At 74.2% G+C, this 41398-nt stretch carries 31 protein-coding genes and 1 pseudogene; 15 read left to right on the top strand and 17 right to left on the bottom strand.

Annotation, left to right across the window (positions count from 1 at the left end; genetic code table 11):
* The first annotated feature begins 115 nt into the window (after positions 1–115).
* The 5 genes from ACFV9Q_RS02940 (at position 116) to ACFV9Q_RS02920 (ending at position 7380) form a co-directional block, all read left to right on the top strand.
* Positions 116–1582, top strand: a complete 1467-nt coding sequence (locus ACFV9Q_RS02940) for a copper resistance protein CopC (RefSeq protein ID WP_377233067.1) — start codon at positions 116–118, stop codon at positions 1580–1582.
* Between the two features lie 93 nt (positions 1583–1675).
* A complete protein-coding gene (locus tag ACFV9Q_RS02935; protein ID WP_377233066.1) occupies positions 1676–3049 on the top strand; it encodes a hypothetical protein in 1374 nt (457 codons plus the stop codon).
* 10 nt (positions 3050–3059) lie between these two features.
* On the top strand, positions 3060–4505 hold the full coding sequence (locus ACFV9Q_RS02930; protein ID WP_377233065.1) for a hypothetical protein: 1446 nt from the start codon (positions 3060–3062) through the stop codon (positions 4503–4505).
* Positions 4502–5905: a CHAT domain-containing protein gene (locus tag ACFV9Q_RS02925; protein WP_377233064.1), complete on the top strand. Its 1404-nt coding sequence runs from the start codon at positions 4502–4504 to the stop codon at positions 5903–5905. The genes ACFV9Q_RS02930 and ACFV9Q_RS02925 overlap by 4 nt, the downstream gene beginning before the upstream one ends.
* Positions 5902–7380, top strand: coding sequence for a hypothetical protein (locus ACFV9Q_RS02920; protein ID WP_377233063.1), 1479 nt, complete (start codon positions 5902–5904; stop codon positions 7378–7380). The genes ACFV9Q_RS02925 and ACFV9Q_RS02920 overlap by 4 nt, the downstream gene beginning before the upstream one ends.
* On the opposite strand, the gene ACFV9Q_RS02915 is transcribed toward ACFV9Q_RS02920, so the two are convergent.
* Positions 7350–8318 (bottom strand): endonuclease/exonuclease/phosphatase family protein, encoded by a 969-nt coding sequence (locus ACFV9Q_RS02915; protein WP_377233062.1) that lies wholly within the window; start codon positions 8316–8318, stop codon positions 7350–7352. The two genes, ACFV9Q_RS02920 and ACFV9Q_RS02915, sit on opposite strands and share 31 nt — an antisense overlap.
* A 193-nt stretch (positions 8319–8511) precedes the next feature.
* Here ACFV9Q_RS02915 and ACFV9Q_RS02910 point away from each other — a divergent pair, with 193 nt between their 5' ends.
* On the top strand, positions 8512–8751 hold the full coding sequence (locus tag ACFV9Q_RS02910; RefSeq protein WP_377233061.1) for a zf-HC2 domain-containing protein: 240 nt from the start codon (positions 8512–8514) through the stop codon (positions 8749–8751).
* A gap of 18 nt (positions 8752–8769) precedes the next feature.
* Here the strand turns inward: ACFV9Q_RS02910 and ACFV9Q_RS02905 are convergent.
* A pseudogene (locus tag ACFV9Q_RS02905) lies at positions 8770–9786 on the bottom strand (helix-turn-helix transcriptional regulator).
* A gap of 111 nt (positions 9787–9897) precedes the next feature.
* Between ACFV9Q_RS02905 and ACFV9Q_RS02900 the strand changes: the two are divergent.
* The 3 genes from ACFV9Q_RS02900 (at position 9898) to ACFV9Q_RS02890 (ending at position 12052) form a co-directional block, all read left to right on the top strand.
* On the top strand, positions 9898–10389 hold the full coding sequence (locus ACFV9Q_RS02900) for a VOC family protein (protein WP_377233060.1): 492 nt from the start codon (positions 9898–9900) through the stop codon (positions 10387–10389).
* Between the two features lie 86 nt (positions 10390–10475).
* The gene (locus ACFV9Q_RS02895) at positions 10476–11756 is read left to right on the top strand and encodes an anion permease (protein ID WP_377233059.1); all 1281 of its coding nucleotides are present in this window, start codon (positions 10476–10478) and stop codon (positions 11754–11756) included.
* Complete coding sequence (locus ACFV9Q_RS02890) at positions 11756–12052, top strand: hypothetical protein (protein ID WP_377233058.1); 297 nt, start codon at positions 11756–11758, stop codon at positions 12050–12052. Before ACFV9Q_RS02895 ends, ACFV9Q_RS02890 begins: the two co-directional genes overlap by 1 nt.
* Here ACFV9Q_RS02890 and ACFV9Q_RS02885 read toward each other — a convergent pair.
* The 4 genes from ACFV9Q_RS02885 to ACFV9Q_RS02870 are packed head-to-tail and all read right to left on the bottom strand — an operon-like array spanning position 12049 to position 16011.
* Positions 12049–12708 carry a TetR/AcrR family transcriptional regulator gene (locus ACFV9Q_RS02885; protein ID WP_377233057.1) on the bottom strand — a complete coding sequence of 220 codons (660 nt, stop codon included), beginning with the start codon at positions 12706–12708 and terminating at the stop codon, positions 12049–12051. The genes ACFV9Q_RS02890 and ACFV9Q_RS02885 overlap by 4 nt on opposite strands.
* A complete protein-coding gene (locus ACFV9Q_RS02880; RefSeq protein ID WP_377233056.1) occupies positions 12705–14456 on the bottom strand; it encodes a CotH kinase family protein in 1752 nt (583 codons plus the stop codon). The genes ACFV9Q_RS02885 and ACFV9Q_RS02880 overlap by 4 nt, the downstream gene beginning before the upstream one ends.
* An 11-nt stretch (positions 14457–14467) precedes the next feature.
* Positions 14468–15139 (bottom strand): DUF4956 domain-containing protein, encoded by a 672-nt coding sequence (locus ACFV9Q_RS02875; protein ID WP_357478419.1) that lies wholly within the window; start codon positions 15137–15139, stop codon positions 14468–14470.
* A complete protein-coding gene (locus tag ACFV9Q_RS02870; protein ID WP_377233055.1) occupies positions 15136–16011 on the bottom strand; it encodes a polyphosphate polymerase domain-containing protein in 876 nt (291 codons plus the stop codon). The genes ACFV9Q_RS02875 and ACFV9Q_RS02870 overlap by 4 nt, the downstream gene beginning before the upstream one ends.
* 222 nt (positions 16012–16233) lie before the next feature.
* Here ACFV9Q_RS02870 and ACFV9Q_RS02865 point away from each other — a divergent pair, with 222 nt between their 5' ends.
* On the top strand, positions 16234–16995 hold the full coding sequence (locus tag ACFV9Q_RS02865; protein WP_377233054.1) for a response regulator transcription factor: 762 nt from the start codon (positions 16234–16236) through the stop codon (positions 16993–16995).
* Positions 16988–18634, top strand: a complete 1647-nt coding sequence (locus tag ACFV9Q_RS02860; RefSeq protein WP_377233053.1) for a sensor histidine kinase — start codon at positions 16988–16990, stop codon at positions 18632–18634. Before ACFV9Q_RS02865 ends, ACFV9Q_RS02860 begins: the two co-directional genes overlap by 8 nt.
* Here the strand turns inward: ACFV9Q_RS02860 and ACFV9Q_RS02855 are convergent.
* The 3 genes from ACFV9Q_RS02855 to ACFV9Q_RS02845 form a co-directional block, all read right to left on the bottom strand.
* The gene (locus ACFV9Q_RS02855; RefSeq protein ID WP_377233052.1) at positions 18579–20597 is read right to left on the bottom strand and encodes a DHA2 family efflux MFS transporter permease subunit; all 2019 of its coding nucleotides are present in this window, start codon (positions 20595–20597) and stop codon (positions 18579–18581) included. The two genes, ACFV9Q_RS02860 and ACFV9Q_RS02855, sit on opposite strands and share 56 nt — an antisense overlap.
* A 123-nt stretch (positions 20598–20720) precedes the next feature.
* Positions 20721–21683, bottom strand: coding sequence for an alpha/beta hydrolase (locus ACFV9Q_RS02850; RefSeq protein WP_377233051.1), 963 nt, complete (start codon positions 21681–21683; stop codon positions 20721–20723).
* A gap of 65 nt (positions 21684–21748) precedes the next feature.
* Positions 21749–22465: an alpha/beta fold hydrolase gene (locus ACFV9Q_RS02845; RefSeq protein WP_377233050.1), complete on the bottom strand. Its 717-nt coding sequence runs from the start codon at positions 22463–22465 to the stop codon at positions 21749–21751.
* Positions 22466–22581: 116 nt separating this feature from the next.
* On the opposite strand from ACFV9Q_RS02845, the gene ACFV9Q_RS02840 reads away from it, so the two are divergent.
* Positions 22582–24819, top strand: coding sequence for an ATP-binding protein (locus ACFV9Q_RS02840; RefSeq protein WP_377233049.1), 2238 nt, complete (start codon positions 22582–22584; stop codon positions 24817–24819).
* Here ACFV9Q_RS02840 and ACFV9Q_RS02835 read toward each other — a convergent pair.
* From ACFV9Q_RS02835 to ACFV9Q_RS02825, 3 genes are all read right to left on the bottom strand, one after another.
* On the bottom strand, positions 24812–25864 hold the full coding sequence (locus ACFV9Q_RS02835; protein ID WP_377233048.1) for a peptidase C39 family protein: 1053 nt from the start codon (positions 25862–25864) through the stop codon (positions 24812–24814). The two genes, ACFV9Q_RS02840 and ACFV9Q_RS02835, sit on opposite strands and share 8 nt — an antisense overlap.
* Positions 25857–26909, bottom strand: coding sequence for an ABC transporter substrate-binding protein (locus tag ACFV9Q_RS02830; RefSeq protein WP_377233047.1), 1053 nt, complete (start codon positions 26907–26909; stop codon positions 25857–25859). The genes ACFV9Q_RS02835 and ACFV9Q_RS02830 overlap by 8 nt, the downstream gene beginning before the upstream one ends.
* A 131-nt stretch (positions 26910–27040) precedes the next feature.
* A complete protein-coding gene (locus ACFV9Q_RS02825; RefSeq protein WP_377233046.1) occupies positions 27041–27880 on the bottom strand; it encodes a helix-turn-helix domain-containing protein in 840 nt (279 codons plus the stop codon).
* 126 nt (positions 27881–28006) lie between these two features.
* On the opposite strand from ACFV9Q_RS02825, the gene ACFV9Q_RS02820 reads away from it, so the two are divergent.
* A complete protein-coding gene (locus tag ACFV9Q_RS02820) occupies positions 28007–28747 on the top strand; it encodes a MerR family transcriptional regulator (RefSeq protein ID WP_377233045.1) in 741 nt (246 codons plus the stop codon).
* Between the two features lie 658 nt (positions 28748–29405).
* Here ACFV9Q_RS02820 and ACFV9Q_RS02815 read toward each other — a convergent pair.
* Complete coding sequence (locus tag ACFV9Q_RS02815) at positions 29406–31379, bottom strand: HNH endonuclease (RefSeq protein ID WP_377233044.1); 1974 nt, start codon at positions 31377–31379, stop codon at positions 29406–29408.
* Positions 31380–31987: 608 nt separating this feature from the next.
* On the opposite strand from ACFV9Q_RS02815, the gene ACFV9Q_RS02810 reads away from it, so the two are divergent.
* Positions 31988–32314: a hypothetical protein gene (locus ACFV9Q_RS02810; RefSeq protein WP_377233043.1), complete on the top strand. Its 327-nt coding sequence runs from the start codon at positions 31988–31990 to the stop codon at positions 32312–32314.
* 25 nt (positions 32315–32339) lie between these two features.
* Here ACFV9Q_RS02810 and ACFV9Q_RS02805 read toward each other — a convergent pair whose 3' ends face one another.
* The 3 genes from ACFV9Q_RS02805 to ACFV9Q_RS02795 all read right to left on the bottom strand — a co-directional run bounded on the left by ACFV9Q_RS02805 (position 32340) and on the right by ACFV9Q_RS02795 (position 40001).
* The gene (locus tag ACFV9Q_RS02805) at positions 32340–35186 is read right to left on the bottom strand and encodes a cation-translocating P-type ATPase (protein WP_377233042.1); all 2847 of its coding nucleotides are present in this window, start codon (positions 35184–35186) and stop codon (positions 32340–32342) included.
* A gap of 63 nt (positions 35187–35249) precedes the next feature.
* Positions 35250–38111, bottom strand: coding sequence for a hypothetical protein (locus tag ACFV9Q_RS02800; RefSeq protein WP_377233041.1), 2862 nt, complete (start codon positions 38109–38111; stop codon positions 35250–35252).
* Positions 38112–38153: 42 nt separating this feature from the next.
* Positions 38154–40001 carry a flavin-containing monooxygenase gene (locus tag ACFV9Q_RS02795; protein ID WP_377233040.1) on the bottom strand — a complete coding sequence of 616 codons (1848 nt, stop codon included), beginning with the start codon at positions 39999–40001 and terminating at the stop codon, positions 38154–38156.
* Between the two features lie 126 nt (positions 40002–40127).
* Here ACFV9Q_RS02795 and ACFV9Q_RS02790 point away from each other — a divergent pair, with 126 nt between their 5' ends.
* Complete coding sequence (locus ACFV9Q_RS02790) at positions 40128–40709, top strand: TetR/AcrR family transcriptional regulator (RefSeq protein ID WP_377233039.1); 582 nt, start codon at positions 40128–40130, stop codon at positions 40707–40709.
* A gap of 3 nt (positions 40710–40712) precedes the next feature.
* Here ACFV9Q_RS02790 and ACFV9Q_RS02785 read toward each other — a convergent pair whose 3' ends face one another.
* A complete protein-coding gene (locus ACFV9Q_RS02785; RefSeq protein ID WP_377233038.1) occupies positions 40713–41264 on the bottom strand; it encodes a DUF2127 domain-containing protein in 552 nt (183 codons plus the stop codon).
* Positions 41265–41398: the final 134 nt, after the last annotated feature.

Below are 41398 nucleotides of genomic sequence, written 5' to 3'. Positions count from 1 at the left end.
GGAGGGGGGAGGGGGAGAGGGGGAGGGGGGGGGGCGGTGGGTGTGGGGGGGGGGGGGGGGGGGGGTGGTGGTTGGCCGTGCGCGCCCCACCACCCCCTCCCGAAGGAGCCTGCCCATGCGCAGCCTGCTCGCCGGAGCGCGCCCTCGCGCGGTCCGCACCGGGGCGGCGGCCACGCTGCTCGCCCTGCTCGCCTCGCTCGTCCTGACGCTCTGCTGCGCGCCGCCCGCCGCCGCGCACACCCGGCTCGACTCGTCGGTACCTGCCGCCGGGTCGACGGCGCAGGCCCCGGTCACCGAGGTCACGCTGCGGTTCACCCTGCCGGTGAGCCTGCTCGGCGACGGCGTGGTGATCGAGGGCCCGGACGGCGTCGTCCCCGCCGGCGTCGCCCCCGCCGAGGACGGCCTGGTGCTGGTCGCGACCCCGGCCGCGGCCCTGGCCCCCGGCCAATACACGGTGACCTGGACCGCCGCGGCCCAGGACGGCCACCCGCTGGAGGGGACCTTCGGCTTCACCGTGGCAGGCACGGCCGCGGACGGGGTCGCGAGCGAGGCACCGGACGACGACGCCGACGAACCGTCCGGCCACGACATGAGCGGCATGAGCGGCTCGAACCACGACATGGGCCACGACATGGGCCACGACCCGGCCGCGATGGGCACCCCGGCGACCGACGCCGCAGGAGCCGTCGCCCGGCTGGGCGGCGCCGCCGCGCTGTGGGGCTGCCTGGTCGCCGCCGGCGCCCTGGCGTTCGCCGGCCTCGTGCTGCGCGGGCGGGACGAGGCGGACGTGCCGGCCGTGCTCCGGCTGGTCCGCTGGTCGGGCGTGCTGCTGCTCGGCGGCCTCGCCGTGCGGGTCCTGGCGGGCGCGGTGCTCGTGGCGCACGGGGACCTCGCCGCCGCCGTCTCGCCGTCCGCGGTCGGCGACTCGCTCGGCGGGACGACACGCTGGGACGTCGGCCTCCAGGCCGTCGGCGCGGTCGCCGTGGCGGTGGGCGCCTGGCGCACGCTCCCGGGCGCGTGGCCCGCGGCGCTGGGGGCGGTGCTCGCCGGCGCCGGGCAGGTGCTCGGCGGCCACAGCAACACCGTGGAGCCCCGGTGGCTCGTGGTGACGGCGGACGTGGCGCACCTGGTGGCCGCCGCCGTCTGGGTGGGCGGCGTCGTCACGCTGACGCTCCTGCTCCGCGCCCGGCGCCGGGAGGGGCGCGACCTGGACGCCGCGCTGCTGGGGGCCCGCTTCTCCGTGGTCGCGGGGCTCTCCCTCGCGGTGGTCGGCGTCGCCGGGGTGCTGCTCGCGGTGGGGATCCTGGACCGCCCCGCGCAGCTCTGGGAGAGCACCTGGGGGCTGCTCCTGCTCGCCAAGGTCGCCGTGGTCGTGCTGGTCGCGGCGATCGGCACGCACAACCACCTCCGCGTCGTCCCGCGGCTCACGGCACGCCGCCGGGCGGTCGTCCGGCACGCCGGACGGTCACGCACCGCGGGCGAGGCGCTGCGCCGCAGCGCCCATCGCGAGACGGCGCTCATGGTCGCCGTCGTGCTGCTCACGGCGTGGCTCGTGGCGGCGTCCGTCCAGGCACCCGGGTGAGGTCGCTTCGGAGCGGTATCAACACGAAGGTCGTCGGCTCCGCACCTATGAGAGCTGTTGGCAGGGGGCAGCGGCAGAAGAGGCGATGGTGCCATGTCCACGAACATCCCCTGGACCGTCCGGCAGGGTCCGCGCGGGCCGGTGCCGGTGTACGTGCTGCAGTTCGACGCGCGGGGCACCCTGACCTCGCCCCGGTCCCTGGCCGCCCTGGTCGAGGACGCGCGCGACGCCACCGACCTCGTCGTCCTCTCGCACGGCTGGAACAACGACTGGCTGGCGGCGACCTCGCGCTACGACGACTTCTTCGACCACCTCGACACGGTGCTGCGGTCGCACCCGCCCGCCCCGGACCGGCCGTTCCGCCCCGTCTACGTGGGCGTGTTCTGGCCCAGCGCCGCGCTGGTCATGCCCTGGGAGCAGGGCCCCGACATCGCGGCCGGCGGCGACGGCCTGGCCGGCGAGCTCGCGGACGAGCTCGCCGTGCTGAGCACGGACCTCGGGCCGGAGCTGAGCGGCGAGCTGCACGCCCTGCTGGCCGACCCGGCGCTCGCCGACCCCGGGCTGGGCGCGGACCGGGCCGACCTGGCCGCGGAGATCCTCGCGCACCTGCCCGTCGCCGACCGGGACGAGACCGGCGCGGCGGGCGCCCGGACGGACGGGCCCGCGCTGCGGGCCGTCTGGGAGGACACGCTGGCGCGGATCGAGCCGGAGCCCGTGCGCCCCGGCGGCATCATCCCCGACGACGCCGGCGTCTCCGAGGAGCGCGACACTGCCGCTCCCCGGGTCGCCGGCTTCAACCCGCTGGAGCTGATCCGCTCCGGGATCCGCCTGGCCACGGTGCGCCAGATGAAGGACCGGGCCGGCCGCGTGGGCGGCACCGGCGTGGCCGCCGCCCTGCGCCGGCTGGCCGACGAGACGCCCGCGCGGATCCACCTCGTGGGCCACTCTTACGGCGGGCGGGTCGTGCTCTCCGCCGTGTGCAACGGACCCTGGACGGGCCGGCCCGTCGACTCGGTGCTGCTGCTGCAGCCCGCGCTGTCCGCCTGGGCGTTCGCGGACGACGTCGACGGCCGGCCCGGCGGGTACCGGCCGGCGTTCGACCGGGTGCGCAACCCGGTCATCACCACCCGGTCGGCGCACGACCTGCCGCTCACGCGCGTGTTCCACCTCGCGCTGCGGCGCCGGGCGGACCTCGGCGAGGCCGAGATCGCGGGCGGGCCGCCGTCGCGGTTCGCCGCGCTCGGCGGCTACGGCCCCCAGGGCGTGGGCGCCGAGGCGCTCCGGATCGACCGGATGCCCGACGTCGGCCAGCACTACCCGATCGGCGAGCACGCCGTCGACGGCCGGTACGAGGTGATCGGCGTGGACGGCACGTGGTGCATCCCGGGGCACGGCGCCGTCCAGTCCGACCAGACCGCCTGGGCGCTGCTGAGCCAGATGCGGGCCGCGGCGCACGCGGACGGGTGAGGGGCCGGCGATGGCGAGGACCCTGCGGTCGGAGATCGACCTGCCGACCCTGCGGATCAGCGTGGACCTGGCCACCTCGGAGGCCGTTTTCGCCGCGGTCCGGGGACGGCGCCGGCCCACCGAGGTGGCGCGCTGCCCGCTGGCGGACCTCGGCCTGCCGGCCAGTGCCGTGGAGCACGTGCGGGATGCCGACCTGACCGTCCCCGTGGCCGTCGTGACCCGGCTCGCGACCGCCGCCGAGGGGCTGGGCACGTCGCCGCTGCCCCCGCACAACGCCCTGTGGCTGGAGTTCCCCGTCCCGCGGGGCCTGGTGCACGTGCTGCCGTGGGAGCGGCTGCTGGCCGGGCTCAGCCGCCCCCTGTTCCGGCTGCCGTTCCACCCGGTGCGCCCGCAGAAGCCCGGGGTGCAGCTCGACGTCGCGATCTGCTCCAGCTCGCCCTTCCCGGCGGTCCGGTTCGACCCGGCAGAGGTGGTCGCGCAGCTCGCCCACCAGTACGTCGACACCCCGGGCCGGCACGTCACGGTGCACCTGTTCACCGACGCCGACCGGTACGCGGCGACGTGCGACGCCGTCCGCCCGATGCTGGGCCGCGGCGACGTCGTCGTGCACGTGCCGGCGGACCGGGACGCCGCGGCGCGGCGCACGGTCGCCCGCCCCGCCGACCCGCACGCGATCGCCAACCCCTGGCTCACCTGGATGCTGGACGCCGTCGAGGGCGGCCGGCTCGACGTCGTGCACTTCGTGGCGCACGGGCACCTGTCCGACGGGCGCGGGGCGCTGGTGCTGGCCGGGTCGCCGACGACGGACGAGGGCCCGGCGACGTTCGTCGAGGCCGTCGAGGTGATCGAGCTCCTCACCCGGGTCGGGGCCGTGGGCCTGGCCCTGTCCGACCCGCCCGGCAGCGACAGCGCCGCGGGGCTGCGCGACCTCGCCGACTACGTGGCCCAGTCCCGGCCGGGGGTCACGGCCGTGCACGACGTCGCGGCGGACCCGGGCGGCGTGCAGCTCGGCCGGAGCCTGCGCACGGCGCTGACGCCGTCCGGCCCGCTCGCGGCGCCGTTCCCGGCGATGAGCGCGTGGGTGCACCCGCTGTTCGTCGAGGTCACGCCCGACCCCGAGCCCGCCGGCGAGCCGCTGACCACGGACCTGCGCACGCTCACCGACGGGCTCATGCTCCGCAAGGACGGCCGGTCCGCGTTCCTGCACGAGGCCACGCGCAAGGCCGCGGTCGAGGTCGACGGCGACTCCTGGGTCGCCTCGGCGTCGCGCAGCATCGAGCAGCTGCAGATGAGCTGGCTCCCCTACACCGCCGACCTCCCGGTCGACCAGGCCGCGGTGGACGCGCTGAACAGCGTCTCCGCCCTGCTCGAACGGCACGTGCACCTCGCGTACCCCGAGGAGGCGGCTGCCCCGCCGCCCGCGGAGCCCGCACCACCTGAGGGAGGTGCCCCGTGAGCCGCGTCGTCTTCCAGCTCTCCGCCTTCGGCGAGGAGGGCGCGACCACGCCGCTCGTGCGGCTGGTCGAGCCCGTCGACGACCAGGCCCTCGACCGGACCTTCGACTGCCCGGCCGACGGCCCGGTCAGCGCCCAGGCGCTGGACGCCGACGTCAACGCCCGCGAGGGCGACCGGCTGTTCCAGGCGCTCGCCGCGCACGAGCAGCTCGGCGACCAGCTCGCCGTGGCCCTGCACAGCGCCGACCGCCGGTTTCCCGTCTACGCGGAGATCCTGCCGCGCAGCGGCGCGGACAGCCTGCCGTGGGAGGCCCTCCGGTTCCCCGGCGACGGGCCCTACCTGGCGCTGGAGGACAAGTACGCGCTGGCCCGCGTGGTGCGCACGACGGCGCCTCCGGTGCCCCTGTACCAGCTCGAACCGCCGCTGCGGATCATGGCCCTGCTGTCGTGCCTGGGCCTGGGCGCCGCGGCGGAGCTGCGCGAGCTGCGGGCCGCCGCCCTGGAGGCCGGGCCGGGCATGGCCCGCCTCCTGGTCGTCGTCAGCGAGGAGGAGCTGGCGACGAGCCTGCAGGCCGAGGTCGACGCCGGCACCGCCCCCGAGATCGCGGGCGTGCACCTGGTGCCGCCCGACCACCACGACCTGGTCACGCTGGTGGGCGAGTTCAAGCCCCACGTGCTGCACCTGTTCTGCCACGGCTCCACCGAGCCCGTGCCGCACGTGCGGCTCGCCCTCAAGCAGGACTGGGCCTCGCCGACCCCTGGGATCGGCCTGGCCCTGGAGAAGGAGCAGTTCGCGAAGTTCGTCTGGGACACGGACGGCGGCCCCTGGCTCGTCGTCCTCAACTGCTGCGAGGGCGCCGCCTCGTCGGGGGACGGGGCGACGTCCCTCGCTCGCGACCTCGTCACCAAGGGCGTAGCGCCCGCCGCCGTCGGGATGCGCGAGCCGATCCGGAGCGCCGTCGCCAGCACACTGACGCAGGGCCTGTACGGCGCCCTGCTGGGCGAGCTGACCACGCGGACCAAGGCGGGCGCCACGCTCTCGGCGCCGCTGGACTGGGCGGCCCTGACCGTGGCGGCCCGCAACCGGCTGGTCACGGAGCTGGGCGCCGGGCTGTCGCCCACACAGGCCCGGAACCAGGGCCGCGAGTGGACCCTGCCGGCGCTCTACCTGCGCTGGGAGGAGTTCCAGCTCCAGCTCACGCCCGCGCGGGACGACGGCGCGGCGCGCGTCGACCCGGAGCAGGCCCGGACCTGGCGCCTGGAGGTCGCGGCCCTGCAGAGCCTGCTCGCCGCGCTGCCGCCGGGCCAGGGCGCGGCGTTCCGCGCCGGCGCGACGGAGCGGATCGCCGAGCTCGCCGCGCTGCTCGGCGTCACGCCGGAGGCCCTGGCGGAGCCGTCGTGAGCATCCCTCCCGGCGCCACCCCGGCCGTCGATCCCGGCTACGAGATCACCAGCGACGCGTGGTCGGGCACGGCGCCGGTCGCGGGGCGGTTCGCCCAGGACGTGCGGCCCTGGCTCACCCAGGAGTTCACGGTCGCCGAGCGGACGGCGCGGCCGGCCCCGGCCGACCCGTGGGACTGGCGGCACCCCGACGTCGGCTGGGGGCTGGTGGCCCGCGAGCCGGACGGTGCCACCCGGGACGACCTCGTGGCGATGACCGACCTGCCCGCGGACATCCGGCGGCTGGTCGCGGCGCGCTCCGGCCGGGTGTTCCGCTACCGCCCCGCGGGCGGCTACGCGCTGTGGACCCTGACCGACTACGCCGGCGACGCACAGCCCTTCGTCCCGGCCGCCCCGGCCGGCGCCGACGCCGGCGAGCTGCCGGCCTTCCTGCTCATCTACGGCAGCCCCGAGCAGGTCCCGTGGCGGGTGCAGTACATCCTCAACCCGGTGCGGCACGTGGGCCGGCTCGACCTGACGGGCCCCGCCCTGACGCGCTACGTCGACGCCCTGCTCGGCGAGTGGCGGGACTCGGCGGCCCAGTGGTCCCGGCCCGTCGTCTGGGCGGTGGACCACCGGATGGGTGAGATCACCACCCTCATGCGCGACGTCGTCGCGGAACCGCTGAGCGGCGACCTGAACGCGGACGCCGAGCTCACGCCGACGTTCGTCGACGGCCGCTCGGTGCCCGCCACCGTCGCCGCGCTGACCGCGGCGCTGACGACCGCCCGGCCCGCCGTCGTCGTCACCACGAGCCACGGCCAGACCGGGCCGCTGGCCGACCCGGCGCGCCTGCGCGCCGACCTCGGCAAGCTCGTGGACCACGACCACGCGCCGCTCGACCCCGAGACCCTGCTGCGCTCCTGGCAGCCCGACGGCGCCATCTGGTTCGCCCAGGCCTGCTGCTCCGCCGGGGCGGACAGCCCGTCGGCCTACGCCGGGCTGTTCGACGGCGACCTGGCCCGGACGTTCGACGGCGTCGCCGCGCTGGGCGCCCTGACCTCGCCGCTCCCCCGGGCGCTGCTCGGCGCGAAGAAGCCGCTGCGCGCGTTCATCGGGCACGTCGAGCCCACGTTCAACTGGACGCTGAGCTTCCCGCCGAACGCGCAGCCGCTGACCGCGCAGCTGCGCGAGGCCCTGTACGCGCGGCTGTTCCTCGGCAAGCCGGTGGGGTACGCCATGGAGCCGTACTACCGGCCCATCGGCGCGCTGCTCCAGGGCTACCAGCTCGCCGAGAAGGAGTTCCAGACCGCCTTCGGGGCGAAGGCGAAGCCCAGCCTCGACCTGCTGGTCTACAGCCGCGTGACGGCCCACGACCGCGCCAGCACCGTCATCCTGGGCGATCCCACCGTCGCGATCCCCCTGCCGCCGGCCGCTCGGGCACCACAGGCTCAGGCACCACAGGCTCAGGCCAGGAACTCCAGCCAGAGCGGGTAGTGGTCGCTCAGGCGCCACGAGACCTGGCCCTTGGTCAGGCCCTGCAGCGCGTGCGGGAGGAAGTCGAAGCTGCCGCCGTGCCCCGTGTACGTCAGGCCGTCCAGGAGCGACGGCGCGCCGGGCCCTGCGGGGTCGCTGAACCAGGCGATCTGGTCGTACTGGTGATGGTCCTTGTCGTCGTCGAAGATCGTGCGCGGCACCGTGCCGAGCTCCGCGGGCGGCCACAGCCCCGTCGAGACGAACGCCGCGAAGAGCGGGTCGTCGAGCCGGTCGAGGTTGAAGTCGCCCAGGACCAGCAGGTTGTGGTTCCAGTCGGCGGGCCGGTCGGCCCAGCCCCGCATCCACGTGGCGAACGCGGTCAGCTCGCTGATCCGGTCGGCGGGCTCCTTGCCCCACAGCACGTGCACGGTGGTCAGGATGAACTCGGTCGCGCCGCGCACGAAGCCCGCGGCGTACGGGGTGCGGGCGAACTGGTCGACGTCGTCGTTGCGCGCCTCCTTCGGCAGGACCAGCTCCCCGACCAGGCCCGAGGCCTGGACCCGCTCGGAGTCGTAGACGTAGGCGAGGCGCTCGCCGTTGCCGGGGCCACCCTCGGTGACGTCGGAGGCGATGACCTGATAGCGCGGGCCCAGCAGGCTCAGGAGCGCGAACAGCGCCGTCGTGTCCCGCCGGGTCTCCTGGACGGCCGTCACGTCGAACCGCTGGACCACCTCGGCGATGCAGGCCAGCGCGTGCCAGTCGCGCTTCGGGCTGTCGTCCGGCGCGGACTGCCACTTGTGCGTGAGGTCGCCGAAGGCGCGAAGGTTCCACGTGCCGATCAGCAGGTTCTTGGTCGTCTTGGCCGGGATCTGGGCCGCGAGCGCGGCGCGCATCCGGTCGACGTCGCCGGTGACCGCTCCGGGGACCGGCCCGGGCGGCGGGGCGATGGTCGTGGTCATGGCACATCACCTGCATGCGGAGGGATCGGGAGGTACCGCTACCTGCCAAGAGGGCGCCGCGCCGGGGGCTGATACCGCCGGACCCGGATGAAACAGGTGATATCACAGTTAAATTTCGATGCTTCAGCATCCAGGACGAGACTGCTGCCAGCCGGTAGAAACCGGGCAACGTGTGCGCAGGGGGCAGGTTCACGTGACGTCCATCAGTGCTGTGCGGTTCGACCAGACTGTGCGGTTCGACCAGCAGGAGTGCCGGTCCACCCGCGCCGCGATCCCTGGTTATCTCGACCGACGCCTCGAGCCGCGCAGCCTGCGCCGCTTCGAGACCCACATCGACCGGTGCCCCGGCTGCATCCGCGCGTTCATCGACGTGCGCCAGGTGGCCTGGGCGCGGCGCAACGCGGACGCGCGGCGGCTCGACCGGGTCGGCTGATCGGGCCGGCCGACCGGGTCAGCTGACGGGCGACGCGGCGGCGCGTGCCGCGCGCCCGGCGAGCTCCGCGAACGCGTCGCCCAGGGCCGGCGGCCCGATCACCTCGACCTCCGCGTCGAACCGCGCCAGCCCGGCGGCCAGCGCCGCCCAGGACCACGACCCGGTGCGCAGCCTGGTCCGGTCCGGGCCGAGCGCCTCGACGAGCCCGTCCCCGGCGAACGGCGCCACGCGCGCGACCGGCAGGGCGAGCACCACCTCGCCGGTGCAGGGCCACTGGTCCGCGTCCCCGGCCTGGGCACCCTCTACGCCCTTGAAGCGGGCGGCCAGGAACGCGCCGACGTCGCCGCCGGGCACCTGGCGCGGCGTGAACCGCGGGCCGTTCGGCACCCGGGGCGCCATCCGGTCCACCCGGTAGGTGCGCCACTCCCCCGGTTCCGGGTCCCAGCCCACCAGGTACCACCGCCGCGACCGGACCACGAGGTGGTGCGGCTGCACGCGCCGCGCGGGTCGCGGCCCGGCGTCCGTCCGGCCCGGGGACGCGTAGTCGAACCGCACCTACTCGTGCGCCCGGAGGGCGGCGCTCAGGGCCAGCAGGACGTCGGTGTCGACCTGGTCGCCGCCCCCGGGCCGGGTGGTCTCGGCCGCCGTCAGCTCCAGGGCGTCCACCCGCTGCCGCAGCCGGGTGGGCAGCACCTGGCGCACCGTCGTCAGCGCCCGGGCGGCGGCCTCCTCGATGCCCGCGCCCGTCACCACCGCGAGCCGCAGCGCGACGGCGAGCGCGACCGCCTGCTCGTCGTCGAACAGCAGGGGCGGCAGGTCGCTGCCCGCCTCCAGGCGGTAGCCGCCGTCCGGCCCCCGGGCCGTCCGCACCGGGTAGCCGAGCTCCCGCAGCCGGTCGACGTCGCGCCGCACCGTGCGGTCGCTGACGCCGAGCCGGCGCGCGAGCTGCCCGGCCGGCCAGTCGCGGCGCACCTGGAGCAGCGACAGCAGGGACAGCAGACGGGCGGAGGTCATGGTCGAGGCGGCGGTGGGCATGTCCCCGACGATGCCAGGAGTACCGGACGATCCCTGTCCGGTACGGCTGACAGGTTGGTGTTCGTCGCCGGAAGCCCCCGGCGGCGCACCCATCCCGTGAGGACAAGCACCATGTCGATCAGCACCGTTGCCCACCTGAACTTCCACGGCCAGGCCCGCGCGGCCCTGGAGCTCTACCACTCCGTGTTCGGCGGGCAGCTCCTCGTCACCACCTACGGCGACCTGGGGATGCCCGCCGGCCTGCCCGACGCCGGCAAGGTCGTGTTCGGCCAGGTCGTCGCGGACAACGGCTTCCGGGTCATGGCCTACGACGTCCCGGGCACTCCGACAACCTCGGAGGCGCCGGCCGCCCCGGCCGTGCCCGCCCGCGCCACCCGCCGCGAGAACGGCACCACGATCACGTCCGAGCCCTTCTTCCTCTCCGTGCGCGGCGAGAGCGTCGAGGAGGTGGCCGCGCTGTGGGCAGGGCTGGCGGACGGCGCCACGATCGTCGAGCCCTACGCCCCCGCGCAGTGGGCGCCCGCCTTCGGCATGCTCACCGACCGCTTCGGCGTCACCTGGGTGCTCGACGTCGCCAACTCCATCGAGGGGTCTTTCAGGTGAACATCAGATGAACGATGAAGGAACAGTGCCTTGATATCAGTGGAAAACACAGATCACCCCAAGGTTCGCCTCGCAAAATCAGGGCCGTGACCGAAACGCTCCTGCTCGCGCTCGTCGTCGTGACCGCGCTCGCCTTCGACTTCACGAACGGATTCCACGACACAGGGAACGCGATGGCCACCTCCATCGCCACCCGTGCCCTCAAGCCCAAGACAGCCGTCGCGCTGTCCGCCGTCCTCAACCTCGTCGGTGCGTTTCTCTCGCTCGCCGTCGCCGCGACCATCGCGAAGGGCATCGTCGACGCCGGTGTCATCACCCTGCCCGTCGTGCTCGCCGGCCTGGTCGGCGGCATCGTCTGGAACCTGCTGACCTGGTTGCTCGGCATCCCGTCCAGCTCGTCGCACGCGCTCGTCGGCGGCATGGTCGGCGCCGTGCTGGCCGCCGTCGGCACCTCGGGCGTGCTGTGGACCGGCGTGGTGTCCAAGGTGCTGGTGCCGGCCCTGCTCGCCCCGCTCATCGCGATCGCCGTGGCCGGGCTCGGCACCTGGTGCGTCGCCAAGCTGACCCGCGGGGTGCCGCAGGACCTGACCAACCGCGGCTTCCGCTGGGGTCAGATCGGCTCCGCCTCGCTCGTCTCGCTGGCGCACGGCACCAACGACGCGCAGAAGTCGATGGGCATCATCCTGCTCGCCCTCATCGCGGGCGGCGCCGTGCCCGCCGACTCGAACGTGCCGCTCTGGGTGATCCTGAGCTGCGCGGTCGCCATGGCGCTCGGCACCTACCTGGGCGGCTGGCGGGTCATCCGCACGCTCGGCAAGGGGCTCGTCGAGATCGACACCCGGCAGGGCATGGCCGCCGAGACGTCGTCGGCCGCCGTCATCCTGCTCTCCAGCCACTTCGGCTTCTCGCTGTCCACGACGCACGTCGCCACCGGCTCGGTGCTCGGCTCCGGCGTCGGCATGCCGGGCGCGAAGGTGCGCTGGAGCGTGGCCGGCCGGATGTTCGTCGCCTGGGGCCTCACCCTCCCGGCGGCGGGCCTCGTGGGCGCGCTGTGCCAGTGGCTCGAGTCCACGATCGGCGGGACCCCCGGCATCATCGCCGTCTTCGCCGTGCTGGTGATCTCGTCCGGGGCAATCTGGCTGGTCTCGCGCCGCAAGCCGGTGGACCACACCAACGTGAACGAGGAGTGGGACGAGGAGCGGGGCGCGGGCATCGAGCCCGTCGCCGCCACCACCGGCGAGGCGGGCGGCGAGCGCGTCGGCCCCGTGCCGGCCCTCGCGACGGCGTCGTCCGTCGGCCCGGCCATCGAGTCCGTGGGGACGATCAGCACCCCGGGTGCCGACACCCCGTCGAAGGGAGACAGCTGATGAGCGAGTTCATCGAGTGGGGCGCGCTGGGCCAGGTCCTCGTGGCCGGCGTGCTGGTGGGCGCGGGCATCCCCGCGCTGTTCGCGCTGGGGCTGCGCCTGCTGGCGGGCCCGGCCAAGGACCGCGAGGAGGCCGCGGCCCGTGCGGCGGCCCGCCGGACGTCGCAGGACGACGCCGTCGCCGTCGCGATCCCGCGCCCCGGCCCCGCGCGGCTGGCCGGAGCCGTCCTCTGCCTGGCCCTCGTCGTCGCGGCGGTCGGCACGGGCCTGTTCGTCGTGGTCTCCGGCGGGCACTAGGACGTTCGCGGCCGGGGCGGCGTGCGGAGGGCCGTCCGCGGCGGGAGCTCCCGGACCAGGAGGCTGTGCGCGAGCCCGAGGCTGCGCCGGAGGTGTTCGGTCCACTCCGCCGCGGGTGCCCGCCGGGCCGACCACAGGGCGTGCCGCACGATGCTCGCGGCGAGCGCCGAGGTCATATGGGCGCGCTCGGCGATCTCGGTCGTGGTCAGGCGGGGGTCCCGGCGCAGCCGGCGCTCGACGGCGTCGTGCTGCCACGAGCCGGACGCCTCGGACCGGTCCAGCTCCCGCGCGCGGAGCGCCGGGTTGCCGTCGATCAGCTCGAACCGGCGCCGAAAGAGCTCCAGGTTGCCCACGGCGTCCAGCGCGCCCGTCACCAGGAGGGTGAGCAGGTCGCCGAGCAGCGGCCCGTCGCCGTCGACGAACGCCTGGACCGCCTGGGGCGTGGGGTGGGGCGGGCGCCCCAGGATGGCGGCGTCCTTGCTGCCGAAGTAGTTGAAGAACGTGCTCTGCGCGACGCCGGCTGCAGCGCAGATCTGCGCGACGGTCACGGACTCGTAGCCGTGCCGCAGGCACAGGTCGATGGCGATCTCCTCGACCCGGGCCCGGGCCGCGGCGCGCTTGCGCTCCCGCAGCCCGGGCACCCGGTGCTCGGTCACCCGTTCCCTGCGGCCGAGCCGTCGGCCGGAGCCGCCGCGTCAGCGGTCTCGGCGTCGTCCGTGGCCACGAGCACGCCCCGCACGGTCTCGGCGTCGGCGTCGATCGTCGCCTGGTCGACGCCGTCCGTGGCCGGGACGCGCGCCGCGACGTCGGCGACGAGCTCGGCGGCCTTGCCGCTGTCGATCCACTCGGTCGTCAGGTCGCCGACGGCCTGGTCGATCAGGGCGGCGAAGTCGGCGTTCTCCTCGAACCGGGTCACCAGGGCGTTCTCGCCCATCATGCCCCCGCCCATCCCGCCGCCCGGGCCCCCGCCGTCGCCCCCGGGCTCGAAGCCCTCGGGCGGCTCCATCCCCTCGGGCGGTTCGAAGCCCTCCGGCAGCTCCATGCCTTCCGGAAGTTCCATGCCTTCCGGGAGCTGCATACCCTCGGGCATCCCACCTCCACCGGCCCCCTCGGCGGCGTCCCCACCGGGGCCCGCGGCACCGCCGCCCATGCCGCCCGGCATCGACATGCCGCCCAGCGCGAGGTTGAGGTCCCACGACACGACGCTGATCAGCTTCGTGTCGAGGTCGTAGTAGAGGTAGGCGTTCCGGCCGGGGCCGGACATCGTGTCGAAGTTGCCGAGCACGTCCTGGGTGCCCAGGTACGTCGCGAACGACTCGACGTCGAGCCACTGGTCCAGGTCCTCGGCGAACTCCTCGTCGGAGGCGCCGTCGAGCCACTCGAGGAACGACACGAGCGGCTGCAGGTCCTGGCTGCCGTTGAGGTTGACCTGCTTGAAGTCGTCCGTGTACTCGGTCTGGTCGTCGCCCTGGTAGGTGAACGAGCTCGTGGACAGCAGCTTGTAGAGCACCCCGTCGCCGTCGAGCTCGGCGGCGTACTGCGGATCGGGGTTCTCGACGACGAGGCGGGTCGTCGTCGGCCGGTCGTTCACGGCGTAGGTCGTGAACGACCAGTCCTGCGTCGGCTGGCCCGACTGTTCCGTGAGCTCCAGCGCGACGGCCTCGTTGAGCGACGACGCGCTCGCCGCGCTCGCCGGGCGGATCGAGAGCTCGGTCATGCCCTGGTAGGCCCGGCCGGGCTGGTTCTCGTCGAAGCTGACCAGCAGCGGCAGGTTCTCCGGCTCCTCCGTGGTGAGCGAGGAGCCCAGCCCGGCGAAGCCACCGGCGGCACCACCGGCGCCGCCGGCTTCTCCCTCGCCGCCAGGCATCTGCCCGCCCTCGGGCATCTGGCCCCCGCCCGGCATCTGGCCGCCCTCCGGCATCTCGCCGCCACCAGGCATCTCCGGCATCTCGCCGCCCATGCCCCCGCCGATCCCGCCCGGGGCGCGCTCGCCCTGGGTCTCGGACCCCGCACGGTCGTCGACCAGCGACGACAGCGTCGAGTTGCCCTTGAGCCGCACCGCCACGGAGTCGATGGTGGTGCCGTCGACCGTGAGGTCGGCCGTCATCCACTCCTTCTCCCCCTCGGCGAAGTACGTGTCGAGCATCCGGTCGTAGTCGTCCTGGGAGTAGGACAGCGAGATCTCGTGGTCCGCGGCGTCGTCGAACAGGTCGACCGTGCCCTCGATGTCCTGGGTGATGCGCTCCTCGTCGGTGACGGCGGCCGAGCTCGTCGAGTACGGCCGGACCGTCACGTCGCCGAAGACGGTCAGGGCGACCACGACCCCTGCGAGGCCGGCGGTCAGTGGGATCCAGTGCTGGCGCAGCCGCACCGGGAGGCGTTTGCGCAGGTCTGCCAGGGTCATGGTCACCCTCCTCACATGTCGGACTGGTCGTAGCCGGTCAGGACGGTGACCTTCTGGCCGGAGTTGATCTCGCCGAGCGCCTCGATGATCTCGGCCGTGGTGACCCCCGGCTTCAGGCGCACGGAGTAGAACAGCTCGGTGAGCGCCCCGCCGCGCACGGTCTCCACGCTGACGAGCTCGAACTCGCGCGTCATGCGGACCAGCACGTCGGCGACGTCCTGCTGGTACCGGGACTCCGGCGGCACCTGGACCTTGACCACCTGGCGCTGGATGTCGAGCTTGAACCAGTCGAACCGCTGCATGAGGAAGACGACCAGCAGGATGACCACGGTCGCGGCGGCCGCCAGCAGGTAGAACCGGGTGCCGACCGCCATGCCGATCGCCATCACCAGGAAGATGAACCCGACGTCGCGGGTCTCCTTGATCGCGTTGCGGAACCGGATCACCGACAGCGCGCCGACCAGGGCGAAGGCGCGGGCGATGTTCGAGCCGACCACGAGCATGATCACGGCGACGACCATGCCGATGATGACGAGCGTCTGGACGTAGGACTGGCTGTAGGAGATGTTGCGGTGCGTCCGCTTGTACACCCAGCCGATGGCGGCGGACAGGACGAACGACAGCACCAGCGTCATCGTCACGTCGAAGACGGAGAAGGTTCCGCTGAGGTCTTGGAGATTCATCGGGCGAGAACACTCTTTCGGGTCGTGGCGTCGTCGACGCCGGTGGGGGTGGTCGGGTCGCGCAGGATCGCGTCGACCTCGTCGGGGGCGTGCATCGTCGAGCGGGGCGCGAGCCCGAACGCCTGCACGCTCTGGCAGTACTTGGAGATCCGCACGACGTCGAGGCTCATGCGGGCCATCAGGTCGGTGACCCAGCCGGGCACGCGCTCGTTCGCCTTGACCTCCAGCACCGAGAGGCGCGGCGGCAGCGTGAGCCTGTTGACGCTCTCGGACGAGAGGTGGAAGTCGCGGTCGCGGCCGCGCAGCCGGTGGTCGAGCGTGACGCGCAGGCCGAGGTCGGCCTCGCGCCCCACCCACGCCTCGCGGTGGTAGCCGGTGGTCACGGTCGGGCGCAGGTCGAGCTCGCCCACGAGGGTGGACACCTCGTCCAGGAAGGCCCGCTCGCGGCTGCTGATCGCACCGGTGGGCTCGTAGCCCTCCGCCGAGCACAGTGCCAGCGCGTCGCGGTAGGGCAGCGACACGCGCCGCTTCTGGGTGACCCGGTTGACGCGCTGCTTGATCTCCACGAAGACGTCCGACTCCGGGGTCAGGTCGTCAGCGGTGCCGTAGTGCCGCACGCGCAGCTTGCGCCGGAACTTCAGGCCCTCGATCTTCTCCCAGTAGAACTTCAGGTGCGCCGTGTCGTAGTAGACGCTCGTGATCGGGTAGCCCGCGTCGCCGGAGTAGGCGTCCACGTCCATGTGCCGCACCAGCTCGGCGCGCAGCTCGTCGGCCTGGTCCTGCGGCACGAGATACTTGATCTCGAACCGGTTGAAGGCGTGCAGCCGGCTGGCGGTCGCGGTGCGGGCCGAGCTCGCGGACTGAGGTCGCACGGGTCCGTTCCTCTCGTCGGCGGCCGGACGCCGACATGAACGGCGCCTGACCAGCGGATGAACACTGAGGAAACCGACCCTGCCGGGTGAATCTTTGTGTCCGCTGGAAACGTGGAGGCGAACGTGGATCGACTCCACGTTTCGCGGCGACCCGGCCGGACGCATAGCCAACGCACAGGTTCGGCCCAGGAACACCACGGGATCGCGGCGCACGCTGGTGCGATGACCTCCGCACCCGCCGGCACCTTCCAGCCCCGCCCCACCCGCGCGGACGGGTCGCCCGTCCGGGTCCTCGTGGTCGACGACGAGCCCAACCTCGCCGAGCTCCTCACGTCCGCGCTGCGCCTGGAGGGCATGGACGTCACCGCCGTCCTGGACGGCGCCTCGGCGCTCCGCGCGGTCCGCGAGTCCGCACCGGACATCGTGGTGCTCGACATCATGCTCCCCGACATGGACGGGCTCACCGTGCTGAGCCGGCTGCGCGAGCACGGCGAGCGCGTCCCCGTCCTGTTCCTCACGGCGCGCGACGCGGTCGAGGACCGGGTCAAGGGCCTGACCGCGGGCGGCGACGACTACGTGACCAAGCCGTTCAGCCTGGAGGAGGTCGTCGCCCGGCTGCGCGGGCTGCTGCGCCGGCAGGGCGCGACGGCGCAGAACGGGAACGGCGTGCTGGCCGTGGGCGACCTGGCGCTCGACGAGGACGCGCACGAGGTGTGGCGCGCCGGCGAGGAGATCCACCTGACGGCCACGGAGTTCGAGCTGCTGCGCTACCTCATGCGCAACGCGCGGCGCGTGCTGTCCAAGGCGCAGATCCTCGACCGGGTCTGGAACTACGACTTCGGCGGGCAGGCCAACATCGTCGAGCTGTACGTGTCCTACCTGCGCCGCAAGATCGACAAGGGGCGCGAGCCCATGATCCACACGCTGCGCGGCGTCGGCTACGTGCTGCGGCCCGGCAAGGTCACGGACGAGGCCCGTGCCTGACGTCGCCCCGCCCACCGACCGCGTGCCCCGCCGGCCCACCGCGCTGCGGCGGCGCCTCGTGCTCGTGCTCGCCGCCGTGGTCCTCGTGGTCACGGTGGGTCTGGCCGTCGCGTCGACGGCGGTGCTGCGCTCGCAGCTCCTGAACCAGGTCGACACCGAGCTGCAGCAGGCGAGCCAACGCCTGACGCAGGGTCCCGTGCAGATCCAGCTCCGCGACGACCCGTCCGGCGACGACGCCTCCGTCACCCCGCCGGGCCAGGAGCTCCCCGCCCTCCCGATGCCGGCGCCGGACGGGGCCTCCGACACGGTCAGCCGGCCCGCTTTCCCGCCGGGCCTGGGCCCCGGCAGCGCCGTCGTGCGCTACGTGGACGGCGAACCGGTGCTCGCCGACCACGTGACGACCTCGCTGGAGCGCGAGGCCCTCGACGACGACCAGGTCGCCCAGCTCCTGGCCGTCCCGACCGACGGGAGCCCGTACGACGTCCGGCTGGACGGGCTCGGCGCCTTCCGCGCCGTGCACGTCACCACGGACGACGACCAGCCGCTGGTCGTGGCGACCAGCACCGCGACGGTGGACGCGACCGTGCACCGCTACGTGCTGGTCGAGGTCGCGCTCGGCGTCGCCGCGCTGCTGGCCGCCGTCGGTGTCGGCGCCTGGCTGGTACGCCGCTCGCTGCGGCCGCTCGACGGCGTGGCGGACGCCGCGAGCCGCGTCTCCGAGCTCGAGCTCTCCCGCGGCGCGATCGACGCCATCCCCCGCGTGCCCGCGACCCTCACGGACGAGCGGACCGAGGTCGGCCAGGTGGGCGCCGCCCTGAACCGGATGCTCGAGAACGTCGAGGTGTCGCTCCAGGCCCGGCACGACTCGGAGACCCAGGTGCGCAGCTTCGTGGCGGACGCGAGCCACGAGCTGCGCACGCCCCTGGCGTCGATCCGCGGGTACGCCGAGCTCGTGCACCGCGCCCCCGAGGAGCTGCCGCCCACCGCGGCGCGGTCCCTGGACCGCATCGAGTCCGAGGCCGTGCGCATGACGGGCCTGGTCGAGGACCTGCTGCTGCTGGCCCGGCTCGACGCCGGACGCGGGCTCGACCGCGCGCCCGTCGACCTGGTCGCGCTCGCCGTCGACGGCGTCATGGACGCCCACGCGGCCAGCCCCGGCCACGCCTGGAAGCTGGAGCTGCCGGACGGTCAGGACGAGAACGGCCAGGACGACGACGCGCACGCCGGCGACGGGTCGGACGAGCTGGTCGTCACCGGGGACGAGGCCAGCCTGCGCCAGGTCGTGGCGAACCTCCTCGCCAACGCGCGCACCCACACCCCGGCGGGCACGCAGGTGCGCGTGCGGCTCCTGAACGACGGCGACGCCGTCGTCCTGCACGTCACCGACGACGGGCCCGGCATCCCCGCCGGCCTGCGGCCCTCGCTCTTCCACCGCTTCACGCGCGGCGACGTGGCGCGCAACCGCAACGGCGGGTCGACCGGCCTGGGCCTCTCGATCGCGGACGCCATCGTGACCGAGCACGGCGGGAGCATCGCCGTCCGCTCCCGCACGGCGGACGAGGGAGCGGCTACGGGGACCACGTTCACGGTGCGGCTGCCCCGGCCTGGTCCGTCCGGTCGGCCAGGATCTGGCGCGTGAGCTGCTCCACGAGCTCCGTGACCTCCGGCTCGTCGCCGCCGGGCCACTGCTCCACGTACCGCTGCAGCCGTTCCCGCTCCGCCTCCCGGATCGCCTCCGCGACGACGTCGCCGGCGGGCAGCGCCCGGACCGTGTCGCCGTCCACGGCCACGAGGCCGCGGGCCGCGAGGGTGTCCGCGACGTCGCGCACCACGTGCTCGGTGCGCCCGGTGCGCTCGGCCATGAGCCGCACGGACCGGGTGCGCTTGAGCGAGACGCGCGTGAGCATCCACGCCTGGCCGGGTGTCAGGCCGACGTCCTGCGCCACGACGTCGTAGACCCGCAGGGGGTCCCGCTTGCCCACGCGGCGCCACAGGATCAGGCGCAGCTCCTCGAGCGAGGTGCGCGACGACGGGAGCGCGAAGGTGGCGCCCGTCGCGTGGCCCGCCTCGCCGTCGCCGCCCCGCGTGGCCGTGCGCAGTTCCACCTCGGGCAGCAGCCACGTGAGCAGGAACGCGAGCGCCGCGACCGGCACCGCCCCCAGGAAGACGATGTGCAGCGCCTGCGTGTACGCGTCGAGGAACCAGGTCTGCACGTCGGGCGGGCACTGCGCGAGCGCCTGCGTGGACGCCGTGAGCGCCGCAGGCCCGCAGACGCCCTGGGCGGCGTCCGGCACGGAGGTCGCGGCCTCGGCGGCGAGCCGGTTCGCGAAGATCGTGCCGAACACCGCGACGCCCACCGACGAGCCGATGGTGCGGAAGTACGTGGTGCCGGACGTCGCGGTGCCCAGGTCGCGGTAGCTCACGGCGTTCTGCACGGCGATGACGAGCACCTGGGTGACCATGCCGAGCCCGGCGCCGAACACGAACATGCTCAGGCCCGCCTGGAGCGTGGTGGTGGTCTGGTCCATGAGGGAGAGCAGGTAGAGGCCCACGGCGGTGATCGCGGTGCCGACGATCGGGTAGACCTTGTAGCGCCCGGTGCGGGAGATGAGCTGTCCCGAGCCGATGGACGTGATGAGCAGGCCGAGCATCATCGGCGTCATCTCCAGCCCGGACTCGGTGGGTGTGGAGCCCTTGACCGTCTGCAGGTACAGGGGGATGAAGGTGATGGCGCCGAACATCGCGAAGCCGACGGCGAACCCGATGACCGCGGAGACGGAGAAGACCCGGTTGCGGAACAGGTGCAGCGGCAGCACGGGCTCGGGTGCCCGCCGCTCGACCGCGATGAACGCGACCAGCCCGAGCACAGCGAGCGCGATCAGGGCGTAGACCGGGGCGGAGCTCCACTCCCAGGTGGTGCCGCCCAGGCTGGTGACCAGCACGACCGCCGTCGAGATCGTGGCCAGCAGGATGATGCCGGCGTAGTCGATGCGGGGCCGGGTGTCCGTGGTGATGCGGGGCAGCACCGAGGCGACGACGATCAGCGCGATGATCCCGACCGGGATGTTGACGTAGAAGACCCAGCGCCAGTCGAGGTTGTCGACGAAGAACCCGCCGAGCAGCGGGCCGGCGACCGAGGAGACGCCGAAGACCGCGCCGAACAGCCCCTGGTAGCGGCCGCGGTCCCGGGGCGGAACGACGTCGCCGATGATCGCCTGGGAGAGCACCATGAGGCCGCCGCCGCCCACACCCTGCACGGCGCGCCACGCGATGAGCTGGCCCATCGTCTGCGACGTGCCGGACAGGATCGACCCGACGAGGAAGATCAGGATGCAGGCGATGAACAGGGTCTTGCGCCCGAACAGGTCGCCGAGCTTGCCCCAGAGCACGGTGGTCGCGGTGCTGGCCAGCATGTAGGACGTGACGACCCAGGACAGGTGCTCGGCGCCGCCGAGCTCGGAGACGATCGTGGGCAGCGCGGTGGCGACGATCGTCTGGTCGAGGGCGGCGAGCAGCATCGCGAGCATGAGGCCCGCGAAGATGGCCCAGACCCTGGCCTGCGGCAGGGCCTGCGGTTCCGCCTCTGCGCTCGGTGCGGTCATGCGGTTGCCTCCCGGGTCCGTGGACGGCGAGGCCTGCGCGCCCGTGCGTGTGCCCCCGGAGGCAGACTGTCACGGCCCGCGCGGGTCGGCGCGGGGAGGGTCGCTCCCCGCGCCGACGCCCGGTCAGTCCTGGAGGGCGGACCGGAGCGTGGCGGACGCCTGGGCGACGGCGGCGCGGGCGGCGTGCGTGTCGTGCAGGGCGTTGAGCATGACGAAGTCGTGGATGACGCCGCCGTACCGGACGCTGGTCACGTCGACGCCGGCCCGGCGGAGCTTGGCGGCGTAGGCCTCGCCCTCGTCGCGCAGCACGTCGGCCTCCGCGGTGATGACCAGGGCCGGCGGCAGCCCGGCGAGCTGCTCCTCGGTGGCGCGCAGCGGGGAGACGGTGATCAGGTCACGCTCCTGCGGGTCGGTCGTGTACTGGTCCCAGAACCAGCGCATGCCCTCCAGCGTGAGGAAGTAGCCGGTGGCGAACTCGCGGTAGGAGGCGGTGTCGAACGCGGCGTCGGTCACCGGGTAGAACAGCACCTGCTGGCGGAAGGTGACGTCGCCGCGCTCCTTGGCGAGCAGGGTGAGGGCGGCGGACATGTTGCCGCCCACGGAGTCGCCGGCCACGGCCAGGCGGCCGCCGTCCAGCCCCTGGTCGGCGCCCTCCTTGGTGACCCACTGCGCGACGGCGTAGGCCTGCTCGACGGCGACGGGGTAGCGCACCTCGGGCGACCGGTCGTACTCGGGGAAGACGACGGCGGCCTGCGCGCCGATCGCGAGGTCGCGCACGAGGCGGTCGTGCGTGTGCGCGTCGCCGAACACCCAGCCGGCGCCGTGCACGTAGAGCACCACCGGGAGCGGGCCCTGGACGCCGGCGGGCCGGACGATCCGGACCGGCACGGTGCCGGTGGGCCCGCCCTCGACGGTGACCCACACGTCGTCGACCTCGGGCTTGAAGATCTCGCTCGACTGCACGTCGTCGACGGCCTTGCGGCCCTCCTCGGGCGCGAGCTGGTACAGGTACGGCGGGTTGTCGGTGGCCTCGGCGAACGCCTGGGCGGCGGGCTCCAGGGACAGGTCGTGGGGGTTGGCGGTCATGGTGGTTCCTTCGTTCCGGGTGTGCTGGGTGTGGCTGGGGTGCGCGGCGGGCCGGGCGGTGCCGGTCAGGCGGTCTGTCCCGCGGCCCGCGCGATGAGGCCGGCGACCTCGGCGGGGTGGGTGAGCATCACGAGGTGCGGCGCGTCGAGCTCGACGCTCTCGCGCACCCCGGCGCGCTCGTAGCCGAAGCGCTCGACGTCGGGGTTGATCGTGTGGTCCGCGGCCGCGACGATCCCCCAGGACGGCTTGGTCCGCCAGGCCGCGACCGGCGCCGGCTCGCCGAAGGCCACCGCGGACAGCGGGCGCTGCGACACGGCGAGCACCGTCGCGACGTCGTCCGGCACCCCGGCGGCGAAGACCGCGGGGAACGCGTCGACGGCCACGGACACGTCGGTGCCCGGCTCGGCGCCGTCGACCGGGTACGGCGTGTAGACCAGGTGGGCCGCGAGGTCGGAGTCGGGGAAGCCGCCCTGCAGCTCGCCCAGGCTCTCGCCCTCCTTGAGCGCGTAGCCGGCCACGAAGACCAGGCCGACGACGTTCTCGGCCGCGCCGGCGACCGTGATCACCGCGCCGCCGTAGGAGTGGCCCGCGAGCAGCACGGGGCCGTCGATCGCCTCGACGACGGACCGCACGTACGCGGCGTCGCCGGTCAGCGAGCGGTTCAGCACGGGCGGGACGACGACCCGGAAGCCCTGGTCGAGCAGCGCGCGCGTGACCGGGGTCCAGCTTCCGGCGTCGGCGAACGCGCCGTGCACCAGCACGATGGTGGGGGTGGATGACATGGGGGTTCCTTTCCGCGGGACGACCGCGGGGACACGGCCGCCACGATGAGACACTTCGATCCAAGGCCGTCACCGGTGACTGCGTCCACGAAGGAAGCACGCAGGAATGGGGAGAGATGACCGAGGCGCTGGGCCCGCTGCTCCGCCGGTTCCGGCACGAGGCCGACCTGACGCTCGAACGGCTCGCCGAGCTCTCCGGGGTGAGCGACCGCACGATCAGCGACATCGAGCGGGGGGCCAGCCTGGGTCCGCAGCGGCGCACCGTGGACCTCGTGGCGGACGGCCTGGGCCTGGCGCCCGCCGACCGCGCGGCGCTGCTCGCGGCCGCCCGGGCGGGCCGGCACCGGCCCCCGGCCGGCGTCGTCGCCCCGCTGCCGCTCCCCCGCGCCGTCGCCGACCTCGTGGGCCGGGACGCCGAGCTGTCCGCGATCGGGGCGCACGTGACGTCGGGCGCCGACGGCGCGCCCTCGCCGCTCGTGGTGCTCTCCGGGCCGGCGGTGCTCGGCAAGACGTCGCTCGCGGTGCGGGCCGCCGGCGACGTCCGCGGCCGCTTCGACGCCGTGCGGTTCCTCGACCTGGGCGGGTTCGGCGGGCGCCCGCTCGACCCGCTCCAGGTGCTGCGCCGCCTGATCCAGTCGTGCGAGCCCGCCGTCCGGTCCGTGCCGCACGACGTGGACGAGGCCGCCGCCCTGTGGCGCTCCCTCCTCGACGACCGCCGGGTCCTGGTGGTCCTCGACGACGCGGCCGGCGAGGAGCGGGTACGCCCGGTGCTGCCCGCCACCGGGCCCTCCGCGGTGATCGTCACCGCCCGCCGTCCGCTGGCCGGGCTGGACGCGTCCCTGCGCGTGGAGCTCGACCGCCTCGCGCACGACGACGCCGTCACGCTCCTGCGCCGCATCATCCCCGCCGCGCAGGCGCCCGAGGCCGACCTGCACCGGCTCGCCGACCTCTGCGACGGCTGCCCGCTGGCCCTGCGCATCGCCGGCAACCGCGTCGCGAGCCACCGCGCCTGGACCGCGGGCCGGCTCGCCGACCGGCTGGCGTCCGAGGACCACCGCCTCGACGGGTTCCGCGCGGGCGACCTCGAGCTGCGCAAGGCCTTCGCGATGTCCTACGACCAGCTCTCCGACGCCGCGCGGACGCTGTTCCGGCGCCTCGGCGTCCTGACGGGACCCACGTTCACCGCGGAGCTCGGCGCCGTCCTGGCCGGGTCCGGCCGGCACACCGCCGTCGACCTGCTCGACGAGCTCGTGGACCTCGGCCTGCTGGAGGCCGCCACCCACGACCGCTACCACCTGCACGACCTGCTGCGGATCTTCGCCCGCGACCGGCTCCGGCAGGACGAGGGCGCGAACGCGCAGCCCGCGCACGCGGAACGCCTGCGGCACTGGATCCTGACGACCACCGTCGATGCCGGCCTCTGGTTCGAGCCCGCCCGCGGGCACGGCCCGGACCGGCCCGGGCTGGCCGACCTGTCCACCCGCGCGGCCGCGAGCTCCTGGCTGCACGACGAGGCGGACCACTGGTTCCACGCGCTGCGCGCCGCCGCGGCCGACAAGGACGACGCCCTGGTGGTGCGGGTGGCCGAGTCCCTGCACTGGTTCTCCGACCTGTGGGTGCAGTGGGGCCAGTGGCACCAGGTCTACGACCTGGCCGTCCAGGCGGCGGAGCGCCTCGCCGACGACGACCTGCTGGCCACGCAGCTCGGGTACCTGAGCTGGGCCGAGCTCTGCACGCGGGACGACCCGGCCCGCGGCCTGGAGCACGCGCACCGCGCCCGCGACGTCGCGCGGTGCGCGGGCAACCGCGCCCAGGAGGGCTGGGCCCTGTACTACACGGGATGGTGCGAGCTGCTGCTCGGGCGGCCCGGCGACGTCGTGCGCGACGCGCAGGGGGCGCGCCGGTGCTTCGCGGACGCCGACGACGCGGCCGGCCTGCTCCAGACGCACCGCATGCTCGCCGAGGCCTTCACCCAGCTCGGGCGGCGGGCCGACGCCATCGGCGCCGACCGCGCCGCGATCGACCTGCTGGAGCGGCAGCCGGACCGGTTCCCCCGGGACATCGCGCTGACCACCCGGGTCGCCGCGGCGTCCGCGATCGTCAAGAACCTCGTCGAGCTCGGCGACGGCGCCGGGGCGCTCGCGACCGCGGACGCCGCCGCGTCCGCCGTCGACGAGCTCGACGTGCCCGCGCACCGCGCCATGTACCTGCGCGTGCGGGCGCTGGCGCTCGCGGCGACGGGGCGGACGGCCGAGGCGGCCGCCGCACTGGATCGCGTCGTGGAGATCCGCGAGGCGCTGGGCGACCGCCGGCGGGCCGACGCCGCCCGGGCGCAGCTCGCCGGGCTCAGCTGATCCGCACCGCCGCCCGGTACCCGGGCTCCTCCATCCGGGACATGGCGTCGAGGGCGGCGTCGGCCACCGGGAGCAGGTGCGCGTCCACCCAGGTCTCGCCCGCCGTGGTGCCGATCCAGGGGTCCTCCAGCAGCACGGCCCCGGGCACGACCCCGTGGCACAGCACCCAGTGCGGCACGTCGAACCCGAGCATCGCTTGCAGGGAGACGAGGAGCAGCAGGCGCTCGCCGCCTTCCAGGGCGGCCCGAAGGCCGGGCAGTGTCAGGTGGCGGCCGTCGACGGGGAGGCCGGCCGCGGCCGCCTCCTCGCGGGAGACCTCCTGGAGCAGGGCACGCCAGTCCCGGTCGCCCTCGGGGTAGGCGTCCACGAACACAGGCCGGTCGGTGTCGAGGGAGACGGCGACGGCGGAGTCGGGCCAGCGCCGCTGCACGGCCAGCCCCAGCCGCACGGGGTCGCACGACGGGAAGTTGGTGGCCTCCCGCCAGAGCGACAGCTCCAGCCGCCGGTCCAGCTCGTCCGCGCGGAGGGCGCCCCCGTGCGCCTGCGCCATCAGCGCGGCGGACGGCCCGCACGTGAAGTGGGTGGTCTGGCGGTAGTGCGGGGGCTCGTCCGTGCTGTTCGCGTGGCCGGCGCTCTCGTGAACGGCGTCGTCGAGCCAGCGCACGAACCCGGTCGGCGGCTGGTCGCCGTCGGCCCCCGAGGGCGCCCGGAGCGGGGCGAAGCCCGCGGCCGCGGCGTCCGGCCCCGCCGTCCACCCCTCCCACTTGACCTGGACCAGGCCCTCGGCCCGGGCCAGCGCGACGACGGCGCGCGCGGCCGCGACGGCGTCCCCCACCGCGTCCACGATCTTGAGGTACGCGGTGGCCGGGCGGGCGGTCACCAGGGCGGCGCCGGTCCCGTCGTCGAGGACGACGAGGCGCGGGGCGTGCGCCGACCGGTCGGCCGAGCGCCAGCGGTCCAGCACGGCGTCGGGCGCGATGCGCGCGAGGCCCTCGGGCAGCGCCGCCGGGTCGTAGGGGACGACGACGGTACGGGCGTCAGTCACCGGTGAGGGCGTCCGCGAAGGCGTCGACCGCCTGCTGCGTGGAGCGCGGTCCGCCCGCGCCCCAGACCAGCGGGAACTCGTGCGCGCGCCCCTCCTCGACCGCCGGGAGGAAGGTCCAGATGTCGCTCTCGTTCAGCGCGTCCACGTAGCCGGTGGTGTCGCCGTTGGAGAAGAACAGGTTCGCGTCGCCCACCGCGGTGAGCCCCTCGATGTCGGTCTGGGCGAGGCCGTACTCGGCGTTCAGGCCGCCCGTGCCGTGGGAGTCGTTGACGGCCGTGTCCCAGGCCGGGGTGAGCCCCAGCTCCTTGCCGAGCTCGGTGAACAGCGCGCCCTCCGTGTAGGGGCGCAGGCTCAGGTTGCCGCCCTGCAGCCACCCGTCGAAGAACAGGAAGTCGGTGGTGGGCAGGTCAAGGGCGGCCACGTCCTGCTTGCGCTCGGCGAGGTGCGCGTCGAACTCCGCCAGCACCTGCTCGGCCCGCTCGGTGCGGCCGGTGGCCTCGGCGATCAGCGAGAAGACGTCCTTCATGTTGCCCAGCGGGTCGTCCGGGTCGTTCCCGCGGGCGACCAGCACGGGGACGTCCTGGCGCTCGAACTGCGCGATGGCCTCGTCGTCGGCGCTGAAGCCCTCGATGATCACGAGGTCCGGCTCGGCGGCGAACAGGGCGGTGGCGTCGGGCTCCTCGCGGGTGCCGACGTCGGCGACCCCCTCGGGGAGCGGCTCCGCGGAGACCCAGGTCGAGTAGCCCTCGGGGTCGGCGACGGCGACCGGCGTGACGCAGAGCGTGAGGGCGTCCTCGACCTCCTGCCACTCCAGCACGGCGATGCGCTCGGCGGGCCGGTCCAGCTCGACGGTGCGGCCGACGCCGTCCACGAGGGACACCGGCCCGGTCGAGGTCTCGGTCGTGTCGTCGGCGCAGCTCCCCGAGGCCGGGGCCGACGGCTCGGGCGCGGACGCGTCCACCGCGGTGGTCCCGCATCCGCTGACGACGAGCGCCAGCACGAACGCGGCGGCTCCTGCGGCGGAGCTTCTCCTGGGCACGACCATGGGACTTTCCTCTTTCTGCTTGCGGGAGCGGGCCTGGGCATCGCGCCCGGCGCGGCTGTGCCGGCGTGCCCGCTGAGGGGAGCCTAAGTAAGGCTTACCTTCGTCCGCAATGCCGCACACCCGCCAGCAGATCAGCCTTTCCGGCCACCGACGTCGGCGGCGAACGTCCCCGGCGTCGTCCCCATGACCCGCCGGAAGGCGTCGATGAACGTCCCGGGGTGCGCGTAGCCCAGCTCGTCCGACACGTCCTGCACGCTGCCGCCGGCGGCGAGCAGCTCCAGCGACCGGTGCACGCGCACCGCCTGCCGCCACTGCGCGAAGGACAGCCCCGTCGCCGCCCGGAACACGCGCGTGATCGTCCGCTCGCTCGTGCCCGACGACCGGGCCCACTGAGCCAGCGACCGCTCGTCCGCCGGGTCGGCCAGCAGCACGTCGACGATCGCGTCGACCCGGTGGTCGGCGGGCAGCCGCACGGCGAGCTGCCGGTCCGAGGGCTCCAGCACGTCGAAGACCACGGCCTCCGCCCGCGCCCGCGCGTCGGGGTCGAGGTCCCGCCGCGCCAGGTGGACGAGGAGGGCCTGCAGCACCGGCCCCATCGCGACGGCGGTGGGGCCGGCCAGCACGGGTGGGGTGCGTTCGGGCGCGAAGAACGCGTCGTACAGCTCGACCCCCGCCGTCAGCCGGCCGGCATGCTCCACCCCCGCCGGCACCCACAGGCCGAACCCCTCCGAGACGGTGAACACCTGGCCGGCCAGCCGGGCGGTCAGCGTGCCCTGCCGCACCCAGACGAGCTCGTGCGCGGGGTGGACGTGCGGCTCCCACTCCGTGGCGACGTCGACCACGTGCGCCTCGGCGACGATCGTGAACGCGACGGGAGTGTCCGCGGGGACGGGGAAGGTCCGGCCCACCGAGGCCGTGGGGTCGCGCTGCCAGGAGCCCCGCGCGTCGTCGGGACGGGTGGAGGCTGCCATGCGACGGAGTCTAGGGAGCGCGGCCGGGAGCACGCCCGGGCGTGTGCCCACGGCCGGCCGTGCGGAGGGCGCTTGACCCTACCCTCAGGGGAGGGTCGACGGTGTGAACCAGGAGGTGAGACCCCCATGACCTACACGATCACCCACGTCTCCCGACTGTCGGGAGTGACGCTCAAGACGCTGTACCACTACGACCGGATCGGGCTCCTCGTCCCCGAGCGGGACGAGCGCAACGACTACCGGTCCTACTCGGACGACGACCTGGAGCGACTCCAGCAGATCCTGTTCTTCCGGGAGCTGGACATGCCGTTGGACGGGATCGCGGAGGCCCTGTCGGGTCGCGTCTCCCGGCTCGAGTGCCTGCTGGACCAGCGCGCCATGCTCCGGTCACGTGGAGCACGGCTCGCCCAGGTGCTGGCGACGCTCGAGCAGGCCATCGCACACGAGAGAAAGGGACAACCCATGGCTGCCGACAGCATGTTCACCGGCCTGGACCAGGCCGGCTGGCAGGACGCCCTCGACGAGCAGAACGCCCACCTGCGGGACACCTACGGCGTGGAGCTCGACACGGCCGGGCTCGACGCCGACCGGATGAACGCGGCCGCCGCCGAGGCCACCGCGTTCATGACGACCATGGCCGACGCGCTGCGCGCGGGGCTGCGCACCGACGACCCCACGGTGGTGGGCGCGATCGAGCGGCACCTCGCGGCGCTGAGCGCGACGCACCCGACGGACCCGGACGGCTTCGCCGGCCAGGCACACTTCTTCGTCACGGACGACTTCCACCGGCAGATGCTCGAAAAGCAGCAGACGGGGTTGGCGTACTACCTGCTGCACGCGGCGGAGGCGTTCCGGGACGCGGCGTGAGGCGGGGGGCGGACCTGGTGCCGGGCTGGTGCCGGGCCTGGTGCTGGGCCTGGTGCTGGCGTCGGGCGGCGGACCGGGGTTCGGGCGCCGGGCGTAGGACCGGGATCCGAGCGCCCGGCGTACGACCGCGGTCCACGCGCCCGGCGTACGACCTGATCCCAGCGCCCGGCGATGGAGGCGGACTTGGTGCCGGTGCCAGGAGTAGGGGACCGACCTGGTGCCGGTGCCAGCCGGTGCCAGTGCCGGGAGTAAAGGACCGACCTGGTGCCGGTGTGCCAGCCGGTGCCGGTGCTGGCACCCGCGCCCGCCTGAGCCTGCGCCTACGCCGGAGCCGGTCTCACTGCCAACTGACGAGGAGACGGAGCCGTGCTCGTGCTCCGTGCTCCGTGCTCCGTGCTCCGTGCTCCGTGCTCCGTGCTCCGGACCCACTGTCAGTGCCAGCCGGTGTTGGTCTCGGTGTTGGTCTCGGTGTTGGTCTCGGTGTTGGTCTCGGTGTTGGTCTCGGTGTTGGTCTCGGTGTTGGTCTCGGTGTCTGAGCCTTAGCTGGTGCCGGTTTCAGTGCCGCCGGAGACGGAGACGGAGCTGTACTCCGTACTTCGGACTCACTGCCGGCGCCAGCACCAGTGCCTGAGCCGGACTCCGGATCAGTCCTCCTCGCTCAGAACGGTGGCACCCCCGACCCGGACGACTCGCTGGCATCGGCCGCCGGCGCGGCCGTGACGTAGGCGCGGGGCAACCGGCGCCCGGTGAGGGCACGCAGCGTCAAGTCCTGGCTGGTGCCCGGGTCTACCTGGTCCAGGTCGACCCGGGTGTCCAGGACCGTGGGCGGCCGGGCGTGCGTGCTGCCCGCGGGCGTGGTCCAGGTGGTGATCCCGGTGTCCGGGTCACGTTCGACGCCCCAGCCGGCATGGGTCTTGAGCAGGTGGTGCCGCCGGCAGAGCGCGTGCAGGTTCCACGCGTTCGTCTGTCCGGGTCCGCCCTTGGCCGCAGCCCCGGACCGCTCTCTCCATTCGTGGTCGAAGGGTTCGATGTGGTCGAGGTCGCACGTCGTCGCCGGGGTGTCGCACCCGACGAACGTGCAGGTCCCATCCCTGGCCTCCACCGCTGCGCGAAGCACCTTGCCCGGCGTGTACGCCCGGGACGAGTAGTCGACCAGCACTCCCGTCACCGGGTCAGTCACCAGTCGCTGCCAGGTCGCGTCCTGGGCGATCAGCCGGGCGGTCTCCGCGGGGATCGGCCCGAACCCATCGAGTTCACCCAGGGCGTTGTCCAGGCCGAGGAGCGTGCTCGCCGGGACCGTCACCCGGACAACCGGCCGGGTCGGCGTCACCCGCACGACGGTCTCCTGCACCACCGGCGCCCGGCCACCGCACGGACAGACCGTTCCGTCGTCGGGGTTCGTGTCCGTGCTGCCCTCAGCCTGAGCAGGCGCCACGAAGCGGTCCCCTGGCAGCATCCGGCCCGTCACGATGCCGGTCAGGCAGTCCGCACGGAGCTGACCCAGGGTGCGCTCCTCACCGGCGGTGTACCGCAGCTGATGCGCCATGTCGTCCACCACACCCCACACCGCCGCCGCATCGACCGCGGGCAGGTACGCCGACAGCCAGCCCATGTCGTTCTCCGCCCGGTCCAACTGCACGTTACGGTGCTCGGCCGCGACCCTCGCGCTCTCCTCCGAACCATGCAAGGACTTGGCGAACGCCAGCAGCTTGTTCCGCAACCACCGCCACGTCCGGTACGGGGCCTGCGGCAGGTACCGGGTGATCGCCTCAGCCCGCTCGGCCACCGTCAGGTCGGCCGCCGACCGCAGCAGCGTGTGCGCCTTACGCACGTCGATCCGACCCCGGACCAGCGCCGCGATCACCGTTGGGTGTTCGGCACCCGACTCGGCGCGCACCACCACCTCCGACCCCTCGGCCTGAGTGATCACCAGCTCGGCCGTCACCTGCCCGACCAGCGAGTTGTGGGCCAAGGGGCTGGTCTCCCGCGCGGCCCGCTCCCCCACGACGAGCGCCTGCACGCCCGCAGCCCACGACTGCAACCGACCACACGCGGCCATCAGCTCCCCCAGCAGATCGTCGGACAACGCGGCGAACGGGGCCGACCCCGCCTCAGCGACAACGTGTCCGTCGGCAGCAGGCGCGGCGTCCGCGGCGCCGCGCGACGCAACACCCGCGGTACTGCGCGACGCAACACCCGCGGTACTGCGCGACGCAACACCCGCAACGCCGCGCGACGCGGCACCCGCAACGCCGCGCGACGCAACACCCGCAACGCCGCGCGACCCGACACCCGCAGTGCTGCGCGACGCAACACCCGCAGCGCCGCGCGACGCGGCAACCGCGGTGCTGCGCGTCGCGGCATCCAGCCCCGTGCACTCCGCGACGACCCTCGCCAGTTCGGCGCCCGGCTCGCGGGCCAGCGCCTGCCGCAGCACCTCGACCGGCCACAGCGCCACGGGACCGTGGGACAACGCCTCGTCGGGCGCCATGTCGAACCAGTCCGGACCCACAGGGACGTCCGGAGCGAACCGAGGTTCACGTTCGCCGAACAGGGCGTCACCCTCGGCGAACAAAGCTGCGAGCCACGCGTCGTCCGGCATCTTGCCGTCCGCAGGATCGTCGGCGAGCACGCCAGGCGCCGTGGTCACGACGCCATCGACCTGCCACGCCGCAGGGCAGCTCCGCGCAACCTTCTCACCGGGCCGGCGAGCGACCGCAGTCCCACGTGCCCGCTCCCCGGCGTCCACCGACTCCCGGTCCATACCGTCACCCCCTCCCACAACAAACCGGCACCAGCACTACCATTCAACCCAACGCTTGTACGACTCTATGTCGAGCCACTGACACCCGCTCGTTGTTCTGCCCGCCGCGTAAAACCAGGGCCGTCGATGAGCCCGACGTCGTCATGACCATGCCCCCACAGCGACGGCCCGCGCTGCTGCCGGCCGACCACGGCTCGACGGGCGGCCAACCACAGCTCGACGAGACCAGGTCGGCACCTTCGTCACCTCGCCGCGGTGGGACAGATCGATTGCGGCGAAGCCGTCCGGGCCCAGGAGGGCGTCGCGGCTGCGGCGGGGGTGCGCGCAGCGCCACGATGAAGTACGGCCAGCGGGGGGCCAGACATGTCGAAGCCCCTTGTGGTTGCATCACCATCACCATCACCATCGCGCGACCACGTCACCAGCCGGCGAACACCCTCACCCGCGCTCACCGGGCGCAGCCCCCAGGAGGCCCCATGGAAGCCCGCCCGCAGATCGTGTGCCTGTGCGGCTCGACCCGGTTCGCCCAGGAGTTCCGCGCGTTGAACCGTAGCCTCACCCTCGCCGGGGCAATCGTCGTCGCACCCGCTGAGTTCGGGCACCCCGGCGACCAGATCACCGACGAACAAAAGACAGCGCTCGGCGCCCTGCACCTCGCGAAGATCGACCTCGCCGACCGCGTCCTGGTGGTCAACCCGGGCGGCTACATCGGGGAGTCCACGCGCCGCGAGATCAGTTACGCGCACCAGACGGGCAAGCCGGTGGAGTACACCGACGCGCCCGGCTCCGCCGTGACCCCGTGACCACCGCTCACCCCGTGACCACACCTCACCCCCCGGCGGGATGCCGCCACCGCCACACCAGCTTCCGCAGCTCGTCGAACCACAGCACCGACGACGCCATCCCCACCGCCACCGCCCAGTGCGCCAGGTCCAGACCGGCGGTGCCGAACGCCACCTGGAGGAACGGCACCTCCACGACGGCCACCTGGAGCAGCGCTCCGAGCACGATCGCGCCCCAGAGCCAGCGGTTCACGAACATCCGGTGGAACGCGCTCGTCGTCTCGGAGCGAGAGTTGAGCACGTTGACGAGCTGGGTGAGGACGAGGGTGGTGAACCCGGCGGTGCGGGCCACCGTGAGGTCGTCGCTCCCCTCGACCAGGCCGCCGGGCAGGAAGATGTCGATGGTCAGCAGCGTGGCCACGCCCATGACGAGCCCGATGCTCAGCACACCGGTCCACATGCGTCCGTCGATGATCCGCTCGTTCGGACCGCGCGGCGGCCGGGTCATCACGTCGTCGGTCTCCGGGTCCACACCCATGGCGAGCGCCGGCCCGGAGTCGGTGACGAGGTTGATCCACAGGATCTGGGTGGCCAGCAGCGGCACGACGACGGCCTCGCCCCCGGCGGCCCCCTCCAGGCCGACCACCCCGGCCAGCACCACGCCGAGCAGCACCGTGCACACCTCGCCCATGTTCGAGGAGAGCAGGTAGCGCAGGAACTTCTTGATGTTGTCGAAGATGATCCGGCCCTGGCGCACCGCCGCGACGATCGTGGCGAAGTTGTCGTCGCCGAGGATCATCTTGGCCGACTCCTTGGTCACCTCCGTCCCCGTGATACCCATGGCCACGCCGATGTCGGCGGTCTTCAGCGCCGGGGCGTCGTTCACCCCGTCACCGGTCATCGCCACCACGTGCCCGTCGGCCTGGAGTGCGTCGACGATCTGCAGCTTGTTCTGCGGGGCCACGCGCGCGTAGACCGAGACGCCGCGAGTGGTCTCGCGCAGCCCGGCGGCGTCCAGGGCGTCCAGCTCGGTGCCGGTGACGGCGCGGGCGCCGGGCTCCACGATGCCCAGGTCGCTCGCGATCCGGGTGGCCGTGACGGGGTGGTCGCCGGTGATCATCATGACGCGGACGCCGGCCCGGCGGGCCTCGGCCACCGCGGCGGCGACCTCGGGCCGGGGCGGGTCGATGATGCCGACCACGCCCAGGTAGACCAGGTCGGACTCGTGCTCCTCCAGCCCCTCGGGCCCTGTGTCCTCGGGGACCCGCCGGTAGGCGACGCCGAGCGTGCGGTACGCCTGCCGGGAGAGGCGCTCGACGTCGGCGAGCGCCTGGGCCCGCCGGTCGTCGTCGAGCAGGACCGTCTCGTCGCCGACCTGGATGTCGGTGCAGCGCGGCAGGAGCACGTCGGGCGCGCCCTTGGTGACGAGCGCCCAGGCGCCGTCGCCGGGCGGGTCCACGAGCGCGGACATGAGCTTGCGCTCGGACGTGAACGGCACCTCGCCGCGCCGCTCGAACCCGGCGACGCGGTCCACGGTGCCGGCGAGCTTGTGCGCGGCCACGAGGAAGGCGGCCTCGGTGGGGTCGCCCTGGACGGTCCACTCGCCGTCGGACTCGAGGAGCTGTGCGTCGTTGGCCAGGGAGCCGCCGCCGAGCACCATGACGGCCTCGCGGGTGAGCCGCTCGTCGGTCAGGGGCAGGGCCCCGCCGTCGCCGTCGGGCACGCTCGCCTCCCCCTCCGGCCGGTAGCCGACGCCGGTCAGCGTGACCTCGCCCGACGCCGTGACCACCCGCTGGATCGTCATCTCGTTCTTGGTCAGGGTGCCGGTCTTGTCCGACGCGATGACGGACGCCGAGCCGAGCGTCTCGGCGGAGTGCAGCTTCTTGACGACGGCGTTGCGCCGCGCCATGGCCTGCACCCCGACGGCGAGAACCACCGACAGGATGGCGGGCAGGCCCTCGGGCACGGCGGCGACGGCGAGCGAGACGCCGAGCAGCAGCACGGTCACGAGGTCGGCCGGGGTGCTCACGTCGTTGACGACGGCCGCCAGGACCATCACGACCACAGCGATGCCGATCACCGTGAGCCCGAGCACCCGGCTGACGTGCGCGATCTCGCGCTGCAGCGGGGTGACCTCCTCCTCGGTCGAGTCGAGCAGCCGGGCGATGTCGCCCATCTGGGTGCTCATGCCGGTGGCCACCACGACGGCGCGCCCCACGCCCTGGGCCACGGCGGTGCCCTTGAACACCATGTCGAACCGGTCGCCCAGCGGCGCCGGGGCCGCGAGCGCCGCGGCGTCCTTGAGCACCGCCTCGCTCTCGCCCGTCAGGGAGGACTCCTGGACGCGCAGGGCGGTCGCGCTCAGCAGGCGGGCGTCCGCGCCGACGGCGTCCCCCTCGGCCAGGACGAGCACGTCGCCGCGCACCAGCTCGGCCGACCGCACGGTGACCCGGCGCCCGTCGCGCAGGACCGTGGACATGGCCTCGGTCATGGTTCGCAGGGCTGCGACGGCGTTCTCGGCCTTGCTCTCCTGGACGAGGCCGAGCACCGCGTTGAGCACCACGATGGCCGCGATGACGACGGCGTCGACGGGCACGCCGTGCGCGTCCTCGACCCACCAGACGGCGAGCGAGATGGCCACCGCGACGAGCAGCAGCGCCACGAGCGGGTCCTGGAACTGGTCCAGCACCTTGCGCCACAGCGGCACGGGCGGCCGGGAGCGCAGCTCGTTGGGGCCGTCGGCGGCCAGGCGGCGGGCGGCCTCGGCCGCGGTCAGCCCGGTGGCGGGGTCGACGCCGAGGTCGGCGGCGACGTCGTGGGCCTCCCGGACCGACGGGTCCGGGGCGGGCATCGGGACGGACGGCGGCGGGACGCGCTGCTGCGAGGTGGCCACAGTCGATCATGCCTCGACGGCGTCCCGTGCGCGCGGCTCAGCAGGACCGATCAGCAGGACCGATCAGCACGGCGGCTCGTACGCGAGGTCGGGCAGCACCCGCGCCCACTGCTGCCGGGTGATGGTGTGCCCGGTCCCGGAGCAGAGGCGCTCCAGGGCCGCGTCGGCGTCGAGGCCCCAGAGGTCGACGGCGCCGTGGTCGGTCCGCACGGCGAGCACGTCCTCGCCCACGAACCCGACCAGGTCCTGGGTCGTGTCCCCGACGGAGATGCTGAGGTCGAGGGTCGGGGTGTCCTCCGCCAGCCGGTAGACGCGCAGGGTCCGGTCGCGGCCGAGCGTGGCCAGCCGCCCGCCGCCCGCGCTGACTGCCAGGTCGTTGACGTCGCCCGAGTCGGTGATCGTGGACCGGGCCAGGAACTTGTCGCCGACCACCCGCCAGGTGCGCACGCTGCTGTCCCGGGCGACGCTCGCCAGCAGGCCGTCGCCGGTCACGGCGAGCCCGGCGACCTGGTAGGTGTGGCTCTGGTCCACGGCGACCTGCACCGGCGTCCGGTACGCGGTCAGGTCCCAGAGCTCGATGGTCGACGAGAGCGTGCCCGCGACGGCCAGGACCGGCCGGCCCGGCAGGAACACGAGCGACGACCCGGCCGTCGGCACCTCGGCGACGGGCTGGGGGCCGTCCGGGGCGGTCGGGTCGTAGAGGGCGACCGGGCCGTCGAACCGCGCGACGGCGAGCAGGTCGCCGTCGGACCGGAAGGCCAGGTCCGTGGGGACGCCGGACGGCCACGTGGCGACGTGCCGGGGGTGTGCGCGGTCGGTGAGGTCGAAGACGTCGAGCGCGCCCTCGCTCGCGATCACCAGGGTGTTCCCGTCCGGGCCGAGCCGGGCCAGTACCTCGCCGAAGAAGGTGTCGGCGTCGGGTCCGGCGGCGATGTCCACGGGTGTGCGGGCGAGGGACTCCGGGCGCAGCGGGTCGGTCAGGTCGGCGACATAGAGGTCCCCGTCCACCAGGCCGGCCATGGTGCGGCCGTCCGCGCTGACGTCGAGGTCCGCGCGGGCGGCCGGGACCGACGCCCGCGCGCGCTGCTCCAGCGGGTCGGCCAGGTTCCAGAGGCGGACCGTCCCGTCCTCGGCGGCGACGTCCGTCCCGGCGTCCGACCCCGGCGTCGCGACCGCCAGCGCGCCCGCCCCGGGCGCGAGGGCGACGGCCTTCGCGTTCATGGCGTCCCAGGCCGGCAGGCGGAGCTCCACGAGCAGCGCCGGCTCGCCCGCGACGTCCCACACCCGGGCGTACCCGCCCTCGCCGACGACGGCGACCCGCCCGCGGTCGCCGTAGGCGAGGACCGAGACGTAGCCCTCGTAGTCCAGCGGGAGCGGCAGCGGGGTGGGGTCGCGCAGGTCGCCGGACGGCGCGATCTCCCAGCGCACCAGCGTGCCGTCCGTCTCGGCGACCAGGTGCCGTCCGTCCGGGGCGACGTCGAACGTGCGCACCTGGGCTGCCGCCTCCCCTGCCCGCTCGACCGCCGCGCGGTCGGTGACGTCCCAGACGGCCGCCGTGGCGTCCGGGCCGAGGCTGCACCCGACCGCGAGCAGGTCGCCCGAGCCGGCGAAGCCGACCTGGTGCGCCCCTTCCTCCGCGGTACACGGCCGCCAGGTCGCCACGGGACCGGCCGGTATGCCGGCGCCGGCCCCGTCCGTCCCGTCCGCCCCGCCCGCCCCACCGAACTCCCACAGCCGCACCGTCCCGTCGTCGAACGCGGCGGCCAGCGTGCGGCCGTCCGGGGCGACGTCGAACGCGTCCCCGCGCGACGGCGCCGCGAGCCGGGCCCGCTCGGCCGGCGCGCGCGGGTCGGTCACGTCGGTCACCACGATCTCGTCGCCGTGCCCCAGGACCAGCAGCCCGGGCGTGACGAAGCGCGCGGCCGGGATGCCGTCGTGGCTCTCCATCGACCAGTCCGACAGGACCTCCAGGCTCTGCGCGTCGTACAACCACACGTGCGCGACGATCTCCGGGTACAGCGGCGTCTCGGCCTGCCCCGAGCGGGCGACGACGAGCAGCGAACCGTCGTCGGAGTACGCGAGGGCGCTGGCCTGGGTGGTGAGCTCCCGGGGGATCTCGTCGCCGGAGACCGCCGCCGACCGCGCCTGCGGCGTGGGCGCGAGCCGGTAGGCCGCGGCGAGGAGCTGGCGGGCCAGGCCGGGCTGGGTGTCCCGCACGGCGCTCGCCTCGGCGACGAGGGAGCCGGCGAGGGCCTTGTCGCGCTGCTCGAGGGCGCTCGTCCGTTCCGTGGCCGCCCAGGCCGCGGCCAGCACGGCGAGCAGCGCGACCACGGAGAGCCCCGCCCACATGGCCCGGCGGAAGCCCTGGGCCCTGCGGTGCTGGGCCACGTCCTCGCCCAGCAGGTCGTCCTTGGCCCGGCCGTGCAGCGGGGCCGCGAGGGTCGCGACCGCGTCCAGGAAGACCGAGTCGCGCAGGCTCAGCCGCCCGGGCGGCACCTCCAGGTCGACCCACTGGGGCTCCTCGGCGAACCAGCCGCGCAGCGCCCGGGGCAGCGCGGTGGTCCGGTCCCAGTCGAAGTCGCCCGCGGCGTCGTCCCAGACGATCTCGCCGCCGGTGCGCACGATCAGGACCGGACGCCGCGGCCCGGTGCGCCAGTGCTCGATCTCGCGCCCGACCCACCGGGACGCGGCCGCCCCGGGCGACGCCACGAGGATCAGGAACCGTGAGGTGTCCAGCGCCTGCCGGATCGTGCTCCACAGGCCGTCAGCCGGGTCCAGTGCCCGCCGGTCGCAGAACACACGCAGCGCCCGCAGCCGGTTCCACGGCCGCGCGAACAGGTGCAGCCCGTCCCGCAGGGCCGGCCCGACCGCGCCGTCCGCGTCGTGGCTGTAGGAGACGAACGCGTCGTAGCCGGCGTCAGGCACGCCCCCAATATACGGATATGCCCCATTGACGCGCCCGGCGACTCACCGCGGGTCCGCGGGGACCAGCACCTCACCCATGTCCCCCTCGCGCCACTGCGCCAGCACCCGGTGGAAGGCGACCGGCCCCGGGCTGTACGACGTCGGCGCGCCGCCCTTCCGCGTGCCCTCGCCGTTGTAGTACCCGGGCGTGCACTCGGCGAGGAACGCCGAGTTGTCCTGCCCCTCGCCCGCCTCGGCGATGGTGGCGGCCCAGGCGTCCTGCGCCTCGACGGTGGGCTCCACGTACCGTGCCCCGGTCTTGGCGGCGCGGGCGACGACGGCGGCGATGTGCCCGGCCTGCTCCTGCAGGATGTGCACGAAGTTCACCGAGTTGGCGTTCTGCGCCGCGCCCAGGTGGAACAGGTTGGGGAACCCGTGGGTGTAGAAGCCGTGCAGCGTGCGCGGGCCGCGCGCCCAGGCGCCCAGCAGCGGGGCGCCGCCGCGCCCGTGGACCGGCAGCGTGCCCGAGACCACGCCCGAGACGCCGACCTCGAAGCCGGTGGCGAAGATGACGCAGTCCACCTCGTACTCGTCGTCGCCCACCACCACGCCGGTCTCGGTCATCCGGGTCACGCCGCCGTGGTCCGCGGTGTCCACGAGCGTCACGTTCGGCCGGTTGAACGACTGCAGGTACTGGTCGCTGAAGCCCGGCCGCTTGCACATGTACCGGTACCAGGGCTTGAGCGCCTCGGCGGTGGCCGGGTCGGTGACCACCTCGTCGACCCGCGCCCGGATCTGGTTCATCTTGACGAAGTCGGCCAGCTCGTCGAGCCGCTCGCGCTCGGCCGGGTCCAGGGTCGTGTCGACGGCGCCCGTGATCATCTGGCGCTGCAGCCGCGCGGTGCCGGTCCAGCCGTCCCCCGTCAGGTCCTCCGCGACGTCCTCCCCCGCCAGGATCGCCAGGAAGTTCTCCATCCGCTCGCGCTGCCAGCCCGGCTTCAGGCCGGCCGCCCACTCCGGGTCGGTGGGCCGGTTGTCGCGCACGTCCACCGACGACGGCGTCCGCTGCAGCACGTACAGGTGCGCCGCGTCCCGGGCGACGTGCGGGATGGCCTGCAGGCCCGTGGCCCCGGTGCCGATCACGGCGACGCGCTTGTCGGCGAGGCCGGTCAGGCCGCCGTCCGCCGTGCCGCCCGTGTACCCGTAGTCCCAGCGGCTGGTGTGGAACGTGTGGCCGCGGAAGTCCTCGATGCCCGGGATGCCGGGCAGCTTGGCCTGCGAGAGCGTCCCGGAGGAGACGACGACGTGCCGGGCCCGGAAGGCGTCACCGCGGTCGGAGCGCACGAGCCACTCGTCGGCGGCGTCGTCCCAGCGCAGCTCCGTCACGCGCGTGTGGAAGGCGGCGTCCCGGTACAGGCCGTAGTGCTCGGCGATCCGCACGGCGTGCTGCCGGATCTCCTCGCCGGGTGCGTACCGCCACCTCGGCACGTACCCCGTCTCCTCCAGCAGCGGCAGGTACACGTACGACTCGATGTCGCAGTGGATGCCCGGGTAGCGGTTCCAGTACCAGGTGCCGCCGAAGTCGCCCGCCTCGTCCATCATCCGCAGCGACTCGACGCCGGCCTCGCGCAGCCGGGCGCCGGTGAGCAGGCCGCCGAACCCGCCGCCCACCACCAGCACCTCGACCCGGTCGGTCAGCGGCTCGCGCTCGACCCGCTCGGTGTACGGGTCCTTGGCGTAGTAGCCGAACTCCCCCGCGGCGCGCCGGTACTGCGCCGTGCCGTCCGGCCGGACGCGCCGGTCCCGCTCGTGGCGGTACTTCTCCCGCAGGGCGTCCGGGTCGAACCCGAGGGCGGCAGTTGCGGCATCGGTCGTGGCTTCGCTGGTATCGGTGCTGGTCAGATCGGGCAAGGCAGGGCCTCTCGTCAGCGGTTCGGCGGGTGTCCCCCGCCGACCACATGAAAACGTACATCTATGTACGTTTTCAACCCCTCCTCCTGTGGCGTCCCGCACGGACCGGGCCGTTACCCTCGGCCCATGGCGGTAGAACCCACGCGTCGCGACGCCGCGCGCAACCGCGACCTGCTCGTGGCGGCGGCCCGCCGGGTGTTCGCCGAGCGCGGCCCGGACGTGCCGCTGGAGGAGATCGCGGCCGAGGCCGGCGTCAGCCGCACCACGCTGCACCGCCACTTCGAGAACCGGAAGGCACTCGCCTCGGCGGTGCTGGAGCACAACGTCACCGACATCGAGGCCAGGGCGGCCGCCCTGGCCGACGCCGACGACGGCGCCGAGCGGCTCTTCCACTTCCTGCTCGACGTGCAGTTCGAGTCCCCGTGGCTCGCTCGCGTCGTCGCGGACGGCCGGATGCCCGGCACCGCCGACTTGGCCGCGCGGACGGCGGCCGCGCTGGGCCCGCTGCTGGACCGGGCCCGGTCCCGCGGCCGGGTGCACCCCGGCGTCGGCACCGGGGACGTGCTGCTCACGCTGCCCATGGTGATGGCGGTGCAGGCCGCGGCTGCCGCGGCCCTGGACGGCGCCGAGGCGCCGGCCCGTCTGGGCACGACGCGGGCGATCCTGCACCGGGGCCTGTTCACGACGGAGCCGCCGACGGCGGGGTGACGGTCACCCGTCCGTCGACGAGGAGGCGGGCGGGGACGCGCGCGGGAACCAGCCGTGCACCACGCTGCGCCACGCGTCGTGGAAGGACCGCCCGATGCGCCACTCGTGCCAGGTCAGCGCCAGGATCAGGGCGTCGAGCAGCACCAGCGCCACGACGCCGACGCCGGGGCTCAGCACCAGCTGGACGAGCTGCACGGCCAGGAGCACGCTGAGTGCTCCCACGGCCCACGGGTACACCCGGCGAGACCCCGCCAGCAGCGCGGCGACGATCGCCACCTTGACCACGCCGTGCAGCAGCAGGAACAGCCCGCCCGCGAGGGCGGCGCCGTGGTCCAGCCCGGCCGCCTCGTTCAGCAGCAGGTGCGCCACGAGGTCGTGCGGGTCCTCCCGCAGCTCCTCCGCGACGGCGGCCCGGGTCAGCGCGAGGATCCGGTCCTGGTGCAGCACCAGCAGCGCGGTCCCGGCCGCCAGCTCGACCAGGCCGTCCAGGCCCTTGACCAGCACGCCCAGCACGAAGGCCGTCTCGACCAGCAGGCGACGCCGCACGGGTTCCATGGCTCACCACTCTGGTACCCGGGCGCGCGCATGACCAACGGGCCGGGGGGAGAAGGAGGGGGGGGGAGGGGCAGTCCGTAGAGCGCGGCGGGTCCGGGACTACGCATGCGAGGGGAGGAGCGGGACAGGGTACC

It is taken from the genome of Promicromonospora sp. NPDC059942, from assembly GCF_042731755.1.
Classification (GTDB): domain Bacteria; phylum Actinomycetota; class Actinomycetes; order Actinomycetales; family Cellulomonadaceae; genus Promicromonospora.
The sequence above is the reverse complement of the archived record's forward strand: the minus strand, read 5'-3'. Positions and strand labels throughout refer to the sequence as shown.

Bases quoted from the DNA above. Each gene is read 5' to 3' on its own strand.
- ACFV9Q_RS02830 (WP_377233047.1), bottom strand. From the start codon at position 26,909: ATGGTCGTGCCCAGGAGAAGCTCCGCCGCAGGAGCCGCCGCGTTCGTG.
- ACFV9Q_RS02900 (WP_377233060.1), top strand. From the start codon at position 9,898: ATGTCGATCAGCACCGTTGCCCACCTGAACTTCCACGGCCAGGCCCGC.
- ACFV9Q_RS02880 (WP_377233056.1), bottom strand. From the start codon at position 14,456: ATGACCCTGGCAGACCTGCGCAAACGCCTCCCGGTGCGGCTGCGCCAG.
- ACFV9Q_RS02915 (WP_377233062.1), bottom strand. From the start codon at position 8,318: ATGACCACGACCATCGCCCCGCCGCCCGGGCCGGTCCCCGGAGCGGTC.
- ACFV9Q_RS02810 (WP_377233043.1), top strand. From the start codon at position 31,988: ATGGAAGCCCGCCCGCAGATCGTGTGCCTGTGCGGCTCGACCCGGTTC.
- ACFV9Q_RS02825 (WP_377233046.1), bottom strand. From the start codon at position 27,880: ATGGCAGCCTCCACCCGTCCCGACGACGCGCGGGGCTCCTGGCAGCGC.
- ACFV9Q_RS02865 (WP_377233054.1), top strand. From the start codon at position 16,234: ATGACCTCCGCACCCGCCGGCACCTTCCAGCCCCGCCCCACCCGCGCG.
- ACFV9Q_RS02855 (WP_377233052.1), bottom strand. From the start codon at position 20,597: ATGACCGCACCGAGCGCAGAGGCGGAACCGCAGGCCCTGCCGCAGGCC.
- ACFV9Q_RS02850 (WP_377233051.1), bottom strand. From the start codon at position 21,683: ATGACCGCCAACCCCCACGACCTGTCCCTGGAGCCCGCCGCCCAGGCG.
- ACFV9Q_RS02890 (WP_377233058.1), top strand. From the start codon at position 11,756: ATGAGCGAGTTCATCGAGTGGGGCGCGCTGGGCCAGGTCCTCGTGGCC.
- ACFV9Q_RS02785 (WP_377233038.1), bottom strand. From the start codon at position 41,264: ATGGAACCCGTGCGGCGTCGCCTGCTGGTCGAGACGGCCTTCGTGCTG.
- ACFV9Q_RS02875 (WP_357478419.1), bottom strand. From the start codon at position 15,139: ATGAATCTCCAAGACCTCAGCGGAACCTTCTCCGTCTTCGACGTGACG.
- ACFV9Q_RS02820 (WP_377233045.1), top strand. From the start codon at position 28,007: ATGACCTACACGATCACCCACGTCTCCCGACTGTCGGGAGTGACGCTC.
- ACFV9Q_RS02845 (WP_377233050.1), bottom strand. From the start codon at position 22,465: ATGTCATCCACCCCCACCATCGTGCTGGTGCACGGCGCGTTCGCCGAC.
- ACFV9Q_RS02790 (WP_377233039.1), top strand. From the start codon at position 40,128: ATGGCGGTAGAACCCACGCGTCGCGACGCCGCGCGCAACCGCGACCTG.
- ACFV9Q_RS02930 (WP_377233065.1), top strand. From the start codon at position 3,060: ATGGCGAGGACCCTGCGGTCGGAGATCGACCTGCCGACCCTGCGGATC.
- ACFV9Q_RS02940 (WP_377233067.1), top strand. From the start codon at position 116: ATGCGCAGCCTGCTCGCCGGAGCGCGCCCTCGCGCGGTCCGCACCGGG.
- ACFV9Q_RS02840 (WP_377233049.1), top strand. From the start codon at position 22,582: ATGACCGAGGCGCTGGGCCCGCTGCTCCGCCGGTTCCGGCACGAGGCC.
- ACFV9Q_RS02935 (WP_377233066.1), top strand. From the start codon at position 1,676: ATGTCCACGAACATCCCCTGGACCGTCCGGCAGGGTCCGCGCGGGCCG.